The following is a 57,671-nucleotide window of genomic DNA, read 5'->3' on the forward strand; positions in this document are numbered from 1 at the left end:
TTACAACTGATTTTAAGAAGTTTAATACAGTCGTAAAAATTACCTTTATTCCATTCCACACTGTAGAAATGACGGTTTTTATCCCATTCATTACAGTCGTAATTATGCTGCGAATTGCTTGAAATGCACCACTTATAAATGATTTCAAAAAGTTTAGCACCGTCGTAAAAACTGTTTTTATAATATCCCAGCCAGTTTTAAAAATATTTTGCCATGTTTTAATAGCAGTAGAAATATAGCTTTTAATAAATTCTAACGCAAACTTAACAACACTTTTTATTACGTTTAGCACTGTATTAAATATCGTTTTTATTAAATTCCAACCAATTTCAAATGTCTTTTTCCATATGTTGATATACATTGTAATTACAGTAGTAATTATTTTCCATGCCCCGCTAAGTATTTTATCTATAAACGATACCGCAGATTGGAATACTTTTTTTGTTCCTTCCCAAAAACTTGAGAAAAACTTTGACAAGCTATCCCATACTGACTTCGCAACTTTAACAATAGCATCCCAGCCTTTAGAACAAATATCACTGACCCATTGTACTGCCTGCTTTGTATATTTCACAATTGAATCCCAATTTTTATACAGCACATATACTAAAGCAACCATTGCAATTATCGCAAAACCCCATGGGCTTAATACTAATGAAAACATTGATTTTCCAAGACCAGTCAATATCTGTGCAAACTCACTAAAAACTTTAATAAGTTTTAAGGCATCTTTAATAATCGCCGTAATTGCACCCGGTATTTGCATTAATGTTTTAACTATATTTACAAGGCCACCAATGATTTCACTCGCCTTAGATATAAGACTAGAAACAGATTTGATTAACTCAACCGTTTGTTTCAACGATGGTATTACTATATTAGAAATCTTCACGACTTGTTGAGCGATAGGTTGAATAGTTCCAGCCAAACTCTTTGCATCTTTTTCAGTTAACCCCAGCATATCCTGTAGTTTTTTTTGAGAACCTTCCACATCGTTAGCAAATTGTAAAGCTTTGCTATTGACTTGTTCTATCGGTTTTGTGACTTTATTTGAAATAGTGTCACCAAACGTTTGCATTTGCTTGCTAATATTCCCAAGAGAATCTGCTGATTTTTGGATTTTTTCTTGCATTGTATTAGAGGCTTTTTGCACTCTCTCTTCAAACTTTTCTACACCTTTATATGCCTGATCCGCTTTGTTACCAATCTTCCCAAAAACATTGGTCGCCCCGCTACCAAATTTTTGAATTTGGCCATTTATTTGATTAAGTACTTCTGCTGGTTTTTGAAATTTTTCTTGTATGCTCTTAGAAGCCTTTTGTAAACTTTCCTCAAACTTTGCTAAATCCTTATAAGCTTCATCTGCTTTAATTCCAATTGTACCGAACAACTGGAATACTTCTGTAAACATTCACTCCCCCCTTTCTAACTAGGAAGTTTTTTATTCCTTATCGTCTTCAAACTGAAACTCTGCAATCAGCTTATTTGCATGGTCGATACATTCCTCTTTGGACCAAACTTCCATAGTCTCATTTTCTTCCCCATCCGACCTAGATTCCGTAAGTCCAAAAGCTTGTAAATAGTCATGAAAAGTTGTTCCTTCTTCTAATTGCCTTGTTTGAAATCCGATAAAGGCCATCTTTTTCCATTCATTTAATTCTTCTTGCTGCTCTTCCTGACTAATAAAAGAAAATAAGTCCATTAAACGAGAATACGGTATGGATAAGACATAATCATCTGTCCATCCATACCGTTTTTGGACTTTATCAAAAGCCCTTAGCATATTTTGCTCTGTTTCTTCTATGTATTTATTAGAATCATTTTCTACATTTCTTGTTTGTTCCACTTGAGACTTTGAGATTTGATTAGACCCTTGACCTGATTGAAAAAAGACATTAAATCTTCACTTTCTAATAATCCTTCAATAACTGCTACCATAGCTTCTGGTGGTAACTGATCGAATTCTTCACGCTTAATCTGTAATAGACTAGAGAAAAATTCTGAGAACTCATCTTCACATTCCGGAATCATAGACAATAATTGAAAGACAAACTCTAAACCCTTTTCTTTTTGTTGTTTTTCAATTTCATTTAACTGTTCTTGTTGCTCTTCATTCATTTGGGCCAATTTAATTTTTTCATCGATTTCATTCTTTTCTTTCCCAAACTCCATAAAATCAGTCATTGCATGACGACCAACTTTAGAAATAATCTTAGTAAAACGCCAAACATCTTTTACATTTAAACGTCTCATCTTCATCTTCTGACCTGAAATTGTAATTTCTGTACTATTTTGCATCATTTTTTCTAGCATTGTTGTCATATTCAATATCTCCTTTTATAACCTAAAAATAAAACCTACAACTTATTTACTTGTTGTAGGTAATTTAGGTGCTTTTTTCTTTGGTAAATAAATTTCATAAGGGGGTGTATTAGGTGAACTTTCGCTATAATGACCAATAAATTTGCATTTAAGTCCTACAGTTCCTTTACCATCTTTTAAATCAATTTCTACAGAAGAAACAACCATTGCATTTCGGATAACAAAAATAACCGGAATATCACTTCCTGAAACTACACCTACTATTGCAATATCACTATAACTTGTGTCTTTAATTTCATTGGTTGGTTTTACAATGTTATAATCGTTATCAGTCGTACTATCTACATCTACGCCTGGTAGAGCTAACTCTAAATTCTCTTTCGTAAATTCTACAAGTGTAACCTCCATATGTGGTTCATCTTTTAATAGCCATTTTCCGCGAACTAGTTTTCCTAAAACACCATCAATATCAGCATCATAGTATTCTCTAGTAAACCCCACTTTACAGCCACCTGTAGTAGCTCCTAACATCTCACCTAGGTCTTTTACACTTTTAAAACCTTTATACATTACACCCGGTCCAATAACAAAATTATCAGTTGTACCCTCACGTACACCATTAATAAGCTTCCAACTCATTTTTTTCCCTCCTTAATATAATTCCATTCTTCCTACCCGTACAAGAAACTTAATACTAATATGAATAATTGATGGATCTTCATCCGGAACTGCAACACTGCCTGCTCGATGAATTGTAATAATACCAGAATCTCTTAACAATCCCGCTTCTCTGTCTAATAAATGTTCTATTCGCCTTGAAATTACATCCGCTTTTTCATAATCACCTTGGCCACAATATATATCAAAAGTGAGGATCATCCGATCAATTACCTCTATATCATCCGGATTATTAGATTCAATTCTCATTACCGCATAAGGCATTTTCATATCTTTTTGTGCAGTTAGAAATGTAAGAGCGGGCTCTCCTTCATATTTCGATAGATTACTTTGCACAATTGTATCTTTCTCAATAATATTTCTGATTGTTGCAATCGCTTTTGTCGTCATTGTTCTCCTCCCAATGTCCTTTTTAATTCCCCACGCTCTTTTTCAAACGTTTTTAAGAAAAAAGGTCGGGCTTCTACAGTACTTGTACCATTTTCGACATACACCGCTCTTTTTAATTGACTTCCAATCGTTCCTACTACTTCGGTATCTGTAATATGTAAGCCATATTTAATGGAATCTTGTAATTCTCCCGTTCTAGAAGCAAATGTCTCTCCTGGTTTTGAAGCAATATATGTGCGACTCGATCGTGGAATTTTATACTTCACACCATTGTGACTACCTGATACTGTTTGTTTCATTTCTCGTTGCAGTTGATTGCAAGCACTTATAATTCTTTCTACCATTATTTTATTAAGTTGTTCTTTAACCTGTTCTACATTACGTGTAACCATGAATTCCGATGTATTCGTCATTTTATTCCAACAACTCACAATACAATTCAATATGGTGATTTAAAAATGATGAATTTCTTGGTTCTCCTCTTACCTCAAATACATAATCATGAAAATAGATTACATCATTTGTATGGATGTTATGTTCTGCAGAAGTATAAATTTTAAAATTCGGCTCAAAATTTTGTTTATTTCTTTTTAACCTTTCATTATCTACCGCTGTGTGTGTTGTAACACGACACTTCATTCTTTCATAAATAATGACAGGCTCTTCTTTAAAATTTCCTGCCGGCTGTTTTACCTTTTGATTCCTTTTCACAGTTACTTCATGTATATATAATTCTTCCATATCTAATGTTCACAGCCTATTCTTTCATTCATAATGCTATTAAAGGGTTTCTACTTCGGTATTTTTTTAATACTTTTAAAACCTTTTTATTTACAGTTTCCTCATCTAGCGATTCAATATTTATTTCATATGAATAATCTCCGATATTTGCTGATTTTTTCATATTTTCATATTGTAGATTTGTTCGAATTACCGCATAACACGTCATATCGATGATGCATTTTTTCATTAAAGTCAGAAGCCCATCATAATCTTGTATTGTATACTCAAATTCATATAATTGATTCTCACTTAAACCATATACAGTGCAACCATCAGAAAAAACTGAATTGGTAACTTCTTCTCCAGAACCAATATGGATTACCTTGATCAAATTTTCTGCTCGAAAAGAAAGCCAAGCCAATTTACTTGTTCTAACTTTCTCTTTCATTGGGTTACTTGGCTTACTCCTCAAATAGTTTTTAGTAATCAATTCATATTGACTAATGAGATCCTGGATTACCGTATCGGGCATTCGTTGAACATTCACCCTGTTCTTTATGTCCTGTACAGTAATTTCCATCCTTCCACCTCTTTTACTTCTCTTTCTTTTTAACCTCTATACTATCTATTAACTTAAAATGTCCTGTACTCAGTAAATAGTTTGCTTTCTCATTTGCAACCTTTTCCTTCACTCCGTTAAAAAAAGTATAGCCATATGCAGTATATGTACCGCCTAATTTCAATTCTATAATCTTCATATGCAAATTACCTTACTTAATTTCCAAATTTATCAGGTATATTAGTAAGAATTGCTACTGCGTCCATTTCTTGAATAACTGCATCATCATCCAAATGAATAACATAGAATCGCTTATCTTCCATAACAGCAGATTTACCTTCTACAGTCTTACGAACTCGCGTGTCATACGTATTTACCGCAATAAAGTTTTTAGGATCTGCAAAAATAATTACATCATCTTGAATAGAAGGGACTGTGACAATCTCATACCCCAACGGCTTATTAACTTGATCCCCTGTACCTAATAACGCAGCATCGCCTAAGCCAGTTGAACGAGTTGTTAAATATTCAATCCATTTCTCTCTACGAGCAGGTGACATAATCCACTTTAAACCTTCATTTTTATATTTATTAGGCATTGCCTTAGATAAATTAAAGATTGAGTCTTTACTAAACCCAGCGCTAGCTTCAGCATCTCCCGTTCCCGTCACTAATTTAAAATGATCGACAATATGAGATTTACTTGATTGTTTAATTTGTTTTAACCAGCCATCATTAATTTGTAGAAATGGGTCCTCTGAAGTTACATCCCCATTCCAATGCAAGTCTTCAAGGTCAATACCTAACTGTGTTGACATTAATGTCATAACAGTATCTTCATATCCTTCACCTTCGATATTTTCTCGAAGTAGCTCCTCTGTTATCTCCCATGGTAAACGAATAGAAACTGTATCATATTCAACTTTCGACGTTTCTACACCTGCTCGATAGCCATCATCACTATTTTCCATTTTCCTACGTAAAATTCGACCACCGATTGCAATTTTATCTAATTCACCTTTTTTCGCTTTACGAATCTCTTTGCGATGCAATTGAGAAAATGGAGTTGCATCAAATACCATTCGGAAAAATTCTTTGCTTTGTTCCGGATATAATAGCCCCGCTTTCATTCCTCCTGTTGTCATTGTACTCTTTTCAATTCGTTCAATACGTGCTAATAATTCTTTATTATTCATAGATTCATTTCTCCTTATCTTTATAGATCTAATCCTACCCATTTATTTACTGGTTTTCTCATCTCGTTTGTTGGTTTGGCATCAGCCCCAAGACTTTTACGAACTTGTGCTGATCGCTCAATTACTTCAAGTCTCTTTGAAATGGGGTCTATTACCTTCTGAATAAATTCACTGGTCTTTTTAGATTCTCTGTCATTTTCTAATTCATTAGTATCATGAGTTGATTCAAGTTCTTTATTTAACTGTTCTTCCAACTCCTGTAACCTCTCGAGAAAAGGACCCATTTCTCTCTTTACAATGTCTGCAATTTCATCTACATTTTGATCTGCGTTTTTTTGTAACTTATTTTCTTTAATTTGGTTCATCAAAGAAATCATTTCATCAAATTTTTTATCATTTTTCTTATATAAGATTTTGCCTACTTCATTTACGGAATTAATGGTAATATCTTCCGGCGAGAAATCTGTATCACCACCCTTCATTGTATTTAAAATGTCCTTCATTTCATCTAAGGTGGAAACCATCCGCTTAATATCTACATTTCCCTCCCAAATCCCAACATAGAATACATCTTCAAATAAATTAAATACCTTTTGCATCTTAGAGTTTTGTTTATTATTTAATGACTGATTATCCATCTCCTGAGTTTGTTCCTCGTCATACTGTGACTTAAAAAAACTAAACATCTTACGAATTACACCTTTCTCATCTTGTGTAAACTCATCCATTTGTGGCATCTCCATTCTTTCTCCAACCCCTCCCATCGAAAAGCCTGTGATTTTCCCTTTTTTGATTTCTTTCCATGTTTCACTATCGTCTACTCGAACAGTCATAAGCCATGTTCCTTTTTTAATATTTTGTTTTCCAACAACCGTATTATTTTTAGAAATCCAGCTTTCTACTACTGTTCCTTTTCCTGCCAACTCGTCATGGTTTTTATCTATGTATCTATATTTCTCTAAAAAATTATAAGCCGCTCTTTCAATTTCCTCAGCCGTCATGATATCACCATGTGCATCTTCTATATTGGGTTCATAAACAACCCCTGTTACAAGTTGTTTTTCATCTTCCCTCTTTAAAATAGGAACATTTTTCAAAACATTAGAGCCATTCATGTTCATACCCTTCATAATTGCAAAAGGCCTACCATTAGCCCCCTTTGTTACTAATGAAACATAACTAATTTCTACATTTTTCAATTCATTTGGCATAATATATTCCTACTTTCTAGCAAGACTACTAAATCGAATTTGAATCTTCATTTAAAAACTTATCTCCTTCTAGAACTGGTTCGTATCCAATGACCTTTCGGCATTCATTTCTTGTTAATATACTCTTTTCGTATCCATCTATTGCATATTGCATATCACTCGCTCGATCATCTGTATCAATTTCATTTAATTGAAACTGCCAGTCCAATTCCCCTAATGTTCCTGTAAACTCTTTAAATAATTGTGTATTTAATCGATGTTCTAAAATTTGTTGACCCGGTTCAATAATTGATCTTTTATACATTTCATTCATTTCTTTTGCTGTCGTCTGCCCAAGTGATCCTGTCATAGCCCAACCAATTCTATATGGTGGCACCCGATGAGCTACACAAATTTCCATAGCATTATCTTGACGATATAAACGAAAGCTCGCTTCTTTGACATCAGGCCCTAATTTCTCTAAACGAGCTTTTGCTCCTTCAGGGACAGGAACAACTGCTAACTTATGATGTTCTCCTTTTGTTTCAACAGAGAAAAATGTTTTTAATTCTCTTTCAACTGAATCATCTATTTCATCAACACCCTCAACAAACAAAACAGCATCTGGAATTGTTTTACCAGTGAAATAATTAATATTGTAATCTCTTACAGCTTGTGATCCTACAATGGAACCAATAGAACTCACATAATCGGGAATACCATAATATGATGATCTAGAACCAAATTTACGAATTACAATAACTTCACCAGCTTTTTCTTCAGTGTCTAATAACGAGTTTTCATCTAAGCTATCACTAATTGTTTCTCCATCTACTAACCTAAAATCATATGGATAACTAAATCGTTTAAACCATCTCTCCTCATTATTTACAATTTGCGCAAATCGAATCTTATCTTTATGCGCACGTACCGTATGTGCTGGAATATGGTGAAGCTGCGCTGGTTCTCCTTTCAAGTTACGAACAACCTCTATAATTCCCCAACCTACAGTTTCATAATCCTCCCAAACTGCCCTAAGTATTTCGCTACTTGTCATTTCATTGTTGCAATATCTCATAAAACGTTTTAATTCTTTATATTGTTCTTGATTTGCCTCTGTCACTTCATCTAGAGGTGCAAAATCAAATCCCATACCAGCAATATCATTTACTTTTGCACTAATACATGCCGAGTGAATAGGGTTACTTTCTCTCAAATTTAATAATACTTGCATATCATATGGAGGCTTTACTAGTTCTTTATCACCGTACACTTGTGCAAATGGATCAATTGCCATTTGTTTACTTTGAAGTTCCTCCTTACGTAAAGTCATCTCACGACTCTGTAATTTAAGTACTTTCACATTCTTAATTGCTTTTTTCTCAACCATAAAACCTATGCCTCCTTTCATATACAAATCATTTATTCAATGTTTTTCATAAAAACTTTACCAATATAAAAAAGCTGAACATGTAATGTTCAGCTAAACTCTTTTTATTTTTCCACCCATTACTTTTTTTTGCTTAGTAAAAAAGTATTCTAAGGCTTGTGACGTTGTATCTACTTGATCATTATGTTTACCAGATGGGAAAGAAGCTAATTCATCTACATAATCATATACCCAAGATTGTATTTTAGGATTAGGTATATATACATTTCCAGATTGAAATTCAGGGGATATTGCCTCAGCACGTGTTTCTTTTGAACCCTGTGGATTTATAGGAATGATTCCACTTATTTCATTCTTTAATGAACTAATAATGGCAGGGCCATTTGCTTTTTTTTCAACTAATTTCGGAATGGACTTTTTAAACCCAGAATTCCGAAGAATCGACTCATATTTATGATGAAAAACAACAAATGCTTTCTTTGTTTCTAGGAAATTCATTTGCGCCCTCACTTGATCAATTAAATATTTGTCTCCACCTACTTTTCCCCAAATCTGTCCAACCACAAATGAACTTTTATTTGTAGTGTTATCAAAAGCCATATCCCAGGAAGTAATAATTTGATCAAATTGTTCCCAATTTGGTAATACATCATAATATTGAAACCAGTTCCTTTTAAAAATATTCCCTATATCACTTGATGGTTTTTGTTGCCATAAAGATAACCATGAGCGTGCAGAGGAAAACTTCTTTTTATCTTCATAATAATTTTGGCCATAATGTTCAACCCATAAGCCTCTTCCTATTATTCTGTTTAATGGATCATCCTTTGACTCTGCTATAGCAGGAATTGATAACACAGTCCATTTCTCCTGTTCTTTCTCTAACAATCTACCAGCTAAATCGTCCTCATGCCATCGCGTCAAAATTAGAATTACCTTTGCACCTTTTTGTAAACGTGTAGATAGAGTATCTTCCCATTCATCCCATAGTCGATTTCGGTATGTAATTGATTCGGCCTCTTGGCGATTTTTAATAGGGTCATCAATAATTAATAAATCTGCTCCTTCCCCTGTAATCGAACCACCAACTCCTACAGACAACATTCCACCAGAGTGGTTATGTAGTGCCCAATCTGTTACTGAACCTTGTCGCTCATCAATTCTAATGTTAAATATTTCTTTACCAAACTCTTCAATCTTAGCACGATTTCTTCTACCAAACTTTTCAGCTAAACTTGATGCATAAGATACCTCTATAACTCTCTTATTTGGATACTTTCCTAAATACCAACTTGGCAATGTTTCTGTTATAGACTGTGATTTTGAATGCCTAGGTGGCATAAACACCATTAATCTATTAGTCGATAATTTCTCTTCAATTAAATCTTGGCAAATCTTTGTTATTAATTTTGTGTGTTTTGCATGTTTATAGAATCCCTTATGTGTATACTGAACATAGAAAGGGGTAGTTCACTTTTGCCAATTCTTTAAATGTATTTTCATCTATTAACTTATGCACATTCATCCGTGTCATGATTGTAATTCTCCTCCTTGAACTTTTTCAAATAATTTCATAGCTAAATCAAGCATTTCCTCATCACACCCAATTTTCATGGCCATTTTATTATGCTCTACTTTCATTTCTCCTGAATGATTTACGTTTGCTTGCAATTGATCTTTCCTTCCCCATTTAGTTGGGAATTTTCTTTCTAATCTCCATGCTGCCGCTTTCCAATTAGATTTTGCATGCTCCCCGATTGTCTCAACGTCTCTCGCCTCACTAAATGCTAATGCCTGATCAATTTCCATGACTAACTTCACATAAATTTTATCTTTTCTCGGTACTACTTCACCTGTCTTTTCACTCGTTTCAATTGCTCTACGCCCTTGTTTTAACCAAACATAAACTATACTTCTACTAATTCCAACTAACGCACATGCGGTTTCAATATAATTCCCTACTTTAATATATTGGGTCAACCTATTTATCAGCTCATCATTCAATTTCATTGGTCGTGCCACTAGCAGTCCCTCCCGTTTTAGCTCATCATTTGTACTTCTTTTTCTAAACACTCAATACATATTGTTGTTATATTGTCGTCAACTACCTCACGAATAAACATTTGTTCACAATACTGAATTGTGATTGGAAATTTCAAAACCCACAAACATTTTTCAAGGCAAATTGAACATATTGGCATTGTATCTATATCTTGTTCTAACATCTAATCGCATCCTTCTGTAGTTTTTCATGTACTACTGCCTATTTTGTAGTAAATAAAAAGATGCCGTCATTTTTAAAATCTCTCATTTAATTTATAGATATCCTTTGGGTCACTCATTCTTTTTGCTAGTATCCATTCTTCATTTTTTATATTTCATTTAAACTTATTTTATTACTCTCTATTTATAGGTGGCACTATGGTGACAAGAATGTGTTTGTAAATAAGAAAAAGCCTTAACTACTTTCGCAGAAAAGACTTTTTCTTACTTGTTTAGCAATTTTTATTTCAGATCTATATAGAATCGTTTTAATTGTGCTTCTTGAAACATTCAAATATTTAGCAATTTTCTCTTGTGTAATGCCTCTTCCTCTTGACATAATATATATTTCTCTTTCATATTTTGTCAAAGTAGAGAGCGCATCTTCTAGTTTTATTCTTTCCCATTCTGAAATGACACTTTCTTTGTTTTCATCATCCCATTCATATGTTGTATCAGTACTACGAAAATATCTTTGCATTAACAAGGAATCATATGATTTTTCTCGTTGGTAAGCAGCTCTACGTTCTATTCCCCGGCGATTACCCGGCATCTTTGCATTCTTCATCCACTCCAAAGCATATGTGACATCACTAATCATACTCGTTAATATTTTAATTTCTTCTTCTTTTGCACTTATTTTGGCACGCTCTAACTTACATAATGTTTCCTTATATTGGATAATTAAATCTCGCATATACTATTCCCACCCTTATAACAAAGCAAAATTGTTAAAAATAGAGACCATCTAAATCTACATTTAATTTCCATTTATTTTTTCTCACCAAAAACTAAAATTATTTTTAAAAAATCTTCCTTAATACTATTTATCATTGCTACTTTGTACTTATATGATATATGTATATAACGATTCGTTTTTATCTCTTTTTCATCATTTTTTTACATAAAAATAACCACCTGCTTGTTTACACAGGTGGTTATAATCCATATTAAAAACTTATTCATTATTAGTAATCTTTACACTCCTCAACCTCAATCCCTAATGCATATGCATAGTTGTAAAAAGCAGTATTTCTTTTTCTATAATAATCTCCCTCGGATAAATTCAACTCTTTCATAACCTCATATCTATTAACTCGATTCTTTAACAAATATTTTTGAATAATTATTCTATCACTTTCAATATCTAGCTTTTCTAACCCTTTGTTCATCGCAATAATATAATTGATCCGCTCTTCTTTCGCATTTTCTTTTAATATATTTTCTTTTGAGAGTATCGTTTCGTTAAGATAATTACACTTCATAAATAATCTGTATTTCTTTATAGCTTTCAGTACATTTTCTTTTGTAGCTTCTTTATTTAATACTGGTAATTCTATATTTAACATGTTAAGCCCCTTTCTTATCATTTATCCTTAACCATAATTTAAATTTCATATATTAATTTGCTTCTAAGGCTTACATTCTTTATGTATTATTTCATATATTGTATTGCTAACATTTATTTTCTTATCCTTATGATTTTTGATTAATTTTATTAACTCATCACTATTTAATTCGTACAATTGTTTATCCTTATATTTGTAAATTCCATTTTCAATAAGTTGATTAATTAAAAATAACTTCATCTTGCTACACCACCATATCTTCAACGAAAAATTGAATCTCAATATCTTTTGAATTATAATAACAAATTGCGCCCCCATTAATTGGAACACATCCTACTACAATTTGAGATTCACTTCCACTTTTTACAATAGCCACTTTATACAATTTATTATCTCTTTCAACTACATCACCGAGTCTAAACTCATCTATTTTACGCCCTTTGATAGCGAATAATTTTGCCCGTTCAAATAATAATTTTTCACTTTTTTCAGCTTTCCTAATTTTTAATTTCGTACGCTTTTCAAAATGACCATAATTATTAGAGAACTCCTCTCCATTAATCCAGAACCAACTACCATGCTTTATTTCTTTTTCATTTTCTTTACAATATTCAGCGATAAATTTTTCACTATTTTCATTTTCAATATACAATAGTTCTCCTTTTCGAATAGTTTCTCTACAATCTATAAATTCGTTCTCAAAAAAGAAATTAATTTGTTGATAGCTTTCTTTTTTACCTAAATAATCAGCAATTACTCTTTCACCTTCTATTTTCCAACACATCGGTGTCTCTTGTACTGTTGTAATCCAATTTGTTTTCATTCGTTTAATTGCTTCAAATCCTTTATATGTTCTCATTTTCAAGATGCCTCCATTTAATTATTTAAAACATATTAAATAAACTTAAAAACTACTTTCAATGTACATACGTGTAATTTCTGATCAAATGCTCTTTCCATTCCTCATATTCTTTCTTAACTTCCGAATCACTTCACTTACTCGCTAATTAAAAGAACCAATTCATACAGTACAAATTTCTTGAACAATATGTTTTTATCTGAATATATATTTCCTACACCATATATATTCTTTTCTTAAAAAGGTAATTTTCTCTTACGCTTATCTCTTGTTTTTTTAAATTCCATGTGTCGATATGTATTAAACATACGAGATGTAACTCTTTCATCGTACGCTTTTATAATTGCCTCACCTGTTAAATTCGTTGTGATAATTGTTTTTTTCCCTTGGCGTCCATCAAATAGTTTAAATAACACACGATTTACAAATGCTGTTGCTTTTAAATCATTAATATCCATATCCCCTAGCTCTGCTCCTAGATCATCAATGACTAATAAATCCATAGAAATTAGCATATTTGTTATGCTATGCTCTGTTTCACATGATTGCGTATTAAATGTCGAACGTATGTAATCAAAGAGTTCTGAACTTGTAACATACATAACTTTATTCGAACTTTGTTCATTCATTTCATGCGCTATAGAGTATGCAATATGACTTTTTCCAGCTCCAACTTTACCCACGAGAATCAAATTAAATCGAATATCATTTAAATAGTCTGTAAGAGCCTTTTTAGCTAAAATTAAATTGTTTTCATCCTCTTCACACTCTGATATAAATGTCGAAAATCTAGCTAATTTAATAGTTTCATCTTTAATAAGACTATGATCGTAAAATATACTTTTACGTTTTCTTTCCTCTTTTTCATAACGAAAAACATTCATTTCTTTTTCTAACCTTCTATTTTCTTCTTCTAAACGACATACTGGACAAATCGTTTCACCCTGAATCTCCATCAATCTTACCATTCGCTTTCTCTCTTGCTTACATATCAGACATGTATCAGAAAGGAAGTTCATTCTCTTCGAAAGACTTTGTACTATATCTGTTACCTTTGTTAAAGCCATTTGATTTCACCATCTTTCTCTGTTGCAAATATCCCTCAAATTTAGTTCCAAATAAGGTTTCTGGTCTTAAATATTTTGCTTGTTCTGTATAAAGCCATTCTTTCGCCTTCGTCTCAATAACTTCTTTAAATTCATTTATATTAAATCCCTCTTGTAGTCTAGATTTAATTAACATTTGCGTCTTTTTAGTTGAAATACGATAACTTGTATTACATACACTGTTGAGATAATTAATTATCTCTACTATATCTTTTTGAGTGGTATTCTCTGTGTTAATCTTTTGTGTAGTCTCTGGTATTGGTTGAGACATATTATCATTTTCCATCATGACAATATGTTCTTTTCGTTGAGACAATTTGTCACAATCGTTATCTATTTCTAATTCAACTAGTCTGTTATAATTTATTGAATACCATTTTGTTTTATCAAACTTTAATTTGTTATAGTTACCACTTATCAATAAGTTAAACTCTTCAAGATTTTTAACAATACGTTTCAACGTTCTTTCATTCCAAAACGGGAATTGTTTATGCCAATTTGTAATGCTATTATAGACCCAATAACGATCATCATAATAATGTTTCGAGCGCTTGAGCCAATAATGTATTTGTTGAAGAAAAATTGCCTCGTTCAACCCAATCTTACTTGCTAATCGAGGTAATACTAATAGTGGCTCATCCTGTATTAGCAAACTACTCATTTTATCTTCCTCCATAATTTTTTCTTAAAATCAATATATTAAACTTCTTATATATTAAAGGTTTGATTCTCCAAAACTTTTAAATTTCCCAACCTATTAATATTTGTATAGCCTGATTAGCTTGCTTCCTTGTAAGATCACTCAGTGATTGAATTTTAAGTTTTTCTTTTAATTTATTTTTGATTTTTTCTTTTGATATTACTCCATCATCTTTCAATGCTATTATATGCATTTTGGCATAAATCATTTTTAACTGTTTATTCGAAAGTTTTTCCGATTCAAAACAACTAGTATTACTAAATTCTTCATTTTCATTAGTACTCTTGCTGACATATCCTGGTTTTTTTGTCACTTTAAAAACCATGTTTAATCCTCCTCCCTACAATAGACTTTCCTATAAGATTTGTTTTTTAAGACAATAGTCTTTCTTTTCTTACACCTCATTCTCTGTTAGCCAATTTAATAAAAATGCCTTCGTTTCTTTAGCCGTAAAATACCATTTTCCGCCCACTTTAAATTTTTGAAAACGCTGATCAAAAAAAGAATTCTTTTTGAATAGTCTTTCACGACATGCACGTTCTTTTTTTTAATTCACTTGTATCCCAAAATACAAATTCTGCATCTACTTCTTTAAGCTATTCTTCTAATTTTTCTAAATATAATCTTCTGATCGCTCTTTCATCTACTTGAATATTTAGCATTCTATATTTCACATCAATTTTTATATACCAAATACACTTTAGCGTTTCATTTTTTGAATCTCTTTCCTTCTTTTCTAATTTAAAACCTATATATAAAGTAACTTTAATAGTAGGATTGTTAGATATTTTGTTTAAAATAACCCCAAAAACATCCTATAATCCAGATATAAATACGTGCATTTTTGTCACAAATTATTTAAAAAAAGATCTGGGAACAACTCTTCTATAGATTTCTCTAAATAGCACGATAACATATGTGCCTCTTTCAGAGTGAATTCACTTTTATTATGTTCTTTTGCCCAATATGTACGTGGAGAAACATTAAGAAAATCAGCAACTTCTTCAATAGTTTTTCTCTTTAATTTTCTTTCTAAAAATATCATCTTGTGCATTTTTGTCACCTCTTTTCAAATTCAAATATAGTACTACGTGACAAAACAGTCAAGTATTTTTTTACCAAATAACGAAGAAAGTTGCATTTTTGTCACACCAATTATATAATCAATCAAGACGGAGGTGACAAAAAGTCATGAAATCATTCGGTTTAAAATTATCTCAATTGATGAAGAAAAATAATATGACAGACGAACAATTAGCTGAATTATTATCTGTTAGTAGAACTACTGTTTTACGGTGGAGAAATGGTGAAAGAAGCCCTAAAATGTCAAAAATATCACAAATCGCTAAGATGTTAAATGTCCCTGCAACCTACTTTATTGATGAAAATGAATCCTATTGTCCTGAAGATCACATAATTACCAAACGGGAGATTCCCATTTATGGTACAATCTCAGCTGGTAAACCAATTGAAGCAATAGAAAATGTAATTGGTGATATACAGGTACCTGATATCATTTTAGATAAATACGGATTTGAAAAACTATTAGCACTTCGTATAAACGGAGACAGCATGAATAGAATTGTACATGATGGACATATAGCTGTACTTGAGAGGACAACAAATATAAATAATGGCGACATAGCCGCTGTACTCATCAACGGATATGACGCCACTTTAAAAAGAATTTACAAAACCAATAATAGAATTATACTTGAACCAGATTCTTTTAATCCTAGTATACATCCATTAATGTTTGATTGTACAGATATAGAAAATTGTCCAGAAATAAAAGTAGTTGGAAAATACATTTGGAGTTGTGCACCAATTCAATAATATTCCATCAATGAATTAAGTTATTTTTTAATAAATTTTTAAAGCAAGGGGGCTTTCTCCCCTTCTTTTTTTATAGGAGGAATTTATCTTGGCTAGTTTCAGGAAATTAGGAGATTTTTAGGAATTCCTGGTAATATTTAAAGACCCTTATACTCAAAAATACAAATGCTCCTGAACTTGTTAAAATAAAACTCATTATATATAGAATCACATCTAATTAACCTTAATCCAGATATAGTCATCCTCATATTTAACATTTAATTTTAATCGAATCCCCTTCATATAAACCTCTAATTGCTTTATAAGATCTTCATCATCAGGGGTATCATATCTATATCCAAATATAACTTAAATATATTTCCCTTCGTTAACTCAAACTCCCATTTTAGAAAGTTATGTAGCATATTTTCTTTATTCATATAATTGTTTGCTTCCATATAATCTAGTAATTCATATAAATTATAGTATATTAAGCTACTTGGTCTAAGACCTTCACATCTTGGGCAAAATTCTCTATATCTATCTTGTAATTGCATAATCATTTCTGTTCCACATTGATTGCAGTTATACATATAGCAACCTCCTCTACTAAATAACTCAATTTCTATCCCTTATTTCCTATCCTTGAAATTATAAATTATACTATTTTATTTAACAAATATTCCCCTTATTCAACTTAAAGTATAATTTATTCTCCAAGTTAATTTCTATCTTGTTTTGTGGTTTTAATCCGAATATCAATACCCTTTTTGAGGTTTAGTTTTATGTGATGTATAATTATCTAAAAATCTAGGGAGTTATATATGGTTAATATAAAAATAATAGCTGAGGTTTTTAGGATAGGGTTACAAATTGGTTTATTTTCAAAAACTGAAGTAATTGAGTGGGCTGATCATACAATTGAAACATTAGATAGTCCTTCTAATGAAATTATAGAAGTTTCTTTATCCAGTAACGATAAGTTAGTTGATATTGTATCTAAATTAAAAAACATAAAAGGAACGTATGATAAAAAATTACCCGTAAAAATTATTCTCGGACTGTTATGGGAGAAATTTATGATAAATGAAGAAAATGTATTGAAAATACAACCATTTATATCTAATTTGGTACATTATAATTGCTGTGAGGGATTCGATTATGAAGATGAACAGCTGTATAATTTTAATGAAGAAATTAATTTAGCCGCAGATAATATATATGGGGATCTAGAAGATATTAGCCAAGAAATAAAAAGATTTTTATCTATTTATAGAGATTTTAGTATGTATTTTCATTTACCTTATGGTGGGCTGGATGATGAATAAAAACAACAGGTCTCAAAGACTCTTAAAACTTCTTGAAGCAAATAGAAAAAAGCATAAACCTACTCATGGTGCTTTATATGATGAATGCGTCTGCGTGTTAGGTGCTGAAACTAAAGAATTATCTCCTGAAAGAGGATCAGAAATATACAAATTATTAAATGACTCTTACCCTTTTGAATGGTGGGGACGAATCAGTTGGGATAAGGTTTCCCTTAAACATGCCATTGACTCCATGGATCAAATATCTCATCTTATCCCATTGGAAAGTAAAGTCTATATCCTATGGAGTACTGGACCTACTCCTGTTCTCTATACAAATTTAAACGATATATTACATAATATTGACGATGTAACGGCGGTTGGTAGCGACACTTATCTTTTTTGTCCCAATAATTTTGTTATAGAATTTTACCATGAAGGTGAAATCATGATTGGTTTTGGAAAAGACCGTATTTAACAGCCAACATACAAAGGAATTTTTTTGTTTCTAGATATATTGATGCTGATATTGATGTGTTATGTAAACTTAATATGAATACCTTATGCAATCAAAATACCTTTCATCATCTATATTCTTGATGTAGCACACTCTGGATAAAAGGTAGAGGGAGATAGACAATGAAAGAAATCATTAAAGGGATTGTTTCTACAAGTAAAAGATAAAAAGTTCAAGTTATCAAACGAAATGATGGTTTTTACACTACAGAAGTTTTTGCGTGGTTTGAGGATTACGGATATGAGTATTGGGCTCCTATTAAGCAGGGGTTATCGTTAATTGATAAAGAAAAACATGCCATATCTATAGCAATGGAACACTTAAAAGTGTATTCAGGTGAGAGTGATTAGTGGGGATCAACCGAGGTTTATTTACTTTATCAAGGTTTACTTTAGTAAATAAAAGGCTAGTTAGCTCTTATAATGGACTAACTAGCCTTTTATTATTTTTTCCTTTTCACATATGTTTCTCATACAATTTTCGTTCAAAGAATTCGATAAATCCTTCTAGATTTTGTCTTTCTAAAACCGTTATGAAAATATACACGAAATTACTATATTAACTTTAATACAAGCCTCTGAAAGGAGCCACTTATTTTACAAGGTACTGTTCTACTTCTTTTATTAATAGTTCTGCACCTTCTGGACTTAATGTTATCTTACCGTTTGCTAATGATATGTTACGATTTGATACCTCTCCTGTTAATGCACAAACACCACCGGGCTGATATTTCTGTAAAACAATGTCTTCACCTTCTACAAAGATCTCTAATGGTGCTTTTTCTTTAATACCCAGCGTATTTCTAAGTTCCTTTGGAATTACCACACGCCCTAAATCATCTACTTTTCTAGTCACTCCGGTTGCTTTCATCTAGCATCTTTCCCCATTTCATTATCAATTGTACCAAAGTTATTCTTTACTATTGTAACAAGCTTTTGCCTTATATGAAAATTCATTTACATTTGCAAAAGAACAAGTGGAACAAATAGAAAATTATTGGCATGAAAACAGGCTGAAGAATCAAAATAAAGCAATGCGCCAGCTCGTAGAGAAAGAATTTATGCCTTAAATAATGAGTACCCTTTTATTTTCCCTAAAAACCCTAAAAAACGCATGTAAAGCCTGTATTCATCTTTACATGCGTTTTTATAATAAATAAGACCTATTGTATTAATCCCTTCACCAAAACGCAATATAAACCGATTTGGAAAGCCGTTTTCAAATCAAACCTCTTTTTTATACGATTCTTCCTTATTTACCGCTTCCCAGCGATTTTTCTGTCTTATATAATTTAATATTAGGAGTTTTTAAAATGAATAAACAAAGTGCATCATCAGCGCTCGACAACCCTAGATTGTAAAGATGTTCTATCTTCCTTTGTGTATTGCATTTCTAAGATTTCCATTGCCCTTTACCCCTTTATACTTTATTTATACCAATACCCATTACTTCACCTTTTCTAAAACCATAAAGAACGTACTATCCGGTAGCGCAACTGCATTCCCAGACTCATCTTTAAACTCAATTTTCTCGCTAAGATGACTAGTATATCCATCCTGCAAATAGTTCATAGCTTGAACAATGTTTACTTTATCCCCAAAGATACCCTTTACAAAATCCTTATAGTCGTTTGGCGTAAATATTCCAAACTGCTCCTGTACCTCATGAACGAAGGAATCCTCGCCCCAGGTATACGTATATAAGAACTCCATCGCATCGTTAACAGGCATTTTGACTGTATTGTCTGCAAGTACCTCATATTGGATTATACGACCCTTAAATTCATGGACATACTGCTCTAAGAACTTCATTCCGCCGGCATCTTTAAAACGAATCACACGCATTAACTTTTTATCTTCGGTCATGATGCCATCACGAATGATAATACGACCTCCCTGCTTTAACACCTCGTAGGCACTCTGCAGCCCCTTTTTAATTACTTCATGATTGAATTTCTTACCTTCATACTCGATATAAGAGAATAGTTCATGAAGGATAGAAGAATATACAATCGTATCAACCGATTCTTTATCAAACGAGCTGCTTAAGTTGATTGCATCCCCTTTAATGACGTCCCAAGAACGACCCTCGGTCTGCTTCTTCTTTTTCAACGTTTCAATCACGTTTTCAGAAATATCGATACCGTAGATTCGTTTATCCTCGGTCTCTTCTTCGATCATGTCTAGCATGACACCACCACCGGCTCCGACATCTACAACCGTATCTCCCTTTATATAATCAAGAATAATTCGTTTATCATCCGCCGAACTATTCATATGCTCCAGATACAATTCTTCGTTATGGAATCTATCATACGCGTCCTTACGTAACCCGAAGAAATCAAACAGCAGCACGTTTGCCCGAGCATGCATCATATCTACCTTTTCCGCCTCTACACAGAAGGTAATTAACGCCTCACCTACAGCAGAAAACTGAAACGACACATACGCAGTCTTCATATCTTCATCGACTTTAACCTCAAAGGAAACATGTGTTGTATCCGGCTTCTCGTTCTCACGGTACTCCCGTAGATACTTCTCAATAACCCGTTTACGATACAAGTTGTCCTTCTTCTCGCCTTTGAAATCATAGTGCAACTGCTGCATCAATTTCTCGAAATGAATATGCTGAACCTTTCCAGTGCCTATTTTGTTCTTTAACATAATAAAAACTGTCCAGATATCCTCGAAGCTAAGAGCATGCATAGACGGTTCTACATACCATAAATCCTTATCAGATAAGAAGGTTTGAACGCCACTCTTCTCGCTCCCCATAATTATATCTTTTTCAAATGCTGACTCCTTATGTTTTGGCGTGAGTCTATGTATGCGAGAAGTAAATGGCTCCACATAGCCATCAAATAGCCCATCAATTGTAATCTTCACATCGTTCTTTACTTCACTCCACAAGGATTTTGATACGCCCTCAATAATACATTGGTTAAGATAGTATAGAATCTCCTTTAACCTAACGTCTCCGTATTCTTCTTTATATGTGTTAATCAAATCAACATGAGAATCTAAACGAGCCTCCCCGCGGATATACTGCCCGATTAATCCATGTGTTCTAATTAAATCTCGAACAAACAAATACTCAGTAGAATTTAAGTTTGTCTCTATACGTTCGATAAACTGAATATCACTAAAGATATCCGCAGAACCTTCGTTATGTACCAATAGGTTAATCCCGTTTTTCTTCCATTGCTCCCGCTGTTTTAAAGAGCCTACCTTTGCAAGCTCACTATACGTTAATACCTGTTCAATAATGCGATACGCTTCTTCATCTAAAGACAATCCCTCTAACACTTGCAGCGTACGGTGTACATAGTACAACACCGCATCTGTTTTTAATGCACCAAGTACCTGTACATTCTCATAGTTTTGATGTATCTCCTCTGCCTCGATTAGATGCTTTAACCACGTAGGGAGAGCATCAGAAAACCCTTCAATGTATGTATTTAGAACTTCAATGCTTTTCAACTTATTTACCCCCATATATAATCAATATCCTCGTATTATCCTAACGCCCGTAACACATTAAGTCTATTCTCTGTTAGCTTTACCGCACCTTTTTTGCAATCCTCACACCCTGTACTTTGCAATTAACCGTTTATTAAGCAGCGATTGTACTGTTTGTTGGGACCCCATAGCTCAGCAGGGAGAGCCACCAGAGTCATACAACTACTTTCAAAACAGTTTATAACTTATAAAAATCCATCTCATTATTTCTTATTTCAGACCTTAATTTTTAAACTTTAAGCATAAAACTCCTACGGTTGGAAGATCGGCCGGGGCCCACTTTAACTCCAATAAATTATTAGCATGAACCCATATCAACTCGGCATGCTCAAGTGCTTTAGGTATACCGGACTCTATGTATGCCTTATAAGTAGCAAGATGAACTATAATATTCTCATATTCATGATCCACTTCTTCTATTTTTTCACCAACAGCAATTAAACACCCTAGTTCTTCTTTAATCTCACGCACCAATGCATCTTGCGGCATTTCCCCTTCATTAATTTTCCCACCTGGAAATTCCCAATAGTTTGGTAATGACATTTTAGGAGAACGTAATGCACATAGGATCTCATTTTTCTCATTAAAAATGACAGCTCCAACAACCGATACTTTCTTCTTCATGAATCTTCACTTCTTTCACATCTTATTTAATACTTATACTCTCTACTTCTCTTCTTCTTGTTTATACCACTTTATCTTTTTCACTAATTTGGTAACATCTTCATGTAGGTTTAAAATATGCAACTTTCGATGACAGTTTGCGCATATTCCAACAGTGTTATAAATTGTATCTTTCCCGCCTTCTGATAGTCATTCCACATGATGTACTTCCTAAGTATGGAGTCCCTTTTTTATCTTGGAAAGGAGCATGCTATTTACATAACTCCCATTTATCTTGCGCACATCTTTTAGCTAGCTCAGCTACATACTCATTACTTTGATATACGGTATATTTTGTAAAGCACCTATTATAACCATGAAATACTACCTTTGTAGCTCGATCCTTTAATTTATTTTAACTTACTACTCCCAACAATTTTTTATCTACTTAAGCCTGAAATTCAATCTCTCTATGCCATTTCATATATTGACGCTGCATTTCATTCATTTGGATCTGTAACTTATCATGTATATTCAAGAAGATTTTTAAAGCTTCGTCTAAACTGTTCGAAATTAAAATTCTCCCGTCGTCTCCAAAACTAATAAAACCTTTATCAAATAACGCATCATGGTTAGGACAAAGTAGTAGTCCATTGTTTATATCTAACCTTTCCCTATGATTAGATTGGCTCCAAGGTTTAATATGACTTGCTATTAGAAAACGTTTATCAGAGACTCCACATAGTTTACATTTCTCTTCATTCTTCAACAAATTCTTTTTAAAAATGGATTGTCCAATTCTAGATTTTATAACTTGTTCTTTTTCAGTTTGATCTAATACATACGACAAAACCTTCTCTATTTCTTCCAGAATAGTTTCTTCATCACTACTTCCTATGTTTGATAGCTTGTTCCAAGTATCCCTATTTTTTTCTTTAACTATTGTTAATAAATAATCAGCAAGTTCTAGAGTTACTCTAAATAGGTAACCAGTATTACCACGCCCAATCTTATTAAATGGAGCGTATTTTTCACCCTGTAGCTTTAATATGTTTTCTATAAAATCTTTATATATAATAGGAATCTCCAAATCATGGTATTCCACATTTACAATCCATCCTTCTTTTTCCCAGAGCTCAGTCTGTTCCAGTCCAATTGGCTTATCATGAACCTTATAATCTTCTTTTGCAACCAAAATTGATACTAGCCTTCCTTTAAAACTATTAAAAATGATGTCACCTTTTCTTATCATTTTCATATCTGTCCAGTGATGAAATGTTTGTCCCTTGTTATTTTTTTGTGGCGCCCAGAGAAATCCTCCCTCCCTCTCTTCCTTATAACTTTTATTTTGAAATACAAGAAAATAATTCATTTTTCTACTCCCCATATATTAGATTGGAAACTTATCTTATTAATATTTAAGTAACTGTTTATATTCAAATAAAATATTATCAAATCTAGTACTCTTTTTCACATGAAACATCTAAATTATTCCTTATTGCTTTTTATGGTACTTCATCTCATGCATAAAATAATTTAAATCACCTTGTCATAGAAAATAAAATAACGAAGTAGCAAATTTGAAATTAGGACCGAGTGAAGCAATTGCTGTGAATGGGAATGTAGATTCTTTTGAAGTTACCAATAACAAAGTGCATGATAACAACATTGGTATTGTTCTTATTGGACATGAAGGAGTATCTCCAGTAGCTGCTTTAGATCAAGCACGGAATGGAATTGTTCGTAATAATATCGTTCATCACAATTCATTTTTCAATAATACTAGTTATAATGAATATTCAGCTGATGGTATTTACGTAGATGGTGGGAAGGAAATTATCATTAAGCAAATCAAAGCTATGAAAACGACCTGGGCATTGAAGTAGCTAGCGAACATGCAGGAAAGAGCGCAAGCCAAATTACTGTTAGGGACAATACAATATCCAATAATATAATGAGTGGAATTGCAATTGGTGGATACGACAGTAAACAAGGATATGCTGAAAATAATACAATTACAAATAATATTATTTTTAAAAATGACACAAAAGATCAAGAGAATAGCCAAATCGAATTAAATTATGATATTCGAAACAATGTGATTACCAATAACCACATCTATGCAAGTAATAGCCGTATTTTTATTAGCAATAATTTTAATAAAAACACAGGAAACAAACTTGATTACAATCATTACTATGGTGAATTCGATCAAAATAATGGTTTGTGGCAATGAAAAAAAATATATATAAAGGATTTTCATCTTATCAAGCAAGTATGAATCCAGAAAAAAATGAACAACATAGTGTATTTACCAAATTATCCATTCATTCAAAGTAAATTTAAAATAACATAAATCTACTAAAATACCTTATCTTCACCCAGTACCTCTCCCCTATAAGACAGAAATTATATATAAGCCAAAAGCAAATGAGTAATTATGTAACTGGCGAGTCTTATCCTCCAGTAGACAAAACATTCGAGTTAGCAAAAATAACCGATTGTAGAGTCTATGATTTATACGAGGTACAAGAAAAAGACCCCGCTGATTAATTACTTGCAGGGTTTAGCACGTATTGAGGTAACGGATGTCCCTCAATGGATTCCATATACATTTCAGCCAATCTTGATCCATCGATTAGCTGTACATTCAGTTCTTCAGCATAGTGCTTTGCATTTTTTGAAAAACCACCTGTTGATACTACATAACCGCCTTTTGCCCCTTTTTTCGCGATGTTACTATGCACCAGTGCAATTGCTTTATAGGACATGTCGCTACACAAACACTTCACCTGACCCAGATATAATTCACCGTTTACCGTATGTTCAAAGTCTACACCATAATCACCTGTAGCTACCGTTACTAATGCAGAACCACCATAATACTTTTCAATTACATCCGCAACAAAAGCTTCAAATTCCAACGGTGTTTGACGTATAAATACTGATGAGCACTTTTCATTTTCCAATGGCTTCATAAATCGATAATAGAGCCCCATTGCTAAAGTACGTTTAAACTCTTCATCTTTGTTAAAACGCGTGATGAGCTGGTATAAATGGTGGTCCTTTCTTCTTTTGTAGACATACCATGAAATGTAAAGTACTCCTGCCATGATTAGAAAAGTATATAACATAGACACACCTCCATAGAGATAGTGTTTCTTACAAAAGTTACTTTTATTAATAAACTTTATGTAAAATCCCCTTTCAATATCTGATATACTAAATCTTGAATTTACAGTACATAGGGGGATAAAAATGGCAAAGTCAGCAAATGAGAAAGAAGAAAAAAAACGCCGAGGGTGCGGATGCTTTGGGTGTTTAGGCATTATTATTTTATTAATTATTTTAATAGGTTCTTGTGCTAAAGGTTCAGATGATGATAAAACCGAAAAAGCTACTACTGTTACTAAGCAAGAGGAAGCAAAAAAAGCAACGGAAGTAAAAGAAGAAGAGAAAAAGAAAGAAGAAACTGAGCAAAAAAAACAGCAAGGACTTCAGAAGCAACAAGAAGAACAAAAGAAACAAGAAGCTGAACAAAAAAGACAACAAGAACTTCAGAAGCAAAAAGAAGAACAGCAAAAACAACAAGAGTTAAAGAAACAACAAGAGCAACAAAATCAAATTAAACAAAACGAAGCAACTCCTCAGCCAAAAACTAATCAAGCATCAGAACAGAATGGTACTTGTAATATTAAAGGTAATAAAAATAGTAAAGGCGAGAAGATTTATCATATGCCTGGTCAACAGTTTTATGATAAAACGAATGCTGAAGAAATGTTTTGTTCAGCAGCTGAAGCACAAGCTGCAGGATATAGAGCCTCAAAAAGATAGCACTAAAAAAACCGTCTCTATTTGAGATGGTTTTTTCTATTCACTTCTTCCCTCCTCACTATCCACACAAACCCCATGTTACTGTCCAATCCTGACTCCCACTCTTCGCATAGCATGCACTAAAAAGAAGGTTCATGCTTATTGTCAAATCTCTTATACTTTTATTATTCTTTTCTTTATATGTGTTCATCTTCTCTATATTATTGGAATTCACTTGAATGAATAAACTAACAAACATTTCTTCCATTTTTCACCCCTTAAAACTATCAAAATATTTATAAGCATCCATTAATACCTTTTTTTAGTTTTTGGATTATCCCCTGCCTCAATCATTTCTCTATAGCTTACATTAAATTCATTATCTATATCAGTATTGTATACCTCAAGTCTTCTTTACTTTCTTTGCATATTATAAATTTTGGTATAAGGCAAACCAGAACTTGATGGTGAAAATTTTTCTTGAGCTTTCTTTTCGCTCTAATCGTATCACCCTTTATAGCCCATTCATTTTATATAGGATGATGCAATTGTATTTGATTATCAGCAGCTATATTTTTATTTCTTCGATCAGGATTTACAACTTATTTTGTGAACCCAAAATATATATAATATTGATTACTATGCTTTTCTACACTTCTCCATAATAAAAAGCCCATGAAAGTACATAAGCTTCTTAATCTTATATTTAATAATGTCTTAGTTATTAGTTCACATCAATAATCTCACTTAATTATTTTAGAATTTCTTTATGCATGCTCTTCTGAATCCCATATCTCTACAAATTCGAAACCTTTTAAATCACTTTCTAAAACTGCATTTCTAAATTCATCTGATACGAAAACAGAAGGAATATGTAATATTTCATTTAAGTAAACTTTAAATATTGTTTGGTTCTTAACCATATTAGGTAAGAATGCGTATTTTTTGAAATCTATTACTAAGCCAGATCGTAGTTTCTTTAGTATAGCTTTTTCATAGTCAATAGCGTCTATTGCATTTAAAACGCTAATTATATAATACACTTCTCCCTTCACATTATGAATTAGGGGAAGAAATTCTACATTATTACCAAGCATAGACTCTAAGAATTGTTTAGCTTTCTCACTAACCATTGGTGTACCAACTTCTCCCCAAAAATGAGGAAAATCACTTTGATTTCCTTCTTCTACACATTTAATACGTATTTTTCCCCATGAATGAGATGCTTTTACTGCCGAGTCAATTTTCCCTTCAAAGTACTTTTTAGAATCTTCTTCTAAACTCAATAGTTGAAAGGATTGATAACCATCAAATGAACTCTTTAATTCCCAAATTTTCATTTTTACTCTCCTTTGCTATTTTTCTAGTATAAATAAGGTTACTCTTTCTTCAGTTTATTTAATTTTAATTCAACATTTACAATGGCAAAACATATTATGTAACAGCAAATGAAGCCTATGTATATGTGAGGTAGTAGGTAGCAAAAAAGCAGAACCTGATGAAAGCTGAGGTTCAGCTTTTTTATAATGTCTGTCAGCTTTTGAAAGTCAATTTAACTACATATTTGCTTCTGAATCCCATATCTCTACAAATTCAAAACCTTTTAAATCACTTTCTAAAACTGCATTTCTAAATTCATCTGATACCAAAATATAGTTCGGGTGAATCTTTCCATTTATATACAATTTAAAAACCATTTCATTTTGAACAACACTAGGAATAAATACAAATTTTTCACAGCCTATTATTAAACCTGAACTTAATTTTTCAAATATTGTATTATTAATATCAAGTGCATCTAATACACGTAAAACGTGAATAGCATAGTATTTTTCGTTTGCTGCTTTGTGAATTAGTGGTAAAAATTCAACATTATTTCCTACTAAAGATTCTAATACTGACTTAGCTTTCTCACTAATTATTTGTAAACCCGATTTCCCCCAAAAAATAGGACAATCACTTTGATATCCTTCATCTACAATCTCAATAAATTTAGCTGTCCATGAATCTAATAAACTTACTGAAGAATTAAAATCGTTTTTAAAATATTTCTTGTCCTCTTCATAATTTAATAATTGAAAAGTTTGATAATCATTGGTTGAACTTTTTAATTGCCAAATTTTCATATGTAAATTCTCCTTTACAATTTGTTAACTGCTATAAAATTATTCTTTTGGTTCATTTAATCTTATCTTACCTTCTAATAAATCTTGTCTTATTTTGTGCAAAACTTCAGCTACATCAGCTTATGTACCACCCATTTCTATAACACTATTTAGTCTTTCTGTTACCTCTCTTATATACTCTTTAGAATGGCTACCTATATGTAAGACTTCAGTAGTCACATATTCATTCACTTTATACGGTAAAAATACCCCGTTGGAAGCAGAATCATGATGTATCTCAATCTCTTTTAATAATTCCTGTGCTTCCACTGCCCTGCTATCATTCCAAGGTACAATGTGATGTGCTGCATTAGAATATGGGGGCGGTTCAATCCCTGCAGCCTTAAGTTCTTCACGTAATACTTTGGATGCTGTATACGAATCGGGATAATCATTTTTTACATTTACTCTATCAAGAACTTTATCTGCATAACCCTTTATTACTTCTTATACATCTTTACCCCTACTTCTTCCACCAGTTTGGGTAAACATAAATGTTTCACGAGATTTGCGTAAAACTTCAGATGTTTTTATTTGATTGCTTCCAAATCCACTTGCACCTGCAAACACCAAGCGATCTGTCAGTAGCAATTTATTTGTGAAAGAAGAGATTCCTGTAGAGAATTTTACACCTTTTGCTAATGTAGTTACTTTACTTATTCCTTTATCACCAATGAGTCCAAGCCCAATTTGTGTAACAGCATAACTTCCCCATTTATTACATCATTAATAAATGAATCTGAAAATGCATTATACATAGTACTAAGTGTATCAATAAGATGAAACGCAGCATTCCCCATGTTTTCCCACGTTTTCAGATCCTTCTTTGGTATCTTCAACCGCTTCCCATGCACCAAATTCTGTGGGATTATATAAAGTAAAAGTAGACCGTGAAGCAAAAACCGCGCTTTCTTCATTTTCCCCTAGGGATTGGGATAGAGTACAGGTACTTAATTCTATCAAAGAAGCATACAATAATAAGATTCAAGTCGATACAGTTAGATATGTAGGACAAACATCTCACGGATTTAAAGTAGAAATGATTATAAAAAATAATGAGATAATAACCGCATATCCTATTTATACAAGGAGGTAAAATATGAAATATACATACGAATTTTATCGTGATAGACTTGGCGGATTGAGAATACGTTTGCCAAAGGAGATTTCTATAATTTCTCATTTTTTAGAAGATATTTTAGATGATGAAGCAGATGAGTATATACAGATTTTGGATAATGTAGTTGACCAAACAGTTCCGCAATATGAAATAGAAGGGAACGTAGCAGCAGTCTACATTGAACCTAATTATACCAGTGCTATTAACTTCTTTATGAGTGCCCCAAATAACCAATGTAAAATTGAGACCTCTGAATTTAGAAAACTACTTGTGTTGTGGAGAGATACAGTGGTAGCAGAGGGGAAAGATATAGAAGTATAAAAGAAAACCGCCTGAAATGATATGTACTCGAATAGTAGTACATAAAAAAATACAAATAACAATAAATTAAATCTCGTTAAAACAAAAAGGAGATGTCCTAGTACCATGCCTAGGACATCTCCTTTACTTATCTAAATTTCTAAATTCTATACAGCACTACCAATTATACAATTATTAGATATATATTCTACCTAAAACATCGTATTATCATTAGCCGCTTCACTTGGAATCTCTTGAATTACATCCCAGTGTTCAACAATCTTACCATCCTTGATACGAAATAAATCCACTATAGCAACTCCCTTATCTTGAGAATTAGTACGAGAATGTACATGAAGAGCAACTGTATCTCCTTCTACTACTACACGTTTGATCTCTGCAGAGGAATTAGGATTTTTAACAAAATCCTCCTTAAAGAACTCCATAAAGGCTTTTCGTCCATCAGCAACAAAAGGATTATGTTGCTTATAATCTTCGCTAACATATTTAGGGATAATATCGATATTGTGTTTATTAAAAACTTCATTATAGAAATCAACTACCATTTTTTTATTCTTCTCATTTTCTTTCACTTCTTTTGATACAGAAGCAACATTCTCACTCTTTATTGATTTACCTTTGTTATTACCGGTGGAAGCTTGATATACCAAAGTCGAAACTACTCCTAAAATAAACACAGAAATAATTGTTATGATTAAATTTTTCTCTAATTTCATATATACCTACCTCTTCTACTTAAATAAGTTTTCTTCTATAAAAAGCTTGAAGAAGGAGAAACCTTCCCCAAAATGTAATGTAAGGGTAATGTCAGGAAAATTCTTTTTTCCTAACACTACTCCTTATACAAGATATGTTAGTAACAATTAACTCTACCTTAATACCTCATTAACAGTTGCACTGTCCACAATTCGAATAAACTTCTTAACCTTATCGTTCTCATCAAATTCATAAAGATGACAAAAATCTGCTATGAACGATTTCCCTGTAGCTGTATATGTTCCACTATATTTTCCATAAACGATAACAGTATTGTTATTAAATGCATAAATTTCATCTTTAGCGCTATAATTATCCCATTCCGTGCCAAGGCGTTCATGTACATTTTTCACTACTTCATCTGGACCTATATAAGTACCTGCATATGGAAACCCAGCAGCTTCTGTCCAAGATACATTTTCACTTAAATACGTTTTGAACGCGTCCAATTTACCTTCGCCAGTTAACACATACGTTTCATGTAATAGTTTTTGATATTTATTCATGGCATTAGCCCCAAGGCATTTCTTTTGTTACAACTTTTGCACTTAATTCTAATACACCTTTATTTGCATAACCTGGATATGCTGCTTCAAGTTTTGCCACAAAACCTTTTGAAGTTTTACTTTCCTCAGAAGCTTGAACCGCAGTTCTTAGGTAATCCATAGTTGCAGTAAGTGCCTGATTATTTAAAGATTTTTCAATTGATCCATGGCTAGGTACAATTATGTCAGCATGTAATGCTTGTAATACTTTCAAGTTTTCAATCCATGCCTCCATTGCCGCTTTTGAGCTAGTATCCGCTAAGAATACATGTATTTCGTTAAATACATCAATACCACCAATTAATAATTTTAGCTCTTTATTAAATAAGCTAGTTCTGTAATGATCTAAGCCTACTAGTTCAAATGTTAACCCTTGAAAATCAATAGCTTTTTCTTTAAACACTTGAGGTAATACTACGTTACTTGGTGCGTTTTCTCCTAGGGCGTCTTTCCAAACTTTTAATTTACCTAAGACAGAATGAACAATATGTTCAACAGTAGACTCTGTAGCATACGCTATTGCTTCTGGGTAAGCTGCTTTAATACTTTCTAATCCAAAGTAGTAATCAGGATCCCCATGAATAATAAAGATTTTATCTAAAGATAAATCGTTTTTTTTCAGATACTCAACAATTTCTTTCGAATCAGACTGAGTAAATTTTGAGTTGATTAAAAATGCATGTCCCGCTTTCTCAACTAAGGTTGCAGTGACCATAAAACTTTTTTCGTCTGAACTAAAAACCGTCAATTTCACATCTTTTTGATTTGTATCGATTGTCTTAAACATAGAATGTTATTCTCCCTTGTTAAAGTTATTAAATGGTTAACATATTCTTATCTTGTTCCGCCAGAAGTTCCCTCTTCAATTTACCTGAAAATGTGATAGCACCATCAAATAGACCAGAGATGAATATCAGTTGGCGTAAGCTAACATGTTTGCTACTATAGTCTATAGAAAAATTAAAATTGGACTCTTTTTAAAAATAAGTTAAAACTATGACTGTTATAAAAAGGTTTAAGTCCATCCACTTCTAGCCTTTTTTTTAATGTTAAATGCAATATACTGTTGCTTAAGATTGATTAATATAAACTTTTAAAACGCGCTTCGATTTTATCTGGTGTCATCACCCCACCACCAATAGGAATAATTTGATTCTCCTTTTGTAAAAGTAATGAAGGATAACTATTAACACCAAGCTGTCGAACTTTATTGAAATCATTTTGGACATCTAATAGTGTTTCTTGAGCGTTTAAACGCTCTAGCACTTGTTCAGGGTCCAAACCATGCTCAATTGCAATCTTACGATATGTTTCAGGATCACTTAGACTTTGTCCCTCAAAATAAAACGCTTTTTGCATAGCCGAAGTGAATTCTAACAAACGGTCTGGCGCTAATGAGCGTAATGCTGAAAAACCAATTGCAGCATCTTTCGAATTCATTTTAAAAGTACCTTCTTCCACCAATTTTTGATATGAAGGACCGAATTCTGCACCTGTAAGTTGATTAATTCTTTTATTTCCCTCTTCTATATATGAGAAGTTTTTCATTGGTAAATTATCTAAAAATAACCCTCCACATAAAACTGTTAATGGTACTTCAGTGTGGTTTTTGTAAAATCCTTTAATACTTTCTGAAAAGCCATAGCACCATCCACAATATGCGTCCCATACGTAAATAAGGTTATCTTGTTTCGTCTCCATTTAAATCTCCTACCTTTATTTTTATTATCCAGCTCAGCTAACTTTTTGGTTTATATAAGTACTTCTTTTTATACCTTGTTCTTTTTGAGATACCTTACTATATTCCCCAAAAACTAATATTTCCAAAGAAAGATTAACCAAGGTTTTTAACAAAAGATAACGTTGCACATTATTACCCAGTATTAGAAATTACTAAAGTTGGGATTATGCATTTTGAATACGTTAGTAACTTTCTACACAGGGTGGCAACGTGTGTACCACCATTCTTAATTAAATATATAAATCATATTTTTATTTTAAGCAGTCATTAGTTGTAACTGAATTGATTACATCTTTATGTAACCATTTTAGTTACAACTAATGTAGAAGTCAATTCTTTTTTCCGAAAACATTAAATTTCAACCCTATCGTTTTCAGAATTCTAGCATTAAAAACTTTCTTCTTGTTCTTAAATCTTTCAAAAAACTTAGTAAAGCCCTTAAAAAATATATGCTACTGAGTTGATAAGAAGCTACGTTATCCATTACCCCTGTATTTTCTACAGGGTCTTTATTGATTAGTTTTATTTTTAAATCGTTTATAACCAGCAATAAATTCCCAAAAAAGCTTTTTGTTACATTTTTTAAGTATTCCATGCCGAACATGATAGTTAACAACATATAAATAGTGTTAACTATCTTAATTGAATATTAGTAATAGTAAGTTAAAACATTATCAATTTACTATATATTACATATGTGTAAAAATAATAACATAAGCTTTTTCAAATCTTTCACCTAATAAAGATTTGAAATTTGCACTTCATTACTCTCCTTACTGTTAATATGCCTGGAAAAAGAACCCCATAGGGTTCTTTTTCTATTAATAATATAAAATCTTATGTTATGAACAGAAAAAAGAAGAGGGATCTCTCTCCTCTTCACCAATAAAATTGAACATATTTAAAATTAAGGAAGGGTATACATTCATCAAGAGATGAAAGGAACAACAATAGTTCACCTAGTGAATTATAACATAAATTAATTCCTATTAATAGATAATATTAACATTTATGGAATGTTTGTGGCATAATTGTTAAATATCTTAATATTAAAAGGCTTTATATGTGTACAACTAGAAAGTGAATAGTGAAGGGATAAAATATAAGGGGGATATATCATGTTTACAAACAATCAAAAATTAGTAACAACCGTAACAGCTTTAACATTAGGATGTGGATTCACTTTCGGATTAACACCAGCCTTTGCAGATTCAAATAATTCTTCTGGAAGCGCTACACCTGTTCACTCTATTCAAAACCAAGAGCAAGAACCTTTTACTGGATATGTTATTTCGGTAGACAACAATTATTTAGTAGTTGCAGCTACTTCTACAAAAGATGAAGCACTTGCTTATCAAACTGATTGGTGGGAACTAATTTCCCAGAATAAGATTCTAAGAGTTCCTGTTTCCAATGGAGAAGATTACACTTTAGGTGAAAAGTTAAACATATATGCAGCTGCATGGACTAAATCTCTACCACCAATCGCTGTTATGCCTACAATTGAAAAAGTATTTCAGTAGGTAATATTTCCGATAATATATCTATCCCATTTAAAAAGGAGTCTTTATTCGACTCCTTTTTCTTTTGACGTTTTCCAGAATTCTTTCCCCTCTCGTACATCTAATATTGGATAACCCACTTTTTCCTCACTAGCTAAAGCAGTTTTCATCTTATACTCTCAATAACACTTATCAAAAAGAATATATAAAGAGTGCTAAAAATGGTCTATGGGTACGCTCTTGTAAGTGCACAAGATTAAAATCTAGATACACAGTAGGAAAAAATCCGTTCCCATGTAAAGTTGCTTTTGGAATTATGGTAACTTTTGAATAGAAGTTTTACTTTGAGATATATTATGTAGAACATAAATGAGTTAAACAAAAAGCCTAGTTTTTACTAGGCTTTTTGTTTGAAAAAATACCATTTTCATCTTAATACATTTTTAATTTCACTCTATTCTATACAAATTTTTATAAAAAGTTCCTAAATAAACTTTTGAATAGAAGTTTACTTTCAGTTTCAGCAATAAGAAAAGCCACAACAGTTGCTGTGGCTTTTCTTATTGCTCTGACCCAAACTATGTTGTAAATGCTCATGGCATTGTATGTTGGATTCCAATCATTTGTTCCAATATAAACTTTTAAATATTAGTTTACATTCATATCCCCTTAATCATTGTCTTAATCCCAATTCCCCTGATATCCTCTAAATTAACAAGGAAAGTATACATTCAAAATACTATAAATAAAGAATCTAAAAACTATATGAATAAAAACAAACATCTCATTGATATACAACTGATCCAAAGCAATTCACATCACTCTAAGGACTATCCAAAGTAATAATGACCCATACTAAAAAGAGATATAAATGCTTAAATGAAATGGGTGATCAATCTGTATATGCCAATGGAACAAGAGGTTAGAACGTATTTAGTTAAAGGTTCCTGTCTTGTAATTATAGTTTCTTTAATACTTCTCATTTATTGGCTCATTAAATACAAAGAAAAAAATATAATCTGGTTTATTGCACACTTCTTAACACTTCTTAACACTTGCTTTAAGTTTATTCTTTCTGATAAATCTTCTAATCGGACCCAACTTTTCTAACAACTATATGGCATCAGAAGAGAACTCACTTCAGTTCGCCTTAATGGGAATCACTTGGATAGTAAGTATTATTTTCCTCTCAAAAGGAATTTTAAAATTTATTAAACAAAACGTTCGTAATAAAAACAGGACTTAACTCCATCTAATTTAAATAGGGTTAAGTGCTGTTTAGTTACCATAACCCCACTTCTCGGTAGTTCATATATCTAAAAGCATATATAATTTGAACGTAAAAAACCTTCTTAAGAATAAAAGAAAAGGCACTCGAATGAGTACCTTTTTTTTACTTATCTAACCATGCTATAGGAATTTTTTTATCTTCTAATATTTCGAACTTAATTTCTCCATTTTCATAATATACCCGCTTGATAATTGGTATACTATTCATTTCATTTTCTTTTTCACTTTTATAATGATTTTTAGTTTCAATATGAATGATATTCATCAGACATACCTCCTTTTTATTCACAACAAAACAAAGAACATTTTTTCTCACAATTGTAAATATATTCTCAATTTTTTCTTTTATTCTTCTAATCTTTTCTTTAAAAGGATTCCAACCACATGTCCATCAAGCTAATATTTTTAACTACCCCCATTATGAAAATTTTATATCTTTGCAAATTTTATTTTTTCGTATGTTAAAAGCATTATTTCACTTCTTATTAATAATCTTCAAATTTATCAACTACTAGATAGAGCTACTAGTGAATCTATGTAAGAAGAGATGTGATAAAGTATGAATCCATCATTGGCCTAAAAGTTAAGAAAGGAGACAGTCAAGTTCAACCTTTTACCTCTGGTTCCTAATATTTAGAGCTTTAGGCTGATAAAGTTCGAATCTAAACTAAAGGTTTATTACTTCCTTAATTCAGTAAAGCTCTGGACAAAAAACTCCCGAAATTTACGTTCCGCCACGGACATATAGCGCCCTTCAAGCCATGCGATTTGATAGGTACGCTGACAAATAGGATTATCAATATGCACTAAATGAAATGACGTCTCTATTTTTTCTATTAAGGTTTCCGGCATAAAAGCAATACCAATTCCCATACGGATGAAATAATTTACTGCAGAATGTTCGTCAACTTCACATATAATATTCGGAGTAAATCCTGCTTTTTGACAAAATTCATCCGTCATTTCTCGGAATGGATTCCCTTGCTTTATACAAATAAAAGGGTCATCAGCAACTTCTCTCAAGTCTATATTGCTCCGATTAACAAATCGATGTGTATGAGGAACAGCTAGTAAGATTTTTTCAGTGAGAAAAGACAATCCCTCTATCCCCGTCTGCTCAATAGGAGGGAAAGTGATACAAAAATCGATATCTCCATTTCGGAGCTGTTGCACCTTTTCCCTCTCTGAAGCTTGAGTGATTTGAAGTTTGATATCAGGGTGCAAGGATATAAAAGTACCTATTACATCAGAAAAGCATTTATGAGTTGTTGTTGCTAAAGAAACACGCGCTCTTTCCATTCCCGCAAGATCTTCAACTTCTCTTCTGCCCTCTTCAAGCAACATGAGTGCCTTTTCTACTTTCTTTAGATACGCTTTTCCAAATGAGTTGAGTCGAATCTTCCTTCCTTGGCGATCAAATAATGGTACACCCAAATCCTCTTCCAACCTAGCGATGGTTTTGCTGAGAGCAGGCTGCGCGATGCGAAGCTCTTGCGCAGCCTGCGTCATATGCTCCAACTTAGCGACTTTTAGAAAATAATGCAGTTGCAGTAGTTCCACGTTCATCACTCCTTTATTCATATACTCGAGTATATAAAGAGATATATTAAAATGTCTTTTTATTTATTAATAATCAATTATAGAATAAAACATGTAAGCAATAAAAGCTTTCAGAGATTTTAAAGGATTATACTGTTTTGATTATGAGTATTTTTTCTTAACTACTTCCCATTTTGGGAGGGCATTTTTAAACAGTGAATATAGGGATGAAGTTATTATACCTATAGAGAGGAAGTGGAACCTTTGAAACTAAACCATATCAATCTAACGGTCACTGACGTTAACGCTGCTCGAAAGTTCTTGGAGAAATATTTCAACCTACAAACTAAGAGCACACATGGCGATTCATTCGCCGTACTATTAGACGAAGATGGATTATTGCTCGCTTTGATGAAAGGTACTCAGGTTAGTTATCCGAAGTCCTTTCATATCGGTTTTTCACAGGAGAGCGAAGAACGGGTGAACGAGATCTATCAACACTTGAAGAATGATGGATTTGATGTAAAACCGCCAAAAAGGGCCCATCGCTGGACATTCTATGTTAAGGCCCCGGGTGGATTTACCATCGAGGTTCTTAGTTGAATGAAGACATTCAATGATCGTTCAATAGCAGAACATGTCAATTCGTAATCCTGAGATTACATTTTAAAATAATGTAAAGGGATGATTATCTATGAATAAAGATCAGACGATTCGATCAATTAATCTTTTCAAACAAGAAAAAGAGATTTTAAATTTCGCCTGTCTGGGTGGTAAAAAGTTTAATTACCTAATTCATGCTCAATTCCGCTCCACCATAAGCTGGAACCCCTACCTTTTAAGCAGGGATATAGCATGAAAGCCGCTGCAATTTCTACTTCTGGTCCTCCAAATGTTTTGAAAGTAATGGAATTTGATAACCCTCAGGCTGGTGCAGGGCAAGTTCGTGTCCGGGTTAAGGCTGCTGGAATCCAGCCGTTCGATTTGGCGGTGCGTAGTAGTGGCTGGGCACCTCCCGGTTTGGCAGTGCGGTATCCACAGATTCTCGGTAACGAATTCGCAGGAATTATTGATCAAGTCGGGGATAAAGTTACACACTTCTCTATCGGCAATGAAGTACTTGGATGGGCTCTACTGGCCTGCTATGCAGAATATGTGGTGGTTAGTGTTGACCAGATTGTGCATAAGCCACAGAGTATGCCTTGGGAGGAGGCTGGTGCAATAACAGCATCTGGTCAAACCGCTTACACCGCATTACAAGAACTTGGTGTTGACAAGGGAGACACCATATTGATTCACGCTGCAGCTGGTGGAGTTGGTACATTCGCTGTACAACTGGCCCAGGCATGGGGAGCAACTGTCATCGGTACGGCCAGTGAACGCAACCATGATTACCTTCGATCGCTGGGTGCGATCCCTGTCACTTATGGAGACGGCCTTGTTAATAGAGTTCGTGCTCTAGCACCGGATGGCTTGGACGTAGCCTTTGATGCCGCTGGGGACGATGCTCTGCGCGCATCGTTGGAGCTTGTCGAAAACAAAGACCGAATCGGCACAATTGTTGCTTTCGATCTTGTAGAGGAACTTGGTGTTCGCCCTATACGCAGCCAAAGGTCCATGGATCGGCTTGCTCAGCTGGTAGAGCTTTACTCCAAAGGGAAATTGCACATCCACATCAGGAAGTCATTTCCGCTACACCAAGCCGTGGACGCACATCGAGAGATCGAAAGTGGCCACGGCCGAGGAAAAGTGGTTCTTACAATTGGCTAAAGCGTACTACGGAAATGGATTTGGGAAATTTACGAAGAGGCTTCTCCCACTATTTGGTGGAAGCCTCTTTTTATTACTTTTTAATTTAATTCTTTGCTTATTACCAATATCATCCTTACACTTTCTAAGCAAGAGTGGAATAGCTTACAATCTGAGGTGAAGGGCATCTTATTTCCAGTTTTACCTAACTATATAACAACTATATTGATCTCTGATATTCAACAATCTGGCCCGATTGCTGAATAAGAAAAAATCCTGCACATCAACACAGGATTTTGATCAAACTTTTTTACATATTATCAATCTTTATTTTAAACGATCAGACTTTTTTATAAATTATCAAACTTTGTTTTAAAGCCACACCAAAACAGGTTCTTTTTTCTATTTATAAAATAATACGGTTCTGAATTCTTTTACACTAATTAATTATAACTATATGCTGTTAATTACCTTATTTATTTCTTTATAAAAATAACTCTACAACACCCCTTCAAAAGGTACACTTTTTGGGAGTATAACTAAGCTACTATAATCCCCCTTTCAAAAGGTATAAAAAATATTTTTGATACACTTCAAAAATATTTTTTATACCTTTTGATCTTTTCTAATAATATATCATTTACATCTACTATTGAATAATACCCCGCAATTCCGTCAAAACTATAAATAACCAAGTCTCCAATTCCCCTGGAGCTGAGCAGTTAGTTCAATCTAACTGCTCTTTTTCTTTTTATCGTCACCTTTCCATTGCACATCCATATGTTGTATAGAGATATCTCCTTTTAAATTGTCATTGATGCCTCTTTCAAGTCCTAATACACATGTTAAAAAGAGCACTTTACAAAAGTGCTCTTTTTACTTTGCCAACCACTGAACCTATAATGAAGTCAGATTTTAACTTATGAATAATTTACGGAATCCTTTCCAATAATACGAATAGATTGGTAACAGCCAATCTGTATCCATAATGAATCTCTAATTTTCTTGAATTCTCCCTGAGACAAGGTAGCTATTTTTTAGCTACCTTCTTGTATGAACTGCAAACATATGCACATACTATTAACGGAATGCTTGAATCATTGTCATTGAAAATGTTCAGCACTTCCGCTCCTTAAGAGAACAGTCCACGCAACTGTTCTCTTTTTGATTTTCTTTTTCTATAAATTTCAAATGAAAAAGCATAATTAACTCCTCAACGATCAATAGCATTGCAACATTCTCAATGTTTCCTCAATAAATTTTCAATATTTTTCATGGACAATAGCACACTTTCTCAGCAGTTTTAATATCTTAATATTAAATACTGCAAGGAGGTATTGAAAAATGACTTGGTTTATTATCTTAGGATTTTTGCTTATTTTAATTATAAGCGGTTTTCATGCACATAGTATTCATATCATTTTCAAAATAGGTTCAGATACAAAAGCTGTGCCAAGTTGGTCTTTCGTTAATAGAATAAACTTCCAAACATTTAAAGAATTAATAAGAAGACCGAATAAGGATAAACTCAAAAACCTTACAATAGGAGAACTTGTTATTCCTTTAAGTTTCTTTAACAGATTATTTAGCAAAACATTAATTTTTCTATTCCTATTCTTTTATTCCCAGTACTTAAACTAAACGCAATATGAGATGAGTTAAAGAATAACAATCACTAAGCGTAGCAATCCAACAATCAATTGCCTATGATGAAATGGACCCAAAGAGTTAAACAAAAAATTAAGCGGCCGTTTGAATGTGAGTCCGGTATTAAACTGGACTCATTCCTTTTAAATGTACTTTAATTTTTTTGTGATTGTAATAACCTATATAGTTAGCTAATTCTGTCTTAAAATAATTCATACTTTCGAACTCTTTAAGATAAATTACTTCCACTTTGTCTTGTTTTGTAATTCCTTCTCTTTTTGAACTAAGGCCTTTAACTCTTTTATATAATCGATTTCCATACGTAAACATTCATTTTCATCTTTTAATGCCTCTATAACAACTTCAATAGCTACATTATCTAACTTTGATCTTGTATTTGTATTTCCCATAGCTGGATCCCCTTTCTTCTTTTATATAGGAAATCCATTTCTAAACATTTCAGATATCCCCTTTGAATAATCCCCCTATATTCATTCCATATTTCTCTCCTAAATGAATCGTAGTACATATTATCCCCCAACACATTTATAGGTTTAATAGTATTTTCAACAAAATCTTCTTGAATTTAAATAGACATGCCACTTTAAACTGTCAACTCCATCTATATTGATAAATATGAAACACCTAATATATTTGACGTTTTAATGACTTATAACAGGAAAATATATACATCCAATGAAACCTGATGTATCTTTGCTTTGTAAGTCATAGTTAGTTGGCCAACTTTCAATGCAATTTAACAATAAAAAATAAGGGGGACCTAAAATGAATCAAGTATTAAAGAAAAGTAAGAAAAAAATGATGTATCTAGTTGGTTCACTTCTAATTTCTCTATCAATGTTTTCAACTACAAGCTTTGCAGCTACAGAAGGTGCTGTAAAAAGTGTTACAAATAGTAACTATACCGGGATTGCAGCTGATATAAATCTACCAAAGTCAGTTGTTGTTAAGGATGGATATGTAAATTGGTATTTAGGTATTGGAGCATCTAAAGTTGAAGGTGGTATTTCAAAAACATCAAGTGGATATAAAGTATTTCTTAATTCAGGATATAATGAATCCGGTCAAAACAGTAAGTATTGGAATACACAGTATGATACATCAATTAAAGATGGTGATCGAGTAAATCTTAAATTAGTTAATAACGGAAATGGTACGGTTACTATGTATGTAAATGGAAGCCCTAGATACGCAAATCAGCCTGTATATGGTACATTTTCTCAATATGAACCAGTAAAAATGGTTCAGGGTGTGGAGGATACTGGACGTAATTCTTTTAGCCAATCTAGCTTTTCAAACGTGCTACTAAGAGCAGATATGTCTGGATCTACCTACAAAAGTTGGAACAGTTCAATTTCTTCTTCATTCTCTAGATACGGTACTTATGGTAGCAATTTCACAGTTTATTCACAAGTACCATTAAGCGCAAGTTTACGTTAAGTATGCTATTTGCATAATAATGTTTTTGAGAAAAAAGTAGCTGTACTTTTGTGCAGCTACTTTTTATATGCAATAAATCAGTAATAGATATTCGAGCTGCAATAAATGCCCCTTTTATACTTTGGCTTCCTCGAGTTTAATAGCACTTTATCGCGTGCCCTATCATTAAACTTAACGTATCGAGATTAACCTTCTACTTACTTCAATATGTTTTACCATTATTGGATTATACCTTCTAACGATTAAGATAACCACAATATGTACACGCATTAGGAAATAAGAATCATAATATAGAGCATTGCCACCTAATTGTATGTTGTATCAAAGAAGACAGGCCTTTCAAACATGATTATCTCTTTAAAAGGCATAGGTTCTAAAAATATTTTTTTAATACAGTATGTAATCAACTTTATAGCCCCCATGAAAAAACACATAATTTTTGATAAAGGAAGTAAAGCCTATGTTACCTTGCCAAGGTACGTGCAATCAACATGTAGATTTTGAGGTTTTAATTACAGCTCCTGAAGAATATATAATTAATGATACGAATTACACCGTTGCCGTTACATGGAATACAGAGCGATTCAAATGTACATTTGAACCATGTACACTGCAAACACCGAACCCTTGCCTACTACAAACCAATTCACCAGATGCTTCCTATCCAGTACACAGTGTTCGTATATATGGCGTACTATTTCTCCTGTTCAAAATCAATATGGACAAGGACCAGCAGCTTTTTCTAAATGGCACAAATTCTCCATTAATGAGATTGTTTTTTACACAACTGATTCTAATTGCTGCTTTAATTTTAGTGGGTTTAAACTTAAGAGTTTAACAGTCACGCCACAAGATGAAAATACATTTATCTTAAATGGAACCCTTTCTCTTTCACCTAATCAACCCGTAGCATTGCTAGGAAACAAAACAACCAATGAAATCAATATTATTGATACAGCACAACAACTATCCACAGGAACGATTTCCATCAACAATCCAGCAGACGCTACATTTACACCTGATGGGCAATTCATCTATATTGCTCAGCCGGAACAATATACAGTTACAATTCTTAACTCCGTTGACTATACCGTAAATACAGTAATAACAGTTGGAAAATCACCTATAAGCATTGCAATATAAAAACTCTACCAAATCACTAAAGGAATCTCCTTTTCCCTATCGAATTATTATAGAGGAAAGGAGATGTATGCATGGAAATCCTAGGACTAGATACCCGCGCATTAGCGACGTTAGGTGCACTTGAATACACAAATCGTCGCAATAAATTAATAGACGACTCAGAGAATAGCATATACGAGTGTAAAGAAATGAAAGAAATACTTCAATCACTTCCTAAAGAGAAACGGATTGAGGTTCTTGAGAATCAAGCATACTTTGAAGCAGTGGCAAAGATGATTGAACAAAACAATTTAATTCTTTTAGAACAGATGAAAGCTTTACAACTAATTCAGAAATAATAAACTAATGATTAATTAATTTTACATATATTCCTATAATAAATGTACCTTTATCTATACAACCAGCCCCTACTTTTCAGGGGCTTTTGATAAGTTCTATGGAAAATAAATACGTAGACCTTATTTAATTACACTTCTTTGAAATGTACAGAAATTATATGAGCAATATTTTCTTATCTACACAGTAATTCTTACAAAATGAAATTATTATATATAAATAAAAAAGTTCCTTACTTTATAAAAGGAACTTTTTTTTGCATATTATTAACCTGCAAACCTAAAATTACTACAATCCGACAAGCTTTAGCATTTCCAATATAATAATATACTTCTAATCCTTTTCTTTCTGTATGGAGTACAGTTCTTCTCAATTTTGATAAATGCTGTGAAACAGTAGATTGAGGGAGCCTTATTATTTCCGTTAACTGTGTAACATTGTATTTTTTATGATGCATTAATTCATTTACAATTTGTAATCTTACTGGATGAGCCATAACCTTTAACAAATCTACATTCTCTTCCGAAATTTCTTTTATATCCCAATCATTTTTTAATGCTATCATCTCACATTCCCCTTTATTATTTATTTCTATTTTCCTTATACATAGTACTTATAGATGAATACCTCCTTTTATCCTGTTGAGAAAATATTTCTTATCTGCTTTGTAGCCTAAATAAGAGATTATTTTTACAAAAATAACAATAATAAATACTATTTAAACCAAAATTAAACCGAATTTAATTAATAGAATATTCCGTCTTATGTTGAAAAATGCTGTTTGATAGATTTTAATAGAGGAAAACTCTGCTATGATACTAATTGCTATATAGTATCTATGGAGAGGATGAGACTGAACAATGAATGTTCAATTAAAGGGACACGAACAAATAAATCATTTATTAAATGAATGGTATCAGGAAATTAGAGCCAGACATGTAGATGCCGCTCAATTACTGAAACAAGAAATCGAAAATAAAATCCAAGATATGGAAGAAAATCAAACCATACTATTATACTACTCACTTCTTGATTTTAGACACCAATATCTAGTTGATAGTTTAAGTATTTCTAAAGATAGTTTTAAACAATGTGATGCTTACGAGACTCCTACAGATGACTTCCTTTCATACTATTATCACTTCTTTAAAGCAATACATTCGAATGTTACGGGTAATCATAGTCTTGCAAGAATACATTTTGATAAAGCTGAAAGTTTATTATCAACAATACCTGACGAAATTGAATACGCTGAATTCCATTATGAATTGGCTGTTTTCTACTGTCATACACATAAATCGATCTTATGTATTAATCATGTTATGAAAGCTAAAGATATCTTTTCAAAACACATGGGATATGAATTAAAAGTTGCTTTTTGCAATAACTTATACGGGCTGGCATGTACTCATTTAAGAGAGTGGGAATTAGCCGAAGAACATTATATTTCAGCGATGGATGCATTCCAAAAAGAAAATTTAGAATACAATATTTTAATTGTCCGTCACAATCTAGGATTTATGTATGCTACACAAAACCTTTCTGAGTTAGCATTACGATATTTATCTGAAGTTAATCAAAAACTACCAAGTGATTATAAAGCTTTATTTATTGAGGCAAGAGAACATTATAAATTAGGAGAAAACCAATTAGCTCAAGAGCTAATTGAAAAGGGACTACAACTTTCCACTCAGTTATGTATTGAAGGTTATATACATCACTTTAATATTTTAGAAAAAATGAACCTTAATAGTTGTGCAAGTGATGTAGAAAAAGCCATTTTAGAAGGAATTTCTTATTTTGAACGCGAAGAACTATATGAGTATATAAATGAATATACTGAAAAATTAGCAACCCAATTTTATAAAGAAAATAATCATGTAAAAGCAAGCTATTACTTTTATGAAGCTAGCAAAGCCAGTGAAAAAAAGTTTAAAAAAGGAGCATTAAAATGAGAAAATTAGCGGTTAGCTTACTTGGTATCTTAATTGTTGTCACAGTAACTTTTGGATCGAGTTCTTCAACAGGTACTCAAAGTACGGTAAATATTATCAAATATTCACATGGACATACTGGATAAGAAAAGGAAGGATTACACCTTCCTTTTCCTTGTATATTCCCTTTATAAGCCCATTAAAATTGTGGATATCAAAACAAAGACGTTAAAAATCTAAACCTGCGTAAATGGGACTGCCCTTCTTGTCGTACTCACCATGATAGGGATATTAACGCAAGTATTAATCTAAAGAATAAAGCGATAAGGCTTCTAACCGCAAGGACTGCGGAGATAGCCTAATAAATTAGAGTTCGATAGAACTCTTTACTTAGGAATCCCCCTCTTCTAAATGAAGTGAAAGTGGGGATAGTTCAATAGTCTAAGTATGAATTATAAAGTATGTTCGTTTAAAATTGTCACAATATAATTTTATATTAGACGTTTTTAATTACTCGTGAAACATTTGCAAACGTTTTAACCGTTATTTATAAGATAAATACCCCCTCTAAATATAAGATTTACTTATTTTAGATTCTTTCTCTCATAGTAGTAATGTCGAATAAAGTCGAATTTTTATATTTTTTCTTTATTTTCTGGTTGTAAACGTTTTATTTTCATGTTACCATCTTAATCAAACATTAGATGGTAATAAAACTTAAAGTATTTCTTTCCCTTAGAGACATATAAACGTTCGGTAATACCATGAAAATAAGGCCAAAGAAATATGAGTTACCTGATAAAAGATTTAATAGGATTTTTACCACCTTAATTTTCTGTTAATTCAGAATGTACAACTTTAACATTTTGTCCCTAAACAAAATTTAAATTTAAGTGTGGTAAACTCAAAAAGCTAAATCACCCACCCAAATTAATAAATGATATATCCTATTATATCTAGCGATCAGTCATGAGAAATAGATTTCTTCCTAAGAAAACTTAGCCCATTATTAAAAAGTGTCTGAATTTCTATCTTTATTACCATCTATTGTTGATAACATATTTACCAACTATAGAAAAGAACCTATTGAAGGTTCTTTTTTATTATAATCATTAGCATTTCAATTATTGATAATCATTGGTGATAAATAAATTATGGATGAAGCGCCCGGGCCATCGCATCAAAATAATTCTGACTGGCACGCTGACTCACTTCGGCTTCAGGCACAAGTACTTCAAAGCAATGGAAGCAGCCAGGGTATAGATGATATTCAACGTCTACTCCTGCTTGTGCAAGTCGTGTTACATATTCAATGGTTTCATCTCGGAATAAATCGAGTTGACCAACACATGTATAAGTTGGCGGTAGCCCTGCTAAGTTGTCTGCTCTCGAAGGTACGGCATAGGGAGATGGTTCGTTAGTATCGTTCTCCTTGCCCAAGTACATACCCCAAGCCATCAAATTGTTTGCTCTATTCCATGTTGCGTTGTCTTCTATAATCTCGTAGCTTGATGGTGTTATGTTGCGGCTATCAAGCATTGGATACAGCGGCATCTGAAAAACAATAGATGGACCTCCTTTATCACGAGCCATTAACGCAAGTGCTGCTGTTAGTCCACCGCCTCCACTTGCACCGGCGATTGCAACACGATTCACATCAATACCAAGCGATTCTGCCTCATTTGTCATCCAAACCAAGCCTGCATAGCAATCTTCAATAGCCGCTGGATAAGGATGCTCGGGCGCAAGTCGATAATCGACAGACACAACAACGCATTCAGCAGTCTGAACAAAGCGTTCACACAAAACATCGTCCATATCAGGGTGGCCCATTACGTATCCACCACCGTGAATCCACAGCATAGCTGGAAGTTTATCAAGATTTTTCTCAATGGGTTCGTAAATTTTAACTAACATCTCGCCGGCTGCGCCAGGAATCATTCGCTTGGTCATGTGTACAAGCTCTGATTTTTCCAAATGTGGATTCGACAAGAGACTTCGACTCGCCTCCAAATCCCCCTCTAATTGAAAGCCTGGAAATTGTGAGAAAGCCTGTTTTAATTCTGGTAATACTCGACTGTCAATTTTCATATAAATTCCTCCAATTAAATAATGAAACTTGATGCAATCTTTATGGATTAATTAACGAAATAGATGTGTCTCCTGTTCTCCTTCAGCTTCCCATTTGGCAATTTCCTCTCTTACACGAGGGGCAACTTCTGTTCCTAGCAATTCTATGGCACGCATGACTTGATCATGTGGCATGGTACTTAATGGTACATACATCATAAAGCGTGTAATCCCTACATGCTTACGAAGATGGATGATTTTTTCGGCGACTGTATCTGGATCACCAACATACAACGCCCCTTCAAAACTTCGTGCAGCATCAAAGCTGGAACGATCATAATAAGGCCACCCCCGCTCTTTACCAAGTTTATTCATGCCTGCCTGAGTGGAAGGGAAAAATGTATCTGCTGCCAATTCCGTATTCTCTCCAACAAATCCAATCGAATGAGATCCCACCTGAAGTTTTGAAACATCATGACCAGCGTGAGCCGCCGCTTTCTTATATAGCTGTACAATTCGTGCAAAGTGCATTGGGCTACCACCAATAATCGCCAGCATAAGTGGTAATCCCAGAAAACCGGCACGGATAGCAGATTCCTGATTCCCACCGCTACCAACCCATATCGGTAAAGGATTTTGAACAGGTCTTGGATACACACCTAAATTATTGATTGCTGGTCGATGTCCGCCTTCCCAAGTCACTTTTTCGGACTGACGTATTTTGAGCAGTAGGTCCAAATGTTCTTCAAACAGTTCATCATAGTCCTTCAAGTCATAGCCAAACAGTGGAAAAGATTCGATAAAGGAACCACGACCCGCCATAATCTCTGCACGTCCATTTGAAATGCCATCCAGTGTAGAGAAATCCTGAAAAACACGCACAGGATCAGCTGAAGAAAGCACCGTTACTGCACTCGCAAGCCGTATCTTTTTCGTTTGCGGTGCCGCCGCTGATAGAACCATCGCTGGAGAGGATGCTGCATAATCCTTCCTATGGTGCTCACCAACACCAAACACATCAAGTCCTACTTGATCAGCAAGAACGATTTCTTCAACAACTTCACGTAATCGCTGTGCGTGACTTATCACTTCACCGCTATGAACATCTGGTTTCGTTTCTACAAAAGACGTAATACCTATTTCCATTTGTTATCTCTCCTAGTCCAATCAGATTTTAAGTCAAAAAAATTAATCATTTCCTTTATGGTAGTAACATGTTTCTCATATTGGCTAACACACGTTTATTTCATAAAATCTTAACTCGTCTGGTCATAGCCCAAAAAAGAAGAGCGAAAGCACTGACAGAGGCTCCGAGTAAGGAAACCCCTCCCCAGCCAAAGTGTGCGTATATTTGAGTCGAAGCAATTGAACCACCAGCACTGCCGATAGAATAAAAAACCATATATCCAGCAGTAAGTCGACTCCGTGCTTCTGTATGCAATGGAAGAATCATGGTTTGATTCGTGACATGTATTGCTTGTACGGCCAAATCAAGTAGAACTATCCCTATCACTAATGCGATTAATGACTGCTCCATATAGCTGATGAACAACCATGAAATCAATAATAGAGCTAAAGCAATGCCTGTCGTTCGTTGTCCGTAACCTTGATCGGCTAATTTCCCTGCCCGTGCCGCAGCTAAGGCTCCAGCCACACCTACAAGACCGAATGCGCCAATTGCACTATGAGATAGAGCAATTGGCGGTGTACTAAGTGGCAGTACTAGTGAAGTCCACAAAATGCTGAAATCAGCAAAAATCAGCATGGCTAGAACGGAGCGAACGCGTAACGTTCGTTCTTGAATAAATAAAGTAAACACCGATCTAATCAACTGAGGATAGGATAGCGATTTTACCTCGCGCTCAACATTGGGCAACATCTTTATAAACATAAAAACCATCAAAAGCATGAGCGCAGCAGAAAATAGATATACAGAACGCCATCCCGCAACATCTGTTAATATACCAGCAAAAGTACGTGCGAGAAGTATGCCAATAACTATCCCACTTGTTACAATACCAACGACACGTCCTCTTTCTGTAGGGGAAGCGATGGCCGCTGCAAACGCCACGAGAGTCTGTGTCACAACTGCAAGCAGCCCCACCAAAGCCATACCTGCGAAAAGTACCATGCTGGAGGAAGCAGTACCAACTATAACCAGAGCTGTTGTAGATAATAGCATTTGACCGACAATTAGACGTCGCTGGTTTAGCAAATCTCCAAGCGGTACGAGTAGCAGTAAGCCCACTCCATAAAAAATTTGTGTAACGGTAATAACAACACCAATAATGGAATGGTTAATACCAAACTCATTAGATAGTTGATCAAGCAACGGCTGTGCAAAGTAAATATTGGCAACAGACATTCCACAGGCAGCCGCAAACAATAATGCCAAAGCGTGAGACATGGATGGCTGTTGATTCAAATTAGGTTTTGTTATGGAAGATTTATGACTTATCTTAGTGTAGAGTGGATCATCATCTATATTTGTCTCTGTTTTGAACATACCTTACCCTCCAATCACATTAGATTTTTAACAATAACATACCGTTCAGTACGATATGATTACTGGTAAATATAACTTAGTCTTATTCATGATGTCAACGATTTTTGAACTGAAGTTTATGTTGCATTAAATGAATGCAGCTTGATTTGACATAAATAATGGCTAATTATATAATAATTACATACTGTTTGGTAATAAAAAAAAAAAACAATTGTATTTACCTACACGCCTATCCTAAAACAATTAATAAAATCAAAGTTTGAGAAGGAGAATTCTTAATGGCAAGAACCCGCGAATTTGATGAGGATCAAGTTTTAGATGCAGCAATGCAGTTATTTTGGGAGAAGGGATATGAGGCTACCTCATTAAGTGATCTTACTTCTAGAATGGGCATTCAACGCCCTAGTATTTATTCGACCTTTGGAGATAAGAAAGAATTGTTTGAAGCCGCACTTCGTAGATATACAATGTCTCGGGCCTCTGATATACGAAATAAGCTTCAAAGTCACTCCTCTGTAAAAGAGTCATTTTCTATTTTCTTTGCCAATGTCGTCAATGAAGAATACGCAGGGGATCTTAGTAAAGGTTGTTTTTGTATCAATACAATGGTTGAATTAGCACCTCATGATGAGAGATTTGAAATTTTGACCAGAGAACATCAAATGTACCTCGCCGTCATTTTTCAGGAGACGATTGAACGAGGAATCCAATCAGGTGAGCTTGAAGTCAACACAGATGCAAAGTCTTTGGCACAGGCACTGATTGTAGCGTTAATCGGTCTAACGGTTATGATGAAATCCCGCCCCCAACGTACATTTGTCGACAATGTAATAGCAACGACGCTCACATTACTTAAGTGACATAATTGTATATGAAAGTACGAAAACTATACCTTTATAAGGGTAGCGTCATATCTCCATCAAGCTAAGAAATGCAAATACCCCTAGAACGAAATTTAGTACAAAATTTCGTTCTAGGGGTACTATAAAATTTTAGCTTGATAGCGATGTGGTAGGGCCCTATATTTGACTCTTTTTCTACACCTAGATATTCTAGAGTTCGTTCTAACATAAGTGCAACCTGTTGACTTGTGATTGTATCATATGGCGTAAACTTAGTAGCTTAAACACCTCGGATAATTCCTGTATCGTATAGGGCTTGTACATCATAATACCGGCTGCGAACGTATTTACATCAAGAAGATTAATGGAGCAAATGATGATTGCCCTGAATTAGTATGATAGCTGTTTTTGCAGAGTTTGAGCGTGATATTATTCGTTGAAATTCTCTTCTTAAAGATAATACGTAAATACAAACAAAACCAGCAAAACACCGTTCCTATGTCGTACTGGTTTTGTTGAAGTCCATCTAGAATTGTAGCTAGTTCAACGTAATTGCAAATTCTGAGTTCGGTGCCCCAGCAATTACAACCGTTCCATTCTTCGGCAGTTTTACTTTGTTATTGCCGCTCACAATGGTAAAGTTGACACATACTCCATTCTCATCATACACCGCGAACGCACCCTTCGATGGCAATGTCACGGTCATCATTTTTCCTGCTGCCGCTTGCGGGATCGTAAACCATTTCGCATGCCCATTTGCTTGCAGCGTAACTTTGGTTGATTGGCTAGCATCAAGTGGTTTTACGTTGGTTCCACTTACGTATAACAACCCGGCCATTTCCATATATTCATTGCCGCCTTCTGTATAGAAATGCGTTTCCGTCGTATCACGGCCATTCATCACGGGGATCTGGAGCTGATGCGTCGCGGTGTTCGGACCTGTAATTTTTCTGCCCTCCCAATAGCCCGCCAGGCCTTCCTTACGAGTAATTTGTGTGGTAATGAGTTTCGGTTGTACGAGATATTCAATAGAACTAAATTTCTCATTCACGAGATAGAACTTGACACCTTCCCGCTTCGCCCATGCGGCAGCGGTTTTCTTCGATAGCACATTGTCTTCTAGTTTCTCGGCTAAATAGTGAGTCATCGCACCTTGCCCTAAGTCTGGTGTCGATTTATATGTGCTCTCCCTCAAATAAGTTCTTCCATTCTTCTCGGTGACAAAGTTGAGCTTAGAAGTACCCTTCTCATTAATAAAGCTTCCATCTGCAGTATATACATATTTTTCTTCTCGATTAGATGGTAAGAACAGTTCTCCATTCTTCGTAATTTCAATTTTGAAATGAGTTTCGCTATTGCCATAAAAGCCCGCTTTCTTTGCCACGTCTTGAGGCATCTTGACCTTGACCGGCTTGCCAAAAGATTTGTTCGGCTTAATGTTCTTAATTGTACCCTTCTCTTTAAGCACGGCGAGCAGCAATTCAGTTGCCAGCAGTTGATTTGTAGAGCTTCGTCCACCGGATGACAACACAGCCGCTGCCATTTTCTGTTCCGGAAGCACGACCAGTATAGCATGTTGCAGGGCAGTGTCGCCGCCCTTAGCCAAGCCTTTTATCCCATATTCACTGAATGGGTATAGTTTCACACTATCCCAGCCAAGACCATAGTTAAAAATATTATCTCCATCCCCCGGCCACATTCCTTTTTTATATTCCTCTTGCTCCATCTCCTTGACTACCTTATCAGAGAGGATCCCTTTTCCCTGTCCCATAAATAATTGTGAGAATCGTACCATATCTTCTGCCGTGGAAGAGACCCCTCCCGTACCAATCACATTCACCGATTCACTTGGAAGCTGCCCTTGGTACGCCGAAAAATAAAGCCCAGCCCGCTTTTCGTCTCTCCATTTGTCCTGCGGCGTTTTTGTATGATTCATCTTTAAGGGTTCTGTAAACCGTTGATGTAGAAATTCGGTAAAGCTCATACCGCTGACTCTTTCCACCAAAATTTCGGCCAGCGTAAAGCCATCGTTGCAGTATACCGAGAACGCGCCAGGGTCTGCTTTCAGGCTCTGGTTGGACAATTGCTGCAACAAGAAATCATGGGAATAGGTATCATTATCGTTAAATAAAAATGCATTACTTAACGTGGAACCTTGCAAGCCGGAGGAGTGATTCAACAACATACGCGGGGTAATGCGTTTGTACCGCCCATCTTTCATCTTAAAATCAGGAACATAGTTGACCACAGGAGCATCCAAATCGACTTTTCCTTCGTCGACCAATTTCATTACAGCCGCTGTTGCATACATTTTACTGACTGAACCAATCCCGTATAGAGTATCTTTGGTTAGCGGCTGTTCCCCTTCCATATCGTTCTTTCCAGCCTGCCCCGACAAAGTAAGCTTGCCATTATCAATTAGCGCATACTGCACGCTAGTCGTCCCATGGGACTTCGTGAGTAGCGCAGCCTTCTCTGTTGCAATCTTCTTCAGCTCTTGGCTAGCTACTTCTGCGTTAGATACAACTGTAGTCTTACTGTCAGAAAATGCTTTCGCCCCTGTTGGTAGAATCATAGTTAGCGCTAATGTAGCGGCTAATACACCAGTTAGTTTATTTTTCATGAGGGAATTGCCTCCTTAGATAAGTAATCAATTTCATCATTTATTTGTTTAACTATGAAAATATGATAAAAATTATCCGTTCTTCCTTTTGGCCTACTTACTAAATTCAGCAAGTAAAATATTTTTAAAAGGATCAGGACTATCAGCTTTAAGGCTGTTCAAATTGACGGCCAATGTATGCTTACCTCCAAGTGCGCCCCCAGCAAAAGTTAAAAATCCAGGAATGGTTCCTCCATGCCCCCATATCGATACACCGTTTGAAAGCTTCATTTTGAAAATTCCAAGCCCGGAATCGCCAAGTTGATCTATTCCTGTAGGGACTGTTGTAAGCATTTGCTTTAGTTCCTGTTCTTTCAGTAATTTACCCCCAAGTAAATAAGAGAAGAATTTGTTTAAATCATCAGCTGTAGAAATCATATCTCCGGCCGAGCTCCCCATACTTGGGTTATAATCAGTAACATCTTTTGGCTCACTTGCTCTGTCTAATTGGATATATCCACGGGCATGCTTGTTTCCTGGAATAACACTTGAATTTCCGGGTAAGAATGTATTCGATAATTCAAGTGGTTCAATAATTCGATTTTCAATCTCTTCCGCATAGCTGTTCCCAGTTACTTTTTCAATAAGAATTCCTAGTAATACATATCCTGTATTTGAATACGACCAGTTCTTTCCTGGAGCAAAATCTGGAGGCATGGATATTCCCATCTTTACTAATTCTTCAGCAGTATAAGATTTTTTTGTATCCATGATATTAAAATCCTTTGACCTTGTGTAATTAGCGATACCACTTGTGTGGTTCAATAATTGCCGGATAGTAATCTGTTTATCATCATATCCATTTCCCTGAATGACACCAGGCAACCATTTTTCAATAGAATCGTCTAGATTCAAGCGGTTTTCTCCTGCTAGTTGAAGTATAACTGTTGCCGTGAACGTCTTCGTCACGCTACCAATGCGAAAGCGAAAATCTGTTTTCATTGGTTTCTTGGTGTTCAGATCCGCTACCCCAGCGGCATACCCCCAAGTTTTTCCACCCTCAGAAGTTTTAGCAAGTATCCCCGGGAATCCAAGTTGCAATGTATCCCGCACTGCTTGCTTGACAGAATTACGATCTCGTTGAGTATTTGTTTGTACCGAACTAGATACACTTTGAGTAGGTTCTGCTTTTACAATTAAAGTTGGCGTTGTGTATAACAGGGAACTTCCAGCTATTAAAAGGGCAAGACTTGCACATGTAATTTGACTACGTGTTTTCATAGGGCATTTCTCTCCTCTATTCATATTGTATAGGTGGTTTCTTGCTATTTCGTATTAACCACACAGCTATCATCTCCACCAAAGAAAAAAGTCAACATTGAATTCGTAATCATCTTCATAATTATTATTTTTACAAACGCCATTCTGTCCTGGATAAATCCCTCTTTTTCCACATATATGTTAACCACATAAATTACTTCTTTTCCTTGAAACAGTCTTGTTACTGGTCTGTTTTTCATATATAAGTCATATCTGTTCCGCCTTTCACGCCTCTTTATATTTTTATCATACAGAATGAAAATTTCTTTTTTCTTACCGATTTCTTACAAATTACTTACTTTCAAAATCGCTTTTATAATAGGAGAGAAGGAGCATCTGTGCCGGAAAGTTCAGTAAATATATTAATCAAAAAGAAACACAGAGGTTTTTTACTTCTGTGTTTCTTTTTTCTATCCTTTTAAATATTAAGAGTCGATTTACCCTTAACAGGATGAATTCTGGCTCTTTTCTAATGTAATTTTTCTTCTTGCAATACAACACAAATGACATTGTGCTGCATGGAACACTCCTAACGTTGTTAAAATCACTTGTTTTTAAGTCAAAATTTATTTAACTTAGGGCGGATATTCCATATCCATCAGCTTAAGAAAAATAAACGCCACCAAAACAAAAAAGCCCCAAATTTTTCTTGAAAATAAGTTGGGGCTTTTGAACCAGAAAAGTATATTTTCAACTATGAAAACTATTGTAAATTTTTCCTTTTTTCCTACTTGCTAAATTCAGCAAGTAAAATATTTTTAAAAGGATTAGGACTGCCAGTTCTACCCAAACTATTCCAATTGACGACCAACGTATGCTTGCCTCCAAGTTTACCTCCAACTAGAGTTGTAAACCCTAGAATGCCACCTGAGTGTCCCCATATCGAGACACCGCTTGGAAGCTTAGTTTCATAGATTCCAAGACCATATCCATCGATTCCTTCTTTTCCTGTAGGAACTGTAGTAAGCATTTGTTTTAGTTGCTGTTCCTTCAGTAATTTGCCACCGAGCAAGTAAGAGAAGAATTTATTTAAATCGTCAGCAGTAGAAATCATATCTCCAGCAGAGCTACCTGCACTTGGGTTATAATAAGTAACGTCTTTTAGCTCACTTGCTCCGTCTGGTTGGACATATCCACGGGCATGGTTGGTGCCTGGAATAACGCTTGAATTGCCAGGTAGGAATGTATTCGACAATTCAAGCGGTTCAATAATCCGATTTTCAATCTCTTCCGCATAGCTGTTTCTAGTTACTTTTTCAATAAGAATACCCAGTAATACGTATCCTGTGTTTGAATAAGACCAGCCCTTTCCTGGGTCAAAGTCTGGGGGCAAAGAAATCCCCATCTTCACTAACTCTTCAGCCGTATACGATTTTTTTGTATCCGTGAAATCAGCGTCTTTTGACCTTGAGTATTCAGCGATACCACTTGTATGGTTCAATATGTGCCGAATAGTAATCTTGTTACCATCATATCCATTTCCTTGAATGACACCAGGCAACCATTTTTCGATGTAGTCGTCTAGATTCAGGCGATTCTCTCCAGCTAATTGAAGTATAACCGTTGCGGTGAACGTCTTCGTCACACTCCCAATGCGAAAGCGAAAATCTGTTTTCATTGGTTTCTTGGTTCTCAGATCCGCTATTCCAGCGGCATACCCCCACGTTTTTCCACCCTCAGAAGTTTTAGCAAGTATCCCCGGGTATCCAAGTTGCAATGTATCCCGCATTGCTTGCTTGACGGAAGTACGATCTCGTTGAGTATTTGTTTGTAACGAACTAGATACATTTTGAGTGGGCTCTGCTTTTACAATTGAGGTTGGTGTTGTATATAACAGGGAACTTCCAGCTATTAAAAGGGCCAGACTTGCACATGTAATTTGACTACGTATTTTCATAAGGCATTCCTCTCCTCTATTCATATTGTATAATTGTTTGCTTACTGTTCCTTACTTCCTGACAAGACTTAGGGAAAGGCCCTCACGCATATAGATTAAAGCTCCAGTACAAAGGTATCTATTAATACCAACAATTTGAGCCATTTAAATCTCCATCCCTTCTATAACAAAATTATTCAAAGGTATGAAAGCATATTATGTACCCTTAGTTATTGTTAGGATTAACACAACATGAGACATAACCCCAACCCATATTTTACTTTATTTATCCATAATATGTATTGAGAAAGAATACAAATTCGAATCCTTTCCGTAACCCAACTATTAATCGTTTTTTTCACCTACTATAAACTCAACAGAAAACTATTCACTTACGCAAATGTACATCAATATCATCCTTGAATTTCAAAATACAAATTATTAATAAAACAAGTAAAGTAGCTATATTAAGAACATTGAAGATATACCCAAAAAACAACACGCCTGTCAGTACATGAGATATAAATCATTCTCTGATTTTTTTGAAGACAGCATAACTTTCTCTAGTATAAATATGCTAATGCAAGAAACTCGTTTTATATATAGCAAACACGTTATAATGATTACTGAAATCTTGTTGAATATATAGGTATGAAGAATGAAAAAATGGAACTCATTAAACAAGAAACAAACTTAACTCAAAAGATGCGTTTTCAGCAATACAAATAGGATTGTACCAAATCGCAAAATGTTTACAACAAGGAGAAAAAGTACAGTTACTTGGTTTTTGAGGACATCCGAAGTCCAGGAACTTGCAGAGCGTAACGTTCATAATCCAAAAACAGGAGAAGCGATGAAGATTCTCCCTTCAAAATTACCAGGTTTTAAAATCAGCTAAGAACTTAAATA

Annotated in this window: 61 protein-coding genes and 6 pseudogenes (1 of these 67 cut by a window edge); 19 read left to right on the top strand and 48 right to left on the bottom strand. The window is 33.9% G+C overall.

The features are described 5' to 3' along the window. The 23 genes from JDS98_RS07075 to JDS98_RS07185 all read right to left on the bottom strand — a co-directional run. Positions 1-1,411 carry the 5' portion of a phage tail protein gene (locus JDS98_RS07075; protein WP_199633711.1) on the bottom strand. Its footprint begins 974 nt before the window's first position, so the window shows 1,411 of its 2,385 coding nt (coding positions 1-1,411); its start codon is at positions 1,409-1,411; its stop codon lies off the left edge, out of view. A 30-nt stretch (positions 1,412-1,441) separates the two neighbouring features. Beyond that, complete coding sequence (locus JDS98_RS07080) at positions 1,442-1,846, bottom strand: hypothetical protein (RefSeq protein ID WP_097879310.1); 405 nt, start codon at positions 1,844-1,846, stop codon at positions 1,442-1,444. Then, entirely contained in the window at positions 1,825-2,322 is a 498-nt protein-coding gene (locus JDS98_RS07085; RefSeq protein WP_098179992.1) for a hypothetical protein, read from the bottom strand. The genes JDS98_RS07080 and JDS98_RS07085 overlap by 22 nt, the downstream gene beginning before the upstream one ends. A 42-nt stretch (positions 2,323-2,364) precedes the next feature. Then, positions 2,365-2,961: a hypothetical protein gene (locus JDS98_RS07090; protein ID WP_000118567.1), complete on the bottom strand. Its 597-nt coding sequence runs from the start codon at positions 2,959-2,961 to the stop codon at positions 2,365-2,367. A gap of 12 nt (positions 2,962-2,973) precedes the next feature. After that, on the bottom strand, positions 2,974-3,390 hold the full coding sequence (locus JDS98_RS07095) for a hypothetical protein (RefSeq protein WP_199633712.1): 417 nt from the start codon (positions 3,388-3,390) through the stop codon (positions 2,974-2,976). Continuing rightward, positions 3,387-3,803, bottom strand: coding sequence for an HK97-gp10 family putative phage morphogenesis protein (locus JDS98_RS07100; protein ID WP_033663286.1), 417 nt, complete (start codon positions 3,801-3,803; stop codon positions 3,387-3,389). The genes JDS98_RS07095 and JDS98_RS07100 overlap by 4 nt, the downstream gene beginning before the upstream one ends. A 1-nt stretch (position 3,804) precedes the next feature. Next, complete coding sequence (locus JDS98_RS07105; protein WP_199633713.1) at positions 3,805-4,131, bottom strand: hypothetical protein; 327 nt, start codon at positions 4,129-4,131, stop codon at positions 3,805-3,807. A 28-nt stretch (positions 4,132-4,159) separates the two neighbouring features. Continuing rightward, a complete protein-coding gene (locus JDS98_RS07110; RefSeq protein WP_098755746.1) occupies positions 4,160-4,693 on the bottom strand; it encodes a hypothetical protein in 534 nt (177 codons plus the stop codon). 13 nt (positions 4,694-4,706) lie between these two features. After that, entirely contained in the window at positions 4,707-4,871 is a 165-nt protein-coding gene (locus JDS98_RS07115; protein WP_000691127.1) for a YqbF domain-containing protein, read from the bottom strand. A 16-nt stretch (positions 4,872-4,887) separates the two neighbouring features. Further along, complete coding sequence (locus JDS98_RS07120; RefSeq protein WP_001060156.1) at positions 4,888-5,868, bottom strand: phage major capsid family protein; 981 nt, start codon at positions 5,866-5,868, stop codon at positions 4,888-4,890. Positions 5,869-5,888: 20 nt separating this feature from the next. Next, on the bottom strand, positions 5,889-7,079 hold the full coding sequence (locus JDS98_RS07125; protein ID WP_097879315.1) for an XkdF-like putative serine protease domain-containing protein: 1,191 nt from the start codon (positions 7,077-7,079) through the stop codon (positions 5,889-5,891). Positions 7,080-7,107: 28 nt separating this feature from the next. Then, positions 7,108-8,448 (bottom strand): phage portal protein, encoded by a 1,341-nt coding sequence (locus JDS98_RS07130; RefSeq protein ID WP_000229506.1) that lies wholly within the window; start codon positions 8,446-8,448, stop codon positions 7,108-7,110. 93 nt (positions 8,449-8,541) lie between these two features. Continuing rightward, entirely contained in the window at positions 8,542-9,789 is a 1,248-nt protein-coding gene (gene terL / locus JDS98_RS07135; RefSeq protein WP_242480966.1) for a phage terminase large subunit, read from the bottom strand. A 189-nt stretch (positions 9,790-9,978) separates the two neighbouring features. Beyond that, a complete protein-coding gene (locus JDS98_RS07140) occupies positions 9,979-10,470 on the bottom strand; it encodes a hypothetical protein (protein WP_000113634.1) in 492 nt (163 codons plus the stop codon). 17 nt (positions 10,471-10,487) lie between these two features. Further along, positions 10,488-10,673 carry a hypothetical protein gene (locus JDS98_RS07145; RefSeq protein WP_000892958.1) on the bottom strand — a complete coding sequence of 62 codons (186 nt, stop codon included), beginning with the start codon at positions 10,671-10,673 and terminating at the stop codon, positions 10,488-10,490. Positions 10,674-10,906: 233 nt separating this feature from the next. Further along, entirely contained in the window at positions 10,907-11,407 is a 501-nt protein-coding gene (locus JDS98_RS07150; RefSeq protein WP_098139208.1) for a sigma-70 family RNA polymerase sigma factor, read from the bottom strand. Positions 11,408-11,678: 271 nt separating this feature from the next. Beyond that, a complete protein-coding gene (locus JDS98_RS07155) occupies positions 11,679-12,059 on the bottom strand; it encodes an ArpU family phage packaging/lysis transcriptional regulator (RefSeq protein WP_000931948.1) in 381 nt (126 codons plus the stop codon). Positions 12,060-12,122: 63 nt separating this feature from the next. Further along, a complete protein-coding gene (locus JDS98_RS07160) occupies positions 12,123-12,299 on the bottom strand; it encodes a Fur-regulated basic protein FbpA (RefSeq protein WP_000765290.1) in 177 nt (58 codons plus the stop codon). A gap of 4 nt (positions 12,300-12,303) precedes the next feature. Beyond that, positions 12,304-12,918, bottom strand: coding sequence for a hypothetical protein (locus JDS98_RS07165; protein WP_001261481.1), 615 nt, complete (start codon positions 12,916-12,918; stop codon positions 12,304-12,306). A 236-nt stretch (positions 12,919-13,154) separates the two neighbouring features. Next, on the bottom strand, positions 13,155-13,937 hold the full coding sequence (locus tag JDS98_RS07170) for an ATP-binding protein (protein WP_175282544.1): 783 nt from the start codon (positions 13,935-13,937) through the stop codon (positions 13,155-13,157). After that, the gene (locus JDS98_RS07175; RefSeq protein WP_000096621.1) at positions 13,921-14,685 is read right to left on the bottom strand and encodes a conserved phage C-terminal domain-containing protein; all 765 of its coding nucleotides are present in this window, start codon (positions 14,683-14,685) and stop codon (positions 13,921-13,923) included. The genes JDS98_RS07170 and JDS98_RS07175 overlap by 17 nt, the downstream gene beginning before the upstream one ends. A gap of 79 nt (positions 14,686-14,764) precedes the next feature. Continuing rightward, entirely contained in the window at positions 14,765-15,049 is a 285-nt protein-coding gene (locus tag JDS98_RS07180; protein ID WP_097879319.1) for a hypothetical protein, read from the bottom strand. 522 nt (positions 15,050-15,571) lie between these two features. Beyond that, positions 15,572-15,778, bottom strand: coding sequence for a helix-turn-helix transcriptional regulator (locus tag JDS98_RS07185; protein ID WP_000549412.1), 207 nt, complete (start codon positions 15,776-15,778; stop codon positions 15,572-15,574). A gap of 137 nt (positions 15,779-15,915) precedes the next feature. Here JDS98_RS07185 and JDS98_RS07190 point away from each other — a divergent pair, with 137 nt between their 5' ends. Beyond that, positions 15,916-16,560: a LexA family protein gene (locus tag JDS98_RS07190; protein ID WP_098711370.1), complete on the top strand. Its 645-nt coding sequence runs from the start codon at positions 15,916-15,918 to the stop codon at positions 16,558-16,560. Between the two features lie 213 nt (positions 16,561-16,773). On the opposite strand, the pseudogene JDS98_RS30155 reads toward JDS98_RS07190, so the two are convergent. Next, positions 16,774-17,132, bottom strand: a pseudogene (locus tag JDS98_RS30155) (hypothetical protein). Between the two features lie 231 nt (positions 17,133-17,363). Between JDS98_RS30155 and JDS98_RS07195 the strand changes: the two are divergent. The 3 genes and pseudogenes from JDS98_RS07195 (at position 17,364) to JDS98_RS30700 (ending at position 18,713) form a co-directional block, all read left to right on the top strand. Beyond that, a complete protein-coding gene (locus JDS98_RS07195) occupies positions 17,364-17,867 on the top strand; it encodes a hypothetical protein (protein WP_097879321.1) in 504 nt (167 codons plus the stop codon). Then, positions 17,857-18,324 (top strand): CDI toxin immunity protein, encoded by a 468-nt coding sequence (locus JDS98_RS07200; protein WP_097896527.1) that lies wholly within the window; start codon positions 17,857-17,859, stop codon positions 18,322-18,324. The genes JDS98_RS07195 and JDS98_RS07200 overlap by 11 nt, the downstream gene beginning before the upstream one ends. Before the next feature lie 161 nt (positions 18,325-18,485). Beyond that, positions 18,486-18,713: pseudogene (locus JDS98_RS30700) on the top strand (hypothetical protein). Between the two features lie 241 nt (positions 18,714-18,954). Here JDS98_RS30700 and JDS98_RS07205 read toward each other — a convergent pair. The 5 genes from JDS98_RS07205 to JDS98_RS07220 all read right to left on the bottom strand — a co-directional run bounded on the left by JDS98_RS07205 (position 18,955) and on the right by JDS98_RS07220 (position 23,856). Continuing rightward, complete coding sequence (locus JDS98_RS07205; RefSeq protein WP_000648337.1) at positions 18,955-19,233, bottom strand: AbrB/MazE/SpoVT family DNA-binding domain-containing protein; 279 nt, start codon at positions 19,231-19,233, stop codon at positions 18,955-18,957. Positions 19,234-19,808: 575 nt separating this feature from the next. Then, positions 19,809-21,857: a class I SAM-dependent methyltransferase gene (locus JDS98_RS07210; RefSeq protein WP_199633715.1), complete on the bottom strand. Its 2,049-nt coding sequence runs from the start codon at positions 21,855-21,857 to the stop codon at positions 19,809-19,811. Positions 21,858-22,103: 246 nt separating this feature from the next. Then, entirely contained in the window at positions 22,104-22,505 is a 402-nt protein-coding gene (locus JDS98_RS07215; RefSeq protein ID WP_000731050.1) for a (deoxy)nucleoside triphosphate pyrophosphohydrolase, read from the bottom strand. Positions 22,506-22,547: 42 nt separating this feature from the next. After that, complete coding sequence (locus JDS98_RS30705; RefSeq protein WP_306475155.1) at positions 22,548-22,670, bottom strand: hypothetical protein; 123 nt, start codon at positions 22,668-22,670, stop codon at positions 22,548-22,550. Positions 22,671-22,932: 262 nt separating this feature from the next. Continuing rightward, on the bottom strand, positions 22,933-23,856 hold the full coding sequence (locus JDS98_RS07220) for an HNH endonuclease (RefSeq protein WP_307838282.1): 924 nt from the start codon (positions 23,854-23,856) through the stop codon (positions 22,933-22,935). Positions 23,857-23,981: 125 nt separating this feature from the next. On the opposite strand from JDS98_RS07220, the pseudogene JDS98_RS07225 reads away from it, so the two are divergent. Further along, positions 23,982-24,835, top strand: a pseudogene (locus JDS98_RS07225) (right-handed parallel beta-helix repeat-containing protein); the annotation flags it as partial. A 198-nt stretch (positions 24,836-25,033) separates the two neighbouring features. Here JDS98_RS07225 and JDS98_RS07230 read toward each other — a convergent pair. Then, on the bottom strand, positions 25,034-25,618 hold the full coding sequence (locus JDS98_RS07230) for a restriction endonuclease (RefSeq protein WP_000967386.1): 585 nt from the start codon (positions 25,616-25,618) through the stop codon (positions 25,034-25,036). Positions 25,619-25,742: 124 nt separating this feature from the next. Here JDS98_RS07230 and JDS98_RS07235 point away from each other — a divergent pair, with 124 nt between their 5' ends. Next, complete coding sequence (locus tag JDS98_RS07235) at positions 25,743-26,318, top strand: sunset domain-containing protein (protein WP_199633716.1); 576 nt, start codon at positions 25,743-25,745, stop codon at positions 26,316-26,318. 746 nt (positions 26,319-27,064) lie between these two features. On the opposite strand, the gene JDS98_RS07240 is transcribed toward JDS98_RS07235, so the two are convergent. From JDS98_RS07240 to JDS98_RS30455, 3 genes and pseudogenes are all read right to left on the bottom strand, one after another. Beyond that, on the bottom strand, positions 27,065-27,637 hold the full coding sequence (locus JDS98_RS07240) for an imm11 family protein (protein ID WP_199633717.1): 573 nt from the start codon (positions 27,635-27,637) through the stop codon (positions 27,065-27,067). 216 nt (positions 27,638-27,853) lie between these two features. Continuing rightward, positions 27,854-28,423 carry an imm11 family protein gene (locus tag JDS98_RS07245; RefSeq protein WP_061531650.1) on the bottom strand — a complete coding sequence of 190 codons (570 nt, stop codon included), beginning with the start codon at positions 28,421-28,423 and terminating at the stop codon, positions 27,854-27,856. A 39-nt stretch (positions 28,424-28,462) separates the two neighbouring features. Then, positions 28,463-29,277 (bottom strand): annotated as a pseudogene (locus JDS98_RS30455) (AHH domain-containing protein); the annotation flags it as partial. A 47-nt stretch (positions 29,278-29,324) separates the two neighbouring features. Between JDS98_RS30455 and JDS98_RS07255 the strand changes: the two are divergent. Continuing rightward, the gene (locus JDS98_RS07255) at positions 29,325-29,558 is read left to right on the top strand and encodes an EndoU domain-containing protein (protein ID WP_307838283.1); all 234 of its coding nucleotides are present in this window, start codon (positions 29,325-29,327) and stop codon (positions 29,556-29,558) included. A gap of 3 nt (positions 29,559-29,561) precedes the next feature. Then, the gene (locus JDS98_RS07260) at positions 29,562-29,903 is read left to right on the top strand and encodes a hypothetical protein (protein ID WP_061531651.1); all 342 of its coding nucleotides are present in this window, start codon (positions 29,562-29,564) and stop codon (positions 29,901-29,903) included. A gap of 191 nt (positions 29,904-30,094) precedes the next feature. Here JDS98_RS07260 and JDS98_RS07265 read toward each other — a convergent pair whose 3' ends face one another. From JDS98_RS07265 to JDS98_RS07280, 4 genes are all read right to left on the bottom strand, one after another. Further along, positions 30,095-30,619 (bottom strand): nuclear transport factor 2 family protein, encoded by a 525-nt coding sequence (locus JDS98_RS07265; protein ID WP_097879204.1) that lies wholly within the window; start codon positions 30,617-30,619, stop codon positions 30,095-30,097. 153 nt (positions 30,620-30,772) lie between these two features. After that, positions 30,773-31,165 (bottom strand): nuclear transport factor 2 family protein, encoded by a 393-nt coding sequence (locus JDS98_RS07270; protein WP_199633719.1) that lies wholly within the window; start codon positions 31,163-31,165, stop codon positions 30,773-30,775. Between the two features lie 4 nt (positions 31,166-31,169). Continuing rightward, entirely contained in the window at positions 31,170-31,991 is an 822-nt protein-coding gene (locus JDS98_RS07275) for an MBL fold metallo-hydrolase (protein WP_199633720.1), read from the bottom strand. Positions 31,992-32,284: 293 nt separating this feature from the next. Beyond that, the gene (locus JDS98_RS07280; protein WP_106081076.1) at positions 32,285-32,905 is read right to left on the bottom strand and encodes a DsbA family protein; all 621 of its coding nucleotides are present in this window, start codon (positions 32,903-32,905) and stop codon (positions 32,285-32,287) included. A 1,158-nt stretch (positions 32,906-34,063) separates the two neighbouring features. Here JDS98_RS07280 and JDS98_RS07285 point away from each other — a divergent pair. Beyond that, complete coding sequence (locus JDS98_RS07285; protein ID WP_046960310.1) at positions 34,064-34,468, top strand: DUF3221 domain-containing protein; 405 nt, start codon at positions 34,064-34,066, stop codon at positions 34,466-34,468. Between the two features lie 1,372 nt (positions 34,469-35,840). On the opposite strand, the gene JDS98_RS07290 is transcribed toward JDS98_RS07285, so the two are convergent. Together JDS98_RS07290 and JDS98_RS07295 are read right to left on the bottom strand one after the other, a co-directional pair. Beyond that, positions 35,841-36,002, bottom strand: coding sequence for a hypothetical protein (locus JDS98_RS07290; protein ID WP_170958008.1), 162 nt, complete (start codon positions 36,000-36,002; stop codon positions 35,841-35,843). A 413-nt stretch (positions 36,003-36,415) separates the two neighbouring features. Beyond that, a complete protein-coding gene (locus tag JDS98_RS07295; RefSeq protein ID WP_098807445.1) occupies positions 36,416-37,297 on the bottom strand; it encodes a LysR family transcriptional regulator in 882 nt (293 codons plus the stop codon). Positions 37,298-37,540: 243 nt separating this feature from the next. Between JDS98_RS07295 and JDS98_RS07300 the strand changes: the two genes are divergently transcribed. From JDS98_RS07300 to JDS98_RS07310, 3 genes are all read left to right on the top strand, one after another. Beyond that, a complete protein-coding gene (locus JDS98_RS07300) occupies positions 37,541-37,879 on the top strand; it encodes a VOC family protein (RefSeq protein ID WP_000773069.1) in 339 nt (112 codons plus the stop codon). Between the two features lie 252 nt (positions 37,880-38,131). Further along, positions 38,132-39,046, top strand: a complete 915-nt coding sequence (locus JDS98_RS07305; RefSeq protein ID WP_098807446.1) for an NADP-dependent oxidoreductase — start codon at positions 38,132-38,134, stop codon at positions 39,044-39,046. Between the two features lie 1,323 nt (positions 39,047-40,369). After that, positions 40,370-40,666, top strand: a complete 297-nt coding sequence (locus JDS98_RS07310; protein ID WP_106081078.1) for a hypothetical protein — start codon at positions 40,370-40,372, stop codon at positions 40,664-40,666. 129 nt (positions 40,667-40,795) lie between these two features. Here the strand turns inward: JDS98_RS07310 and JDS98_RS07315 are convergent. Then, positions 40,796-40,924: pseudogene (locus JDS98_RS07315) on the bottom strand (IS3 family transposase); the annotation flags it as partial. Further along, the gene (locus JDS98_RS07320; RefSeq protein ID WP_176569475.1) at positions 40,912-41,082 is read right to left on the bottom strand and encodes a hypothetical protein; all 171 of its coding nucleotides are present in this window, start codon (positions 41,080-41,082) and stop codon (positions 40,912-40,914) included. The pseudogene JDS98_RS07315 and the gene JDS98_RS07320, both read right to left, overlap by 13 nt. Positions 41,083-41,458: 376 nt before the next feature. On the opposite strand from JDS98_RS07320, the gene JDS98_RS07325 reads away from it, so the two are divergent. The 3 genes from JDS98_RS07325 (at position 41,459) to JDS98_RS07335 (ending at position 43,614) form a co-directional block, all read left to right on the top strand. Then, a complete protein-coding gene (locus tag JDS98_RS07325; RefSeq protein WP_199633721.1) occupies positions 41,459-42,133 on the top strand; it encodes a hypothetical protein in 675 nt (224 codons plus the stop codon). A 460-nt stretch (positions 42,134-42,593) separates the two neighbouring features. Then, positions 42,594-42,971: a hypothetical protein gene (locus JDS98_RS30180; protein ID WP_223268716.1), complete on the top strand. Its 378-nt coding sequence runs from the start codon at positions 42,594-42,596 to the stop codon at positions 42,969-42,971. Positions 42,972-43,347: 376 nt separating this feature from the next. Further along, positions 43,348-43,614 carry a hypothetical protein gene (locus tag JDS98_RS07335; RefSeq protein WP_000404246.1) on the top strand — a complete coding sequence of 89 codons (267 nt, stop codon included), beginning with the start codon at positions 43,348-43,350 and terminating at the stop codon, positions 43,612-43,614. Between the two features lie 230 nt (positions 43,615-43,844). Here JDS98_RS07335 and JDS98_RS07340 read toward each other — a convergent pair whose 3' ends face one another. Continuing rightward, positions 43,845-44,177, bottom strand: a complete 333-nt coding sequence (locus JDS98_RS07340; protein ID WP_199633722.1) for an ArsR/SmtB family transcription factor — start codon at positions 44,175-44,177, stop codon at positions 43,845-43,847. A 295-nt stretch (positions 44,178-44,472) separates the two neighbouring features. Between JDS98_RS07340 and JDS98_RS07345 the strand changes: the two genes are divergently transcribed. After that, the gene (locus JDS98_RS07345; protein ID WP_199633723.1) at positions 44,473-45,567 is read left to right on the top strand and encodes a Rap family tetratricopeptide repeat protein; all 1,095 of its coding nucleotides are present in this window, start codon (positions 44,473-44,475) and stop codon (positions 45,565-45,567) included. 185 nt (positions 45,568-45,752) lie between these two features. Then, a pseudogene (locus JDS98_RS07350) lies at positions 45,753-45,908 on the top strand (zinc ribbon domain-containing protein); the annotation flags it as partial. Between the two features lie 790 nt (positions 45,909-46,698). Here JDS98_RS07350 and JDS98_RS07355 read toward each other — a convergent pair. The 3 genes from JDS98_RS07355 to JDS98_RS07365 form a co-directional block, all read right to left on the bottom strand. Continuing rightward, positions 46,699-47,637 carry an alpha/beta hydrolase gene (locus JDS98_RS07355; protein ID WP_098912665.1) on the bottom strand — a complete coding sequence of 313 codons (939 nt, stop codon included), beginning with the start codon at positions 47,635-47,637 and terminating at the stop codon, positions 46,699-46,701. A 51-nt stretch (positions 47,638-47,688) separates the two neighbouring features. Continuing rightward, on the bottom strand, positions 47,689-48,762 hold the full coding sequence (locus tag JDS98_RS07360) for an LLM class flavin-dependent oxidoreductase (protein ID WP_106081082.1): 1,074 nt from the start codon (positions 48,760-48,762) through the stop codon (positions 47,689-47,691). Positions 48,763-48,862: 100 nt separating this feature from the next. Beyond that, complete coding sequence (locus JDS98_RS07365; RefSeq protein ID WP_199633724.1) at positions 48,863-50,122, bottom strand: MFS transporter; 1,260 nt, start codon at positions 50,120-50,122, stop codon at positions 48,863-48,865. A gap of 278 nt (positions 50,123-50,400) precedes the next feature. Here JDS98_RS07365 and JDS98_RS07370 point away from each other — a divergent pair, with 278 nt between their 5' ends. Beyond that, complete coding sequence (locus JDS98_RS07370; protein WP_199633725.1) at positions 50,401-50,982, top strand: TetR/AcrR family transcriptional regulator; 582 nt, start codon at positions 50,401-50,403, stop codon at positions 50,980-50,982. Between the two features lie 520 nt (positions 50,983-51,502). Here the strand turns inward: JDS98_RS07370 and JDS98_RS07375 are convergent. The 3 genes from JDS98_RS07375 to JDS98_RS07385 all read right to left on the bottom strand — a co-directional run bounded on the left by JDS98_RS07375 (position 51,503) and on the right by JDS98_RS07385 (position 56,783). Further along, positions 51,503-53,587 (bottom strand): serine hydrolase domain-containing protein, encoded by a 2,085-nt coding sequence (locus tag JDS98_RS07375; RefSeq protein WP_199633726.1) that lies wholly within the window; start codon positions 53,585-53,587, stop codon positions 51,503-51,505. A 93-nt stretch (positions 53,588-53,680) separates the two neighbouring features. Beyond that, on the bottom strand, positions 53,681-54,847 hold the full coding sequence (locus JDS98_RS07380; RefSeq protein WP_199633727.1) for a serine hydrolase domain-containing protein: 1,167 nt from the start codon (positions 54,845-54,847) through the stop codon (positions 53,681-53,683). A gap of 766 nt (positions 54,848-55,613) precedes the next feature. Next, on the bottom strand, positions 55,614-56,783 hold the full coding sequence (locus JDS98_RS07385) for a serine hydrolase domain-containing protein (protein WP_199633728.1): 1,170 nt from the start codon (positions 56,781-56,783) through the stop codon (positions 55,614-55,616). A gap of 727 nt (positions 56,784-57,510) precedes the next feature. On the opposite strand from JDS98_RS07385, the gene JDS98_RS07390 reads away from it, so the two are divergent. Continuing rightward, a complete protein-coding gene (locus tag JDS98_RS07390; protein WP_242480967.1) occupies positions 57,511-57,660 on the top strand; it encodes an HU family DNA-binding protein in 150 nt (49 codons plus the stop codon). The last annotated feature ends 11 nt before the right edge of the window (positions 57,661-57,671 follow it).

Origin of the sequence: Bacillus cereus group sp. N11 (assembly GCF_016483605.1) — a bacterium.
GTDB classification, from domain to species: domain Bacteria; phylum Bacillota; class Bacilli; order Bacillales; family Bacillaceae_G; genus Bacillus_A; species Bacillus_A toyonensis.

Bases quoted from the DNA above. Each gene is read 5' to 3' on its own strand.
- JDS98_RS07085 (WP_098179992.1), bottom strand. From the start codon at position 2,322: ATGACAACAATGCTAGAAAAAATGATGCAAAATAGTACAGAAATTACA.
- JDS98_RS07090 (WP_000118567.1), bottom strand. From the start codon at position 2,961: ATGAGTTGGAAGCTTATTAATGGTGTACGTGAGGGTACAACTGATAAT.
- JDS98_RS07095 (WP_199633712.1), bottom strand. From the start codon at position 3,390: ATGACGACAAAAGCGATTGCAACAATCAGAAATATTATTGAGAAAGAT.
- JDS98_RS07100 (WP_033663286.1), bottom strand. From the start codon at position 3,803: ATGACGAATACATCGGAATTCATGGTTACACGTAATGTAGAACAGGTT.
- JDS98_RS07105 (WP_199633713.1), bottom strand. From the start codon at position 4,131: ATGGAAGAATTATATATACATGAAGTAACTGTGAAAAGGAATCAAAAG.
- JDS98_RS07110 (WP_098755746.1), bottom strand. From the start codon at position 4,693: ATGGAAATTACTGTACAGGACATAAAGAACAGGGTGAATGTTCAACGA.
- JDS98_RS07115 (WP_000691127.1), bottom strand. From the start codon at position 4,871: ATGAAGATTATAGAATTGAAATTAGGCGGTACATATACTGCATATGGC.
- JDS98_RS07120 (WP_001060156.1), bottom strand. From the start codon at position 5,868: ATGAATAATAAAGAATTATTAGCACGTATTGAACGAATTGAAAAGAGT.
- JDS98_RS07125 (WP_097879315.1), bottom strand. From the start codon at position 7,079: ATGCCAAATGAATTGAAAAATGTAGAAATTAGTTATGTTTCATTAGTA.
- JDS98_RS07130 (WP_000229506.1), bottom strand. From the start codon at position 8,448: ATGGTTGAGAAAAAAGCAATTAAGAATGTGAAAGTACTTAAATTACAG.
- terL (WP_242480966.1), bottom strand. From the start codon at position 9,789: ATGCCACCTAGGCATTCAAAATCACAGTCTATAACAGAAACATTGCCA.
- JDS98_RS07145 (WP_000892958.1), bottom strand. From the start codon at position 10,673: ATGTTAGAACAAGATATAGATACAATGCCAATATGTTCAATTTGCCTT.
- JDS98_RS07150 (WP_098139208.1), bottom strand. From the start codon at position 11,407: ATGCGAGATTTAATTATCCAATATAAGGAAACATTATGTAAGTTAGAG.
- JDS98_RS07155 (WP_000931948.1), bottom strand. From the start codon at position 12,059: ATGTTAAATATAGAATTACCAGTATTAAATAAAGAAGCTACAAAAGAA.
- JDS98_RS07160 (WP_000765290.1), bottom strand. From the start codon at position 12,299: ATGAAGTTATTTTTAATTAATCAACTTATTGAAAATGGAATTTACAAA.
- JDS98_RS07165 (WP_001261481.1), bottom strand. From the start codon at position 12,918: ATGAGAACATATAAAGGATTTGAAGCAATTAAACGAATGAAAACAAAT.
- JDS98_RS07170 (WP_175282544.1), bottom strand. From the start codon at position 13,937: ATGAACTTCCTTTCTGATACATGTCTGATATGTAAGCAAGAGAGAAAG.
- JDS98_RS07175 (WP_000096621.1), bottom strand. From the start codon at position 14,685: ATGAGTAGTTTGCTAATACAGGATGAGCCACTATTAGTATTACCTCGA.
- JDS98_RS07180 (WP_097879319.1), bottom strand. From the start codon at position 15,049: ATGGTTTTTAAAGTGACAAAAAAACCAGGATATGTCAGCAAGAGTACT.
- JDS98_RS07185 (WP_000549412.1), bottom strand. From the start codon at position 15,778: ATGCACAAGATGATATTTTTAGAAAGAAAATTAAAGAGAAAAACTATT.
- JDS98_RS07190 (WP_098711370.1), top strand. From the start codon at position 15,916: ATGAAATCATTCGGTTTAAAATTATCTCAATTGATGAAGAAAAATAAT.
- JDS98_RS07195 (WP_097879321.1), top strand. From the start codon at position 17,364: ATGGTTAATATAAAAATAATAGCTGAGGTTTTTAGGATAGGGTTACAA.
- JDS98_RS07200 (WP_097896527.1), top strand. From the start codon at position 17,857: ATGATGAATAAAAACAACAGGTCTCAAAGACTCTTAAAACTTCTTGAA.
- JDS98_RS07205 (WP_000648337.1), bottom strand. From the start codon at position 19,233: ATGAAAGCAACCGGAGTGACTAGAAAAGTAGATGATTTAGGGCGTGTG.
- JDS98_RS07210 (WP_199633715.1), bottom strand. From the start codon at position 21,857: ATGGGGGTAAATAAGTTGAAAAGCATTGAAGTTCTAAATACATACATT.
- JDS98_RS07215 (WP_000731050.1), bottom strand. From the start codon at position 22,505: ATGAAGAAGAAAGTATCGGTTGTTGGAGCTGTCATTTTTAATGAGAAA.
- JDS98_RS07220 (WP_307838282.1), bottom strand. From the start codon at position 23,856: ATGAATTATTTTCTTGTATTTCAAAATAAAAGTTATAAGGAAGAGAGG.
- JDS98_RS07230 (WP_000967386.1), bottom strand. From the start codon at position 25,618: ATGTTATATACTTTTCTAATCATGGCAGGAGTACTTTACATTTCATGG.
- JDS98_RS07235 (WP_199633716.1), top strand. From the start codon at position 25,743: ATGGCAAAGTCAGCAAATGAGAAAGAAGAAAAAAAACGCCGAGGGTGC.
- JDS98_RS07240 (WP_199633717.1), bottom strand. From the start codon at position 27,637: ATGAAAATTTGGGAATTAAAGAGTTCATTTGATGGTTATCAATCCTTT.
- JDS98_RS07245 (WP_061531650.1), bottom strand. From the start codon at position 28,423: ATGAAAATTTGGCAATTAAAAAGTTCAACCAATGATTATCAAACTTTT.
- JDS98_RS07260 (WP_061531651.1), top strand. From the start codon at position 29,562: ATGAAATATACATACGAATTTTATCGTGATAGACTTGGCGGATTGAGA.
- JDS98_RS07265 (WP_097879204.1), bottom strand. From the start codon at position 30,619: ATGAAATTAGAGAAAAATTTAATCATAACAATTATTTCTGTGTTTATT.
- JDS98_RS07270 (WP_199633719.1), bottom strand. From the start codon at position 31,165: ATGAATAAATATCAAAAACTATTACATGAAACGTATGTGTTAACTGGC.
- JDS98_RS07275 (WP_199633720.1), bottom strand. From the start codon at position 31,991: ATGTTTAAGACAATCGATACAAATCAAAAAGATGTGAAATTGACGGTT.
- JDS98_RS07280 (WP_106081076.1), bottom strand. From the start codon at position 32,905: ATGGAGACGAAACAAGATAACCTTATTTACGTATGGGACGCATATTGT.
- JDS98_RS07285 (WP_046960310.1), top strand. From the start codon at position 34,064: ATGTTTACAAACAATCAAAAATTAGTAACAACCGTAACAGCTTTAACA.
- JDS98_RS07290 (WP_170958008.1), bottom strand. From the start codon at position 36,002: ATGAATATCATTCATATTGAAACTAAAAATCATTATAAAAGTGAAAAA.
- JDS98_RS07305 (WP_098807446.1), top strand. From the start codon at position 38,132: ATGAAAGCCGCTGCAATTTCTACTTCTGGTCCTCCAAATGTTTTGAAA.
- JDS98_RS07310 (WP_106081078.1), top strand. From the start codon at position 40,370: ATGACTTGGTTTATTATCTTAGGATTTTTGCTTATTTTAATTATAAGC.
- JDS98_RS07320 (WP_176569475.1), bottom strand. From the start codon at position 41,082: ATGGGAAATACAAATACAAGATCAAAGTTAGATAATGTAGCTATTGAA.
- JDS98_RS07325 (WP_199633721.1), top strand. From the start codon at position 41,459: ATGAATCAAGTATTAAAGAAAAGTAAGAAAAAAATGATGTATCTAGTT.
- JDS98_RS30180 (WP_223268716.1), top strand. From the start codon at position 42,594: ATGTTACCTTGCCAAGGTACGTGCAATCAACATGTAGATTTTGAGGTT.
- JDS98_RS07335 (WP_000404246.1), top strand. From the start codon at position 43,348: ATGGAAATCCTAGGACTAGATACCCGCGCATTAGCGACGTTAGGTGCA.
- JDS98_RS07340 (WP_199633722.1), bottom strand. From the start codon at position 44,177: ATGATAGCATTAAAAAATGATTGGGATATAAAAGAAATTTCGGAAGAG.
- JDS98_RS07345 (WP_199633723.1), top strand. From the start codon at position 44,473: ATGAATGTTCAATTAAAGGGACACGAACAAATAAATCATTTATTAAAT.
- JDS98_RS07355 (WP_098912665.1), bottom strand. From the start codon at position 47,637: ATGAAAATTGACAGTCGAGTATTACCAGAATTAAAACAGGCTTTCTCA.
- JDS98_RS07360 (WP_106081082.1), bottom strand. From the start codon at position 48,762: ATGGAAATAGGTATTACGTCTTTTGTAGAAACGAAACCAGATGTTCAT.
- JDS98_RS07365 (WP_199633724.1), bottom strand. From the start codon at position 50,122: ATGTTCAAAACAGAGACAAATATAGATGATGATCCACTCTACACTAAG.
- JDS98_RS07370 (WP_199633725.1), top strand. From the start codon at position 50,401: ATGGCAAGAACCCGCGAATTTGATGAGGATCAAGTTTTAGATGCAGCA.
- JDS98_RS07375 (WP_199633726.1), bottom strand. From the start codon at position 53,587: ATGAAAAATAAACTAACTGGTGTATTAGCCGCTACATTAGCGCTAACT.
- JDS98_RS07380 (WP_199633727.1), bottom strand. From the start codon at position 54,847: ATGAAAACACGTAGTCAAATTACATGTGCAAGTCTTGCCCTTTTAATA.
- JDS98_RS07385 (WP_199633728.1), bottom strand. From the start codon at position 56,783: ATGAAAATACGTAGTCAAATTACATGTGCAAGTCTGGCCCTTTTAATA.
- JDS98_RS07390 (WP_242480967.1), top strand. From the start codon at position 57,511: ATGTTTACAACAAGGAGAAAAAGTACAGTTACTTGGTTTTTGAGGACA.